The sequence below is a fragment of the Streptomyces sp. NPDC104106 genome, from assembly GCF_055584345.1.
In genome coordinates this window covers 191,868-249,538 of the sequence record NZ_JBVJMF010000003.1, presented here as the reverse complement: position 1 = coordinate 249,538, position 57,671 = coordinate 191,868, and the positions used below count along the sequence as shown (strand labels likewise).

45 protein-coding genes and 2 pseudogenes (2 of these 47 cut by a window edge) are annotated in these 57,671 nt (G+C 74.9%); 20 read left to right on the top strand and 27 right to left on the bottom strand.

What is annotated here, in order from left to right:
• Nucleotides 1–1,024, bottom strand: partial view of an enoyl-CoA hydratase/isomerase family protein gene (locus ACZ60X_RS08450; RefSeq protein ID WP_469594978.1) — the 5' portion only. 80 nt of this gene lie to the left of the window's left edge; 1,024 of the gene's 1,104 nt are visible here — the first part of the coding sequence; the start codon lies at nt 1,022–1,024; the stop codon falls past the left edge of the window.
• A 290-nt stretch (nt 1,025–1,314) separates the two neighbouring features.
• On the opposite strand from ACZ60X_RS08450, the gene ACZ60X_RS08445 reads away from it, so the two are divergent.
• Nucleotides 1,315–9,285 carry an SDR family NAD(P)-dependent oxidoreductase gene (locus tag ACZ60X_RS08445; protein WP_469594975.1) on the top strand — a complete coding sequence of 2,657 codons (7,971 nt, stop codon included), beginning with the start codon at nt 1,315–1,317 and terminating at the stop codon, nt 9,283–9,285.
• Between the two features lie 41 nt (nt 9,286–9,326).
• Entirely contained in the window at nt 9,327–10,784 is a 1,458-nt protein-coding gene (locus tag ACZ60X_RS08440; protein WP_469594973.1) for a tryptophan 7-halogenase, read from the top strand.
• A 48-nt stretch (nt 10,785–10,832) separates the two neighbouring features.
• Here ACZ60X_RS08440 and ACZ60X_RS08435 read toward each other — a convergent pair.
• Nucleotides 10,833–12,100, bottom strand: a pseudogene (locus ACZ60X_RS08435) (cytochrome P450).
• Nucleotides 12,101–12,208: 108 nt separating this feature from the next.
• Here ACZ60X_RS08435 and ACZ60X_RS08430 point away from each other — a divergent pair.
• Complete coding sequence (locus ACZ60X_RS08430) at nt 12,209–12,688, top strand: HIT family protein (protein ID WP_469594970.1); 480 nt, start codon at nt 12,209–12,211, stop codon at nt 12,686–12,688.
• Between the two features lie 293 nt (nt 12,689–12,981).
• Here ACZ60X_RS08430 and ACZ60X_RS08425 read toward each other — a convergent pair whose 3' ends face one another.
• From ACZ60X_RS08425 to ACZ60X_RS08415, 3 genes are all read right to left on the bottom strand, one after another.
• Nucleotides 12,982–14,709 (bottom strand): DUF885 domain-containing protein, encoded by a 1,728-nt coding sequence (locus ACZ60X_RS08425; protein ID WP_469594967.1) that lies wholly within the window; start codon nt 14,707–14,709, stop codon nt 12,982–12,984.
• Between the two features lie 69 nt (nt 14,710–14,778).
• Nucleotides 14,779–15,609, bottom strand: a complete 831-nt coding sequence (locus tag ACZ60X_RS08420) for a M55 family metallopeptidase (RefSeq protein WP_469594965.1) — start codon at nt 15,607–15,609, stop codon at nt 14,779–14,781.
• A gap of 82 nt (nt 15,610–15,691) precedes the next feature.
• Nucleotides 15,692–16,717, bottom strand: coding sequence for an alpha/beta hydrolase (locus ACZ60X_RS08415; RefSeq protein ID WP_469594963.1), 1,026 nt, complete (start codon nt 16,715–16,717; stop codon nt 15,692–15,694).
• A gap of 134 nt (nt 16,718–16,851) precedes the next feature.
• Here ACZ60X_RS08415 and ACZ60X_RS08410 point away from each other — a divergent pair, with 134 nt between their 5' ends.
• Nucleotides 16,852–17,760 (top strand): TolB-like translocation protein, encoded by a 909-nt coding sequence (locus ACZ60X_RS08410; RefSeq protein WP_469594961.1) that lies wholly within the window; start codon nt 16,852–16,854, stop codon nt 17,758–17,760.
• Nucleotides 17,761–17,809: 49 nt separating this feature from the next.
• On the opposite strand, the gene ACZ60X_RS08405 is transcribed toward ACZ60X_RS08410, so the two are convergent.
• The 4 genes from ACZ60X_RS08405 to ACZ60X_RS08390 are packed head-to-tail and all read right to left on the bottom strand — an operon-like array spanning nt 17,810 to nt 20,721.
• Nucleotides 17,810–18,394 carry a hypothetical protein gene (locus ACZ60X_RS08405; RefSeq protein ID WP_469594958.1) on the bottom strand — a complete coding sequence of 195 codons (585 nt, stop codon included), beginning with the start codon at nt 18,392–18,394 and terminating at the stop codon, nt 17,810–17,812.
• A gap of 49 nt (nt 18,395–18,443) precedes the next feature.
• Entirely contained in the window at nt 18,444–19,307 is an 864-nt protein-coding gene (locus tag ACZ60X_RS08400; protein ID WP_469594954.1) for a 5-oxoprolinase subunit C family protein, read from the bottom strand.
• Nucleotides 19,304–19,972: a 5-oxoprolinase subunit B family protein gene (locus ACZ60X_RS08395; protein ID WP_469594952.1), complete on the bottom strand. Its 669-nt coding sequence runs from the start codon at nt 19,970–19,972 to the stop codon at nt 19,304–19,306. The genes ACZ60X_RS08400 and ACZ60X_RS08395 overlap by 4 nt, the downstream gene beginning before the upstream one ends.
• Nucleotides 19,969–20,721: a LamB/YcsF family protein gene (locus ACZ60X_RS08390; protein WP_469594950.1), complete on the bottom strand. Its 753-nt coding sequence runs from the start codon at nt 20,719–20,721 to the stop codon at nt 19,969–19,971. The genes ACZ60X_RS08395 and ACZ60X_RS08390 overlap by 4 nt, the downstream gene beginning before the upstream one ends.
• Nucleotides 20,722–20,896: 175 nt before the next feature.
• Between ACZ60X_RS08390 and ACZ60X_RS08385 the strand changes: the two genes are divergently transcribed.
• Genes ACZ60X_RS08385 through ACZ60X_RS08370 form a run of 4 tightly spaced genes read left to right on the top strand, consistent with a single transcriptional unit; the run spans nt 20,897 to nt 24,319 of the window.
• Nucleotides 20,897–21,616, top strand: a complete 720-nt coding sequence (locus ACZ60X_RS08385) for a DUF969 domain-containing protein (protein ID WP_469594947.1) — start codon at nt 20,897–20,899, stop codon at nt 21,614–21,616.
• Nucleotides 21,613–22,587, top strand: a complete 975-nt coding sequence (locus ACZ60X_RS08380) for a DUF979 domain-containing protein (RefSeq protein ID WP_469594945.1) — start codon at nt 21,613–21,615, stop codon at nt 22,585–22,587. The genes ACZ60X_RS08385 and ACZ60X_RS08380 overlap by 4 nt, the downstream gene beginning before the upstream one ends.
• Nucleotides 22,588–22,631: 44 nt before the next feature.
• On the top strand, nt 22,632–23,282 hold the full coding sequence (pcp, locus tag ACZ60X_RS08375) for a pyroglutamyl-peptidase I (protein ID WP_469594942.1): 651 nt from the start codon (nt 22,632–22,634) through the stop codon (nt 23,280–23,282).
• Complete coding sequence (locus ACZ60X_RS08370) at nt 23,282–24,319, top strand: DUF2891 domain-containing protein (protein WP_469594939.1); 1,038 nt, start codon at nt 23,282–23,284, stop codon at nt 24,317–24,319. Before pcp ends, ACZ60X_RS08370 begins: the two co-directional genes overlap by 1 nt.
• 188 nt (nt 24,320–24,507) lie before the next feature.
• On the opposite strand, the gene ACZ60X_RS08365 is transcribed toward ACZ60X_RS08370, so the two are convergent.
• The 5 genes from ACZ60X_RS08365 to ACZ60X_RS08345 form a co-directional block, all read right to left on the bottom strand.
• Complete coding sequence (locus tag ACZ60X_RS08365) at nt 24,508–25,128, bottom strand: phosphatase PAP2 family protein (protein ID WP_469594936.1); 621 nt, start codon at nt 25,126–25,128, stop codon at nt 24,508–24,510.
• Nucleotides 25,129–25,291: 163 nt separating this feature from the next.
• Nucleotides 25,292–26,284, bottom strand: coding sequence for an NADPH:quinone reductase (locus ACZ60X_RS08360; RefSeq protein ID WP_469594933.1), 993 nt, complete (start codon nt 26,282–26,284; stop codon nt 25,292–25,294).
• 33 nt (nt 26,285–26,317) lie between these two features.
• On the bottom strand, nt 26,318–27,535 hold the full coding sequence (locus ACZ60X_RS08355) for an MFS transporter (protein WP_469594931.1): 1,218 nt from the start codon (nt 27,533–27,535) through the stop codon (nt 26,318–26,320).
• Entirely contained in the window at nt 27,532–28,299 is a 768-nt protein-coding gene (locus ACZ60X_RS08350) for a GntR family transcriptional regulator (protein ID WP_469594929.1), read from the bottom strand. Before ACZ60X_RS08350 ends, ACZ60X_RS08355 begins: the two co-directional genes overlap by 4 nt.
• Before the next feature lie 443 nt (nt 28,300–28,742).
• Complete coding sequence (locus ACZ60X_RS08345) at nt 28,743–29,936, bottom strand: acyl-CoA dehydrogenase family protein (protein ID WP_469594923.1); 1,194 nt, start codon at nt 29,934–29,936, stop codon at nt 28,743–28,745.
• A gap of 193 nt (nt 29,937–30,129) precedes the next feature.
• On the opposite strand from ACZ60X_RS08345, the pseudogene ACZ60X_RS08340 reads away from it, so the two are divergent.
• Nucleotides 30,130–30,791 (top strand): annotated as a pseudogene (locus ACZ60X_RS08340) (rhodanese-like domain-containing protein).
• 107 nt (nt 30,792–30,898) lie between these two features.
• The gene (locus ACZ60X_RS08335) at nt 30,899–32,185 is read left to right on the top strand and encodes an FAD-dependent oxidoreductase (RefSeq protein ID WP_469594921.1); all 1,287 of its coding nucleotides are present in this window, start codon (nt 30,899–30,901) and stop codon (nt 32,183–32,185) included.
• Between the two features lie 24 nt (nt 32,186–32,209).
• Here the strand turns inward: ACZ60X_RS08335 and ACZ60X_RS08330 are convergent, their stop codons facing one another.
• Complete coding sequence (locus ACZ60X_RS08330) at nt 32,210–33,205, bottom strand: M56 family metallopeptidase (RefSeq protein ID WP_469594918.1); 996 nt, start codon at nt 33,203–33,205, stop codon at nt 32,210–32,212.
• Nucleotides 33,206–33,224: 19 nt separating this feature from the next.
• Nucleotides 33,225–33,635, bottom strand: a complete 411-nt coding sequence (locus tag ACZ60X_RS08325; RefSeq protein WP_469594916.1) for a BlaI/MecI/CopY family transcriptional regulator — start codon at nt 33,633–33,635, stop codon at nt 33,225–33,227.
• A 141-nt stretch (nt 33,636–33,776) separates the two neighbouring features.
• Here ACZ60X_RS08325 and ACZ60X_RS08320 point away from each other — a divergent pair, with 141 nt between their 5' ends.
• From ACZ60X_RS08320 to ACZ60X_RS08285, 8 genes are all read left to right on the top strand, one after another.
• Nucleotides 33,777–35,159 carry an MGDG synthase family glycosyltransferase gene (locus tag ACZ60X_RS08320; protein WP_469594914.1) on the top strand — a complete coding sequence of 461 codons (1,383 nt, stop codon included), beginning with the start codon at nt 33,777–33,779 and terminating at the stop codon, nt 35,157–35,159.
• A complete protein-coding gene (locus tag ACZ60X_RS08315) occupies nt 35,156–35,953 on the top strand; it encodes a polysaccharide deacetylase family protein (RefSeq protein WP_469594911.1) in 798 nt (265 codons plus the stop codon). Before ACZ60X_RS08320 ends, ACZ60X_RS08315 begins: the two co-directional genes overlap by 4 nt.
• An 88-nt stretch (nt 35,954–36,041) precedes the next feature.
• Complete coding sequence (locus ACZ60X_RS08310) at nt 36,042–36,713, top strand: DedA family protein (protein WP_469594907.1); 672 nt, start codon at nt 36,042–36,044, stop codon at nt 36,711–36,713.
• 205 nt (nt 36,714–36,918) lie between these two features.
• Nucleotides 36,919–37,659 (top strand): polysaccharide deacetylase family protein, encoded by a 741-nt coding sequence (locus tag ACZ60X_RS08305; protein ID WP_469594904.1) that lies wholly within the window; start codon nt 36,919–36,921, stop codon nt 37,657–37,659.
• 84 nt (nt 37,660–37,743) lie between these two features.
• The gene (locus ACZ60X_RS08300; RefSeq protein ID WP_469594902.1) at nt 37,744–38,928 is read left to right on the top strand and encodes a hypothetical protein; all 1,185 of its coding nucleotides are present in this window, start codon (nt 37,744–37,746) and stop codon (nt 38,926–38,928) included.
• Nucleotides 38,929–39,060: 132 nt separating this feature from the next.
• Nucleotides 39,061–43,062 carry a Pls/PosA family non-ribosomal peptide synthetase gene (locus tag ACZ60X_RS08295; RefSeq protein ID WP_469594899.1) on the top strand — a complete coding sequence of 1,334 codons (4,002 nt, stop codon included), beginning with the start codon at nt 39,061–39,063 and terminating at the stop codon, nt 43,060–43,062.
• A gap of 86 nt (nt 43,063–43,148) precedes the next feature.
• Nucleotides 43,149–43,826: a response regulator transcription factor gene (locus ACZ60X_RS08290; RefSeq protein WP_469594897.1), complete on the top strand. Its 678-nt coding sequence runs from the start codon at nt 43,149–43,151 to the stop codon at nt 43,824–43,826.
• A 3-nt stretch (nt 43,827–43,829) separates the two neighbouring features.
• Entirely contained in the window at nt 43,830–45,206 is a 1,377-nt protein-coding gene (locus tag ACZ60X_RS08285) for a sensor histidine kinase (protein ID WP_469594895.1), read from the top strand.
• A 15-nt stretch (nt 45,207–45,221) separates the two neighbouring features.
• On the opposite strand, the gene ACZ60X_RS08280 is transcribed toward ACZ60X_RS08285, so the two are convergent.
• From ACZ60X_RS08280 to ACZ60X_RS08260, 5 genes are all read right to left on the bottom strand, one after another.
• Nucleotides 45,222–46,502, bottom strand: coding sequence for a KAP family P-loop NTPase fold protein (locus ACZ60X_RS08280; protein ID WP_469594893.1), 1,281 nt, complete (start codon nt 46,500–46,502; stop codon nt 45,222–45,224).
• Nucleotides 46,503–46,642: 140 nt separating this feature from the next.
• Nucleotides 46,643–47,218 (bottom strand): TerD family protein, encoded by a 576-nt coding sequence (locus ACZ60X_RS08275; RefSeq protein WP_469594891.1) that lies wholly within the window; start codon nt 47,216–47,218, stop codon nt 46,643–46,645.
• Nucleotides 47,219–47,354: 136 nt separating this feature from the next.
• Nucleotides 47,355–47,639, bottom strand: coding sequence for a Sec-independent protein translocase subunit TatA (gene tatA, locus ACZ60X_RS08270; protein WP_469594888.1), 285 nt, complete (start codon nt 47,637–47,639; stop codon nt 47,355–47,357).
• 89 nt (nt 47,640–47,728) lie between these two features.
• Nucleotides 47,729–48,421, bottom strand: a complete 693-nt coding sequence (locus tag ACZ60X_RS08265; protein ID WP_469594886.1) for a lytic transglycosylase domain-containing protein — start codon at nt 48,419–48,421, stop codon at nt 47,729–47,731.
• Between the two features lie 101 nt (nt 48,422–48,522).
• Complete coding sequence (locus tag ACZ60X_RS08260) at nt 48,523–49,386, bottom strand: NmrA family NAD(P)-binding protein (RefSeq protein ID WP_469594884.1); 864 nt, start codon at nt 49,384–49,386, stop codon at nt 48,523–48,525.
• A 93-nt stretch (nt 49,387–49,479) separates the two neighbouring features.
• On the opposite strand from ACZ60X_RS08260, the gene ACZ60X_RS08255 reads away from it, so the two are divergent.
• Complete coding sequence (locus tag ACZ60X_RS08255) at nt 49,480–50,226, top strand: TetR/AcrR family transcriptional regulator (RefSeq protein WP_469594882.1); 747 nt, start codon at nt 49,480–49,482, stop codon at nt 50,224–50,226.
• A 385-nt stretch (nt 50,227–50,611) separates the two neighbouring features.
• Here ACZ60X_RS08255 and ACZ60X_RS08250 read toward each other — a convergent pair whose 3' ends face one another.
• The 4 genes from ACZ60X_RS08250 to ACZ60X_RS08235 are packed head-to-tail and all read right to left on the bottom strand — an operon-like array spanning nt 50,612 to nt 54,380.
• On the bottom strand, nt 50,612–51,280 hold the full coding sequence (locus tag ACZ60X_RS08250) for a response regulator (RefSeq protein WP_469594880.1): 669 nt from the start codon (nt 51,278–51,280) through the stop codon (nt 50,612–50,614).
• On the bottom strand, nt 51,277–52,536 hold the full coding sequence (locus tag ACZ60X_RS08245) for a sensor histidine kinase (RefSeq protein ID WP_469595967.1): 1,260 nt from the start codon (nt 52,534–52,536) through the stop codon (nt 51,277–51,279). The genes ACZ60X_RS08250 and ACZ60X_RS08245 overlap by 4 nt, the downstream gene beginning before the upstream one ends.
• Nucleotides 52,537–52,593: 57 nt before the next feature.
• Nucleotides 52,594–53,436 carry an ABC transporter permease gene (locus ACZ60X_RS08240; protein WP_469594878.1) on the bottom strand — a complete coding sequence of 281 codons (843 nt, stop codon included), beginning with the start codon at nt 53,434–53,436 and terminating at the stop codon, nt 52,594–52,596.
• Nucleotides 53,433–54,380, bottom strand: coding sequence for an ABC transporter ATP-binding protein (locus ACZ60X_RS08235; protein WP_469594874.1), 948 nt, complete (start codon nt 54,378–54,380; stop codon nt 53,433–53,435). The genes ACZ60X_RS08240 and ACZ60X_RS08235 overlap by 4 nt, the downstream gene beginning before the upstream one ends.
• Before the next feature lie 321 nt (nt 54,381–54,701).
• On the opposite strand from ACZ60X_RS08235, the gene ACZ60X_RS08230 reads away from it, so the two are divergent.
• Nucleotides 54,702–55,589 carry an MBL fold metallo-hydrolase gene (locus ACZ60X_RS08230; RefSeq protein ID WP_469594872.1) on the top strand — a complete coding sequence of 296 codons (888 nt, stop codon included), beginning with the start codon at nt 54,702–54,704 and terminating at the stop codon, nt 55,587–55,589.
• Nucleotides 55,590–55,609: 20 nt separating this feature from the next.
• Here the strand turns inward: ACZ60X_RS08230 and ACZ60X_RS08225 are convergent, their stop codons facing one another.
• Nucleotides 55,610–56,005: a GNAT family N-acetyltransferase gene (locus ACZ60X_RS08225; protein WP_469594870.1), complete on the bottom strand. Its 396-nt coding sequence runs from the start codon at nt 56,003–56,005 to the stop codon at nt 55,610–55,612.
• A gap of 608 nt (nt 56,006–56,613) precedes the next feature.
• Nucleotides 56,614–57,671: the 3' portion of an MMPL family transporter gene (locus ACZ60X_RS08220; protein ID WP_469594868.1), read on the bottom strand. 1,123 nt of this gene lie beyond the right edge of the window; only the last 1,058 of its 2,181 coding nucleotides appear in the window; its start codon lies off the right edge, out of view — the gene reads right to left on this strand; the stop codon is at nt 56,614–56,616.

The following is a 57,671-nucleotide window of genomic DNA, read 5'->3' as shown; positions in this document are numbered from 1 at the left end:
CCACGTCGGTGTCGGTGACCTCCGCGAGGGTCGCCGGCGACCAGCGGGGTGCGCGGTCCTTGTCGATGACCTGGGCGCGGATGCCCTCGACGAGATCGTGGGTGCTCAGGGACGCGCAGGAGACGCGGTACTCCTGGTCGAGCACCCGCTCCAGCGAGCCGAGGGCCCGGGCGCGGCGGACCGCGGCCAGGGTGACCTTCAACGAGGTGGGCGACTTGGCGAGCAGCGTCTCGGCCGCCTCCTTGGCGCTCGGGTCGCCGTGCCCGAGCAGCCGGTCCAGGATCTCCTCGACGGTGCCGGCGCCGTAGCAGGCGTCGATCCACTCCCGCCGCTCGGCCAACTCGCCGTGGGGCGCGGGCCGGCCGTGACGCGCGAGCGCCTCGGGCACGGACAGCCCGGCCAGGTCGGCGGCGAGGTCGCGCAGCGCGGCAGAGGGTACGTAGTGGTCGGCGAGCCCGCACAGCAGGGCGTCACCGGCGCCGATCCGGTCACCGGTGAGCGCGAGGTGGGTGCCCAGCTCGCCGGGTGCGCGGCCGAGCAGATGCGTGCCGCCCACGTCGGGCACGAAGCCGATCCCGGTCTCCGGCATCGCGACCTGCGACCGCTCGGTGACGATCCGGACACCGCCGTGTGCCGACAGACCGACCCCGCCGCCCATCACGATGCCGTCCATGAGGGCGACGTACGGCTTGGGGTAGTGGGCGATGCGGGCGTTGAGGTGGTACTCGTCGCGCCAGAACGCGGCCGAGGCGGTGCCGTCGCCGTCGCGGGCGTCGTCGTGGACGGCGCGGATGTCACCGCCCGCGCACAGGCCGCGCTCCCCCGCGCCGGTCAGTACCACGGTCTCCACCGCCGGGTCGTGCTCCCACGCGGTCAGGGCCGCGTCGATGCGGCGGACCATCTCGTGGTTGAGGGCGTTGAGGGCGCTGGGCCGGTTGAGGGTGATGTGTGCGGCCCGGCCGGCGGTGTGGAACAGGACGGGTTCGCCGGTGTGCGACAGGCCGGTTGCCGTGGTGGCGGTCATCCGCACACCTCCGTCCGGCCACGGGCCACGATGACGCGCATGATCTCGTTGGTTCCTTCCAGACTCCGGTACCCCCGCGGGCCTGCGCCGATCCTCTCAGTACCGTGCGCGGGCGTCGGGGGCGCCCCGGTGGAACGGGCGGGCGCGGACCGGTGTCCTACTCGGTACGGTGCCCGGCCGATCACGCCGCGGGGCCCGCGAGCCGTTGACGTAGCGTGTCCGCGGGGGGTCGTAGGCTGCTCAACAGGGCGGCGTGCGGCGGGCGTTGGAGCGAGTGAGGGAGAAGCCTGGTGGGTGCGGCGGAGGCGTTCGAGGTGCGGCCTGTCCCGGAGTTGCTCGTGGCGAACGCCCGGCGCCATGGCGGCCGGCTCGCGTTCGCCGACGACCGGCGCGCGGTGAGCTGGGCCGAACTGGAGCGCAGGACCGCGCGGTTGGCCGCCCGGCTCCAGGTAGGGCGGGGTGCCCGGGTGGCGTTCTGCCTCGACGACGGCGTGGAGCTGGTCGAGGGGCTGCTCGCCACGGTGCGGGCCGCCGCGATCGGGGTGCCGCTGAGTTCGCGCGGCACCGATACCGAACTCGCGGCGCTGCTGGCCGACTGCGATCCGGCCGTGCTCGTCACCGACCGGCGGAACCTGCGACGGCTCGCGCCGCTGACGGCCGGGCGGCCGGTCCGGCTGGTGGTGACCGGCGACGGCACGCCGCCGGAGGGAACCGTGGGCTTCGAGGCCCTGGCCGCCGCCCCGCCGCCCGGTACCCGCCTCGAAGACCCGCCCGGCACCCCGCCGCACACCGCACCGCACGAAGACGCCGCCGAGACCGCCGCGCGCGATGCCGGCCGAGCCGATCCGTCGGCCGGGCCGTCCGTCGAGCCGTGCGACGACCTCGGCCTGGACGAGCCGGCCTGGCTGATCTACACCTCCGGCACGTCCGGTACGCCCAGGGCCGCGGTGTCCAGCCAGCGGTCCGCGCTGTGGTCCCCGGTCGCCTGCTATGTGCCCCGGCTCGGGCTGTCCGCGGCGGACCGGGTGCTGTGGCCGCTGCCGCTCGCGCACACCTACGCCCACTCGCTGTGCGTCCTCGGCACCACGGTGGCCGGGGCGAGCGCGCGGATCACCGCGGTGTCCGAACCGGCTGCGCTGGTGCGGCTGGTGACCGAGTTCGCCCCGACCGTGCTGGGCGGTGTGCCCCTCGTCTACCAGCGGTTGCTCGACGCCGGACTGGGCGAGGTGCCCTCGCTGCGCTTCTGTGTCACCGCCGGCGCGCCCAGTGACGCGGAGCTGCGTGCGCGGGTCCGCGCCCGCTTCGGCGCCCCGCTGCTGGACGGCTACGGCAGCACCGAGACCTGCGGCAAGATCGCCATGGAGGGGCTCCCGTCCGACGGGCCGGCGGTGCCCGGCACCAGCGGGCCGCCGCTGCCCGCAACGGACGTCCGGATCGTCGACCCGCGGACCGGACAGGACACCGGCGAGGGCGAGATCTGGGTGCGCGGGCCCGGTGTGATGCTCGGCTATCACCGCCGGCCCGAGGAGACCGCCCGGGCCCTGCACGAGGGCTGGTACCGCACGGGTGACCTGGGCCGGTTCGTCGAGCACGGGTGTCTGGTCGTCACCGGCCGGGTGAACGACCGTATCGTGCGCGGCGGGGAGAACGTCGACCCGGCCGAGGTCGAGCACGTGCTGCGCACTCTGCCCGGGGTCCGGGACGCGGCCGTGGTGGCACGGGCCCATCCGCTGCTCGGCGAAGTGCCGGTGGCGTTCGTGGTGCCCGAGCGGCAGAGCCTCGATCCGGCGGCCCTGGTGCGGGCCTGCGCCGAGGTGCTGTCGGCGCACAAGGTGCCCGAGGAGGTCCTGTTCACCCCGGCCGTGCCTCGCACCGCCGGGGGCAAGCCGCGCCGGGCACTGCTGCGCGAGGCGCTGGCCGGCGGACGGCCCGCCGAGCCGGCACTCGCGCGGCTGGCCGGTCTGCCGCCCGGTGCGCGGCGGGCCGCGCTGACCGAGCTGGTGTGCGCGGAGGTCACGGCGGTGCGCGCGGTGGCCGCCGACCCCGGTACCGCGTTCGCGGACCTCGGTGTGACCTCGATGGACGCGATGACCCTGTGGCACCGGCTCAGCGTGCGCACCGGGCTGCGGCTGCCGGCGACGCTCTTCTGGGACCATCCGACGCCGGCCGCCGTCGCCGCCCACCTGGACACCCGGCTGCACGCACCGGTACCGGTACCGGCATCGGGGCCCGGCGCCGCGCCCGCTCCCCTTCCCGCGACGGCGGCGCCGCGGCGCGGCCCGCGGGCGGAGCCGGTGGCGATCGTGGCCGCCGGCTGCCGTTATCCGGGCGGGGTGACCGCTCCCGAGGACCTGTGGCGCGTGGTGGCCGAAGGCGTCGACGCCACCGGTGAGTTCCCCGCCGACCGGGGCTGGGACCTCGCCTCCCTGCACCATCCCGACCCCGACCGGCCCGGCACGACGTACGTCCGCCGTGGCGGGTTCCTGGAGCGCGTGGCGGACTTCGACCCGCTCTTCTTCGGTATGTCACCCCGTGAGGCCCTGGCCACCGATCCGCAGCAGCGTCTGCTGCTGGAGGTCGCCTGGGAGACCCTGGAGCGGGCGGGCGTCGCGGCGCCGGCGCTGCGCGGCAGCGCCACCGGGGTGTTCGTCGGGCTGATGCACGTGGGCTACGGCGCCGGGGTGTCCCCGCACGAACTGGAGTCGCACGTCGCCATCGGGTCGTCGGGCAGTGTGGCCTCGGGGCGCCTCGCGTACGTCCTGGGGCTGCGCGGGCCGGTGCTGACCCTGGACACGGCGTGTTCGTCCTCGCTGGTCGCGCTGGACCTGGCCGCGAAGTCGCTGCGGGCCGGGGAGTGCACGCTGGCGCTGGCGGGCGGGGTGACGGTGCTGTCGAGCCCCCAGCCGTTCATCGCGTTCAGCCGTCAGCGGGCGCTGTCGCCGGACGGGCGGTGCCGGTCGTTCGCCGCGGGCGCGGACGGCACGGCGTGGGGCGAGGGCGTCGGGCTGGTCCTGCTGGAGAAGCTGTCGGACGCCCGGCGCAACGGCCATCCGGTGCTGGCCGTGCTGCGCGGGTCCGCCGTGAACTCGGACGGCGCGTCGAACGGCCTGACCGCGCCCAGCGGCACGGCACAGCGGGAGCTGATCAGGCTGGCCCTGGCCGACGCGGGGCTGCGGGCCTGCGACGTCGACGCCGTCGAGGGGCACGGGACGGGAACCGCGCTGGGCGATCCGATCGAGGCCGGCGCGCTCCTCGACACGTACGGCCAGGACCGCGACCCGGCCGACCCGCTGTGGCTGGGCTCGGTCAAGTCGAACCTCGGTCACACCCAGGCCGCGGCGGGAGTGGCGGGTGTGATCAAGATGACCGAGGCGATGCGCCACGGCGAACTCCCCGCCTCGCTCCACGCGGAGCGGCCGTCGCCGCACGTCGACTGGTCGGCCGGGGCGGTACGGCTGCTCGACCGGGCGCGCCCCTGGCCCCGGCGCGGCCGGCCGCGCCGGGCGGCCGTCTCGTCGTTCGGCATCGGGGGGACGAACGCGCACGTGATCATCGAGGAGGCGGTGGCCGAGGACCGGCCGGGGACGGGCGACACACCGCCGGCCGGACATCGCCGTCCGCCGGTCACGCCCTGGCTCGTCGGTGGCGGTGACGAGGCCGGGCTGCGCGCCCATGCCGCCCGGCTGGCGGCCGCGTTGGCCGACGTCGCCGACGACGCCTCCGCGCTGGACGCCGCGTACTCGCTCGCGACGACCAGAGCGCCGCTCTCCCACCGGGCCGCCGTCCTCGCCACCGGGCCCGCGGGCCTGCTCGCAGGGCTGCGGGAGCTGGCCGAGGGCACCGACAGCCCGGCGCTGCTGCGCGGCACCGCCCGGACCCGGCCTCCGGTGGCGCTGCTCTGTGCCGGCCAGGGCGCCCAACTGAGCGGCATGGGCGCTGAGTTGCGCGCCGCCTTCCCGGTCTTCGACGCGGCGTTCACCGCGCTGTGCGACGCGTTCACCCCGTGGCTGGAGCGGCCGCTGCTGGGCGTGATCGACGCCCCGGCCGGTGCCCCGGAGGAGAGACTGCTGCACCGCACGGACTACGCGCAGCCCGCCCTGTTCGCCTTCGAGGTCGCCGTGCACGCGCTGCTCGCCGACGTCGGCGTACGGCCGGACCACCTGGTCGGCCACTCGATCGGCGAGCTGGCCGCCGCGCACCTCGCCGGGGTGTTCTCACGGGACGACGCCGTACGCCTCGTCGCCGCCCGTGGCCGGCTGATGGCCGCTCTGCCGCCCGGCGGCGCGATGGTCGCGGTGCGGGCGCCGCTCGCCGAGGTGACGCCTCTGCTGGACCGCGCGCCCGGCCGGGTCGCTGTCGCGGCGCTCAACGGGCCGGCGTCGGTCGTGCTCTCGGGGGACGAGGACGCGGTGACGGCGCTGGCCGCGGCGCTCGCGGCGCCCACGCGACGGCTCCGGGTGAGCCATGCCTTCCACTCGCCGCTGGTGGACCCGATGCTGGCGGAGTTCCGCGCGGTCGCCGAGTCGGTGACCTACCACCGGCCGTCCGTGCCGGTAGTGTCCACGCTCACCGGCCGCCCCGAGCCGGACGCGCTCGCCACCGCCGAGTACTGGGTACGGCAGGCCCGCGAGCCGGTGCTGTTCGCCGACGCCGTGGGGCGGTTGGCCGAGCAGGGCGTGACGGTGTTCCTGGAGGCCGGGCCGTCCGGTGCGCTCGGCGCGGCGGCCGAGGAGTGCGTGGCGCCGGAGGCGGGCGCGGTGTTCGCGTCCTGCACCGGAGCGCGCACGGCACTGGAGGCGCTGGCCGCGCTGCACGTGCACGGGGTGACGGTCGACTGGCCGGCGGTGTACGCGGGCAGCGGCGCCCGGCGGCGTCCGCTGCCCACCTATCCCTTCCAGCGGCAGCGCTACTGGCTGAACGCCGTACGGCACCCGGACACGGCCGGCCATCCGCTGCTGGGGCGGCCCCAGCCCGACGCCGACGGACCCGGGATCCGGCACACCGCCGTCCTGTCCACGGCCCGCCACCCCTGGCTGGCCGACCACGTGATCGGCGACCGGGTGACGGCGCCCGCGACCCTCTTCGCCGAGCTGGCCGCGCGGGCCACCGGCACGCCCGGTGCCGTCCGCCTCGCCGAACTGGCCTTCCACGAGCCGCTCGTGCTGCCCCCGGCGCAGCGCGCTCAGGTGCAGGTGGTGGCCGGGGCGGCGGACGGTACGGACGGGCGCCCGGTGACCGTCTGGGCGCGCGGGACCGATGCCGCCGGGCCGTGGACCCGGCACGCCACCGCCACGGTCACCGCGGCACCGGCGGCGCCCGCCGCCGCGTCCGCCGGGGCGTGGCCGCCCCCGGGCTCCGTGCGGATCCCCGTCGACTATCCGCGTCTCGCCGCGTCGTACGGCCTGCGCTACGGGCCCGCCTTCCGCGCGGTGACCGCGCTGTGGCGCCGGGACGGCGAGGTCCACGCCGAGCTGGCCCTGCCGCCCGGCGAAGCGGCGACCGCCGGTTCGTACACCCTGCACCCCGCGCTGTTCGACGCGGCGCTGCATGCCGCGCTGCTGGCCGAGGAGCCGCCGCACGGGCGGGCGAGCGGGCCCCGGGTACCGGTGGCCTGCACGGGCGTGACCGTGTGGGCGCCCGGTGCCTGCGCCGGGCGCGCCGTGGTACGCCGGCTGGGCCCGGACGAGTTCCGGGTCGTCCTCACCGACCTGGCCGGCCGCCCGCTCGCCGCCGTGGAGTCCGTGGTCACCCGCCCGCTTGCGGCGGCGCTCCGGGCCGCCGCCGGGCCGTACCACCTCACCTGGCGGCCCGCGGCCCCGGTCCACGCGGCCGTCCCCGCGTACGAGGTGCTCGACGTGGCCGCGCGGGCCGGGGGCCTGCCGGCCGGCACCGCCGTGCCCGACCGGGTGCGGGGCCTGGTCACCGCCGTACTGGAGCGGGTACGCGCGTGGACCTCCGATGCGCGGCCCGGCTGTCTGCTGGTGCTGACACGCAACGCCACCGGCGACGATCCGGACCTCGCCGAGGCGGCGGTCGCCGGGCTCGTACGCAGCGCCCAGTCCGAGCATCCCGGGCGGATCGTGCTGGTCGACGGGCGGGGCACACCGGTGTCGCCGGCGGACGCCGAGACGGCACTGCGGTGCGGCGAGCCCCAGGTCGCCGTGTCCGGCGGTGTGCCCCTGGCGCCCCGGCTCGCCCCCGCCGACCCGCCGTCCGGCGAACCGGCCGCCCTGGATCCCGAGGGGACGGTGATCGTCACCGGCGGCACCGGAGCGCTCGGGGCGAGCCTCGCCCGGTATCTGGTGGCGCAACGCGGTGTCCGGCACCTGCTGCTGGTCAGCCGCGCCGGCCGGGTCCCCAGGTGGGCGGGCGATCTGCCGGCCGCGGTGCGCGCGGCGGCCTGCGACGTGAGCGACGGCGCGGCCGTCGCCGCGCTGGTCGCGTCCTGCCGGCCGGCGCCGACGGCGGTGTTCCATCTGGCCGGGGTCGTGGACGACGGTGTGGTGGACACCATGACCGCCGAGCGGCTCGCGGCCGTGCTCCGCCCGAAGGCGGAGGGCGCCTGGCATCTGCACGAGGCGACGCGGCACCTCACCCTGTCCGCGTTCGTGCTGTACTCCTCGGCGGCCAGCGTGCTCGGCCGGCCCGGCCAGGCCAACTACGCGGCCGCGAACGGGTTCCTGGACGCGCTCGCCCGGCACCGGGCGGCCCGGGGACTGCCCGCGCAGGCGCTGGCCTGGGGCCCGTGGTCGACGGCGGGCGAGGCGGGGATGGCGGGCCGTGTCGCACCGCGGCGCCTCGCCGAGGGGGGCGTCCTGCCCGTCACCGAGCGCGAGGGCATCGCCCTGCTCGACAGGGCGATGCGCCATGCGGAACGCGTGCTGGTGCCGCTCGCGCTGGACCTCGCGGCGGCGGACCGCGGCCCGGCCACCCCGGCCGTCCTCGCGGACCTCCTGCCGGGGCCGGCGGGCCGGACCGGCGACCCGGCCGGTACCGAACCCGCCGTCACCAGCCTGCCGTCCGCCGCATCCGTGGCGCAGACGCCCGGGGCGTGGCGCGAGCGGCTCGCCGCCGTCGCGGCGGCCGAACGCGAACCGCTGCTGGCCGAGTTGATCCGTGCCGAGGTCGCGGTGGTGCTGGGCTTCACGGACCCGGCCGCGCTCCCCGCCGACCGGGCCTTCACCGAGCTGGGCTTCGACTCCCTGACGGCCGTGCAACTGCGCAACCGGCTCAGCGCGTTCACGCGGGTGCGGCTGGCCCCGACCGTCGTACTGGAGCATCCCACGCCGGCCGAACTGGCGGCACACGTCCATGCGGCGCTGATCGGGGCGGGCGCGCTGCCGCGAGCCGGTGCCGGGACGCCGGAGCCGGACACCGGCACGACGGGCGCGAAGCCCACGGCACCCGGCACCGGAACCCGCTCCCCGTCCGCCGGACCGGCGTACCGGTTCAGCCGCCTGTACCACCAAGTCCTGCGCGAGAAAGGCCCCTTGGAGGCGATGGGGTTGCGCTGTCTGGCGTCGTACGCCCTGGTCTGCTTCACCGCGGCCGAACGTGCCCGGCACACGGTCGCGCCGGTCCGGCTCGCCCACGGCGGCAGCGGCACACCCCTCGTGTACCTCCCCGACTACCTCACACCGCACCACCGCGTCCCCACCGCCCTGGCGGACCGGTTCGACGGCGAGCGCGACATGTTCCTGCTGGAGCATCCCGGCTTCGGCCCGGCCGGCCGGGCCGTACCGGACGGCATGGCGACACTCGCGCGGACCCACGCCGACACCGTACGGACACTGCCCCTCGCCGCCGCGCCCGTCCTCGTCGGCTACTGCGCGGGCGGTGTGATCGCCCATGCCGTGGCCCGGCGGCTCGCCGGGGCGGGACAGGCGCCCGCCGGGGTGATCCTGATCGACTCCCACGCCGGACTGCTGCGGCGCGACGACCCGCGCGGGCTGGCACTGGTGTCCGCGGGCGCCGATCTGCCCGACGAGCTGGCCGACCGGCTGGACGACTCCCTGTTGATCACCGGTGGCGGCTACGCCCGCGTCCTGGAGAACTGGGAGCCCGAACCGTCACCGGTGCCGACCCTGCTGCTGCGGGGCCGTCCCACCCCGCACATGCGGCGCATCGCGCCCGACGCGGACTGGCGGCCGCGGTGGCCGCTCCCCCACGACCACGCCGACCTCCCCGGCGACCACGATTCCGCGCTCCGCCGGCACGCCGACGGAACGGCCGCGGCGATCCGTGCCTGGCCGGCCGAGTGACCGGGACACCACTGACCACGCGTGAGAACAGGAGAACCCGGATGACCACGGAGTACGACCTCGTCGTGGTGGGCGGCGGGCCCGCCGGCGCGACCGCCGCGACGGCGGTGGCACTGCGGGGGCACCGGGTGCTCCTGCTGGAGCGGGACACCTTCCCCCGGTACCAGATCGGCGAGTCGCTGCTGCCGGCCACGGTCCACGGCGTGTGCCGCCTGCTCGGCGTCGCCGACGAGGTCGCCGCGGCGGGCTTCGTCCCCAAACGCGGCGGGACCATGCGCTGGGGCCGCGACCCGGAGCCCTGGCGGTTCTCGTTCTCCATGACGCCCCGGCTGCCAGAACCCACCGCGACCGCCTTCCAGGTGGAACGCTCCCGGTTCGACGAGATCCTGCTGCGCCACGCCGAGCGCGTCGGCGTCGAGGTCCGTGAGGGCAGTCCGGTGCGCCGGGTGCTCAGTGTGGGCGGGCGGGTGCGCGGTGTCGAGTACACCGACCGGGACGGGGCCGCGCGCACGGCGCAGGCCCGGTACGTCATCGACGCGTCCGGCCACACCAGCCGGATCCACAGTCAGGTCGGCGGGGCGCGGGTGTACTCCGACTTCTTCCGCAACCTCGCCGTGTTCGGCTACTACGCGGGGGGCCGCCGGCTCCCCGAACCGGACAGCGGGAACATCTTCTGCGCCGCCTTCGACGCGGGCTGGCTCTGGTACATCCCGCTGCGTGACGACCTGACCAGCGTCGGCGCCGTCATCGCGCCCGAGCGGTACGCGGCCGTCCAGAGCGACCCGCGCGGCGCCTGGCAGCAGATGATCAAGGCATGCCCAAAGGTCGACCGGCTGCTGACGGGCGTACCGGTCGCGACCGAGCCACCGTACGACCGGATCCGGGTCCGCAAGGACTACTCGTACGGGAAGACGTCGCTGTGGGCGCCGGGCATGGCCCTCGCCGGCGACGCCGCCTGCTTCGTGGACCCCGTCCTGTCCTCGGGCGTCCATCTCGCCACGTACGGCGCGCTGCTGGCCGCCCGCGCGGTGAACTCCGCGCTGGACGGCAGCGTCCCCGAAGAGCGCGGCTTCGCCGAGTTCGAGGCCCGCTACCGGCGCGAGTACGGCGTGTTCCACGAGTTCCTCATGGCCTTCTACGACCTGGAGCGGGGCGAGGACTCGTACTTCTGGTCGGCGAAGAAGATCACCCGGGTGGACGTCGACGAGGCCGCCGCGTTCGCCGAACTGGCCGCGGGACTGGTGTCCGGCGACGCGTCGGTGCTCGCGGCCGGGCGCGCCGCCGCGGCGGCCGAACTGGACGACGCGGTGCGCCGGCTCGCGGCCGGCCCCGGCCGCGTCAACCCGCTGCTGTCCACCCGGGCCGTCGCGGACACCTTCCGCACCGGCAACGACCTCCAGGATCAGGCCCTGTACGACGGCCCGCCGGACGGCTCCGCCGACAGCGCGGGCGACGCGCTGGCGGTCGCCGCGGACGGGCTGTCCTGGCGGGCGGTGTGAGCGGGCTCGACATCGGCACAGACTCGCCCCCACGGGTTCGGGGACGGGTCAGGTGAGGTGTACCGGCAGGGAGTCGAGGCCGTGGACGATGGAGAGCTTGCGGTAGGCGATGTCGTCCGGCTCGACGGCCGGTCGCATGGCCGGGAAACGGCGGGCGAGAGCGGGCAGGGCGGCGCGCAGTTGCATGCGTCCCAGCTCGGCGCCGACGCAGCGATGGATGCCGTGGCCGAAGGCCAGGTGGGGCGGGGTCTGCCGGCCGGGGTCGAAGGACCGTATGTCCGGGCCCAGGCGGTCGTCGCGGTTGGCACCGCTGAGCAGGCACAGCACGAGGTCCCCCTTGGCCAGCTGGACCCCGGAGACGACGACGTCCTCGCGGACGAACCGGGGAAACGCGACCTGGACGACGCTCAGGTGGCGCAGCGGTTCGTCCACCACCTTGTCGACGTCGGCGTCGTCCGCCCGTAACCCCTGATAGCACTCGGGGTGGTCGAGCAGGACCAGGACCCCCAGCGCCGGCATGCTCGCCGTCGTCTCCAGTCCGCCGGTCAGCAACCCGTCGGCCACACCGGCGAGTTCCCTGTCGCCGACGCGTTCGCCGTGCTCGCGCACGAGCACGCCCAGCAGATCGTCCCCCGGTGCCTCGCGCTGCTGCCGTACGAGCCGGGTCAGGAAGGACAGGGACGACGACACGGATCCGAGCATGCCCTCCGGTCCGGCGGACGCGTCGAAGTGCGCGCGACTCGACTCCCGTAGCTCGGCCCGGCGTTCCTCGGGGATGCCGAGCAGTTCGCAGATCGTCAGGGTGGGGACCGGCTGGGCGAAGGAGGGCACCAGGTCCACCGGTCCGGGCGCTGCGGCCATGGCGTCGAGCCGTTCCGCGACGACGCTGTCGATCCTCGGTGCGATGCGCGCGAGGCGCCGCCGACTCCGTTGTGAGCAGGTGCCGTAGCCGGGTGTGGTCGGGCGGGTCGGTGAAGCCGAGGCCTCCGCGGTCCCTGCCGGCACCGGCCCCCGCTCGCTCCGTCAGCCGGCGGAAGTCGCTGCTGAACGCCCGCGCGTCGCCGAGCACCGCCTTGACCTCGGTAGCCGCTGACCAGCCAGGCGTTCACCCCGAACCACCGGTCCAGCCGCGCGACCGGCTCGGTCTGCCGCAGCAGGTCCAACTCGGCGGCGGGCGCGAGGCCTTCGCGCCGCAGGGCGACGAGGATCGAGTCGGGGAGGAGGGACGCGTAGGTGAGGCGTTCGCCGCTTCGCCCGGCCCGTACGAGGTGGACACGTGTCAGCAGTGAGGTGACGGAGGTACGGTTACTCCTCATGGCAGGGACACTGTCGCCGGTACCGCCGGAACGCGCCCGGCCCGCAGGTCTGTTTCACCCGGTCCGGCGACTGCGCGGGGCCCGCGGAGGTGCCGGTACGTTGAGGCCATGACGGACGACTGGCGGACGGACCGGATCGGGGCGGCACTGCGGGGCGAGAATCCGGCGGTGCTGCGCAGGCTCGCGTCGGGCTTCGCGGTGATCGGCGACGTGCAGTTCCTGCCCGGCTACTCGGTTCTCCTCACGGACGACCCGGGAGTGCGGCGGCTGTCCGACCTGCCGAAGGCCGGGCGGCTGGCCTTCCTGTCGGACATGGACCTGCTCGGCGAGGCGGTCGAACGGGCCTGCCGGCGTCTGGACCCCGCTTTCCGCCGGGTCAACCTGGAGATTCTCGGCAACACCGACCCGTTCCTGCACGCCCATGTCTGGCCGCGTTACGCGTGGGAGCCGGCCGGGCCGGCGAGCAGGCCCGTATGGCTCTACCCGGCCGACCGGTGGCGGGACGAGCGGTTCCGGCTCGGCCCGCGCCACGACGAGTTGCGCGCCGCGATCGGCGCCGAACTGGACCGGCTGCGGGAGGCGCACTAGTGCCCGGGCAGGCGACGCCCGGCACGCTCCCCGTCGGACAGGCGGTGCCCCCACTCGCCGCACCGGACGCCGCTCCCCGACGGGCAAACGTTGGCTGCGGGGCACGAGCGGTCCGCCGCACGTGCCGTGGGACGGCCGCGGTCGCGCCGCGCCCGGTCGCACGGATCCCCGCGTCCCTTCGGGGCACTTCGGCCGCGCACCGGACGTCGCCGAACCCCCTCGGCGGCCCCGTGCTCGCCGTACGACCGGCCGGGTTTCCCGCCGTCCGGCCCCAGGTCTTGGCAGGTCCCGTCTCACAGCGCCGCGAGCGTGTCGGCCAGGTCCGTGAGCCCAAGTGACCCCAGGGTGAGTGCCTTCGTGTGCCAGGCGTGCAGATCGAAGGCGGCGCCGAGGCGGCGCCGGGCGGCTGCGCGGCCCCGCAGCCAGGCGCGCTCGCCCAGCTTGTAGCCGATGGCCTGGCCGGGCCAGCCGAGGTAGCGGTCGATCTCGCTGGTGCGGCGCGCGGTGTCGCTGCCGTGGTGGGCCGCCATGAACGCGGTGGCGAGGCCGGGGCTCCAGCGTTCGTCCGGGTGGAAGCCGGAGCCGGCCGGGATCGGGAGTTGCAGGTGCATGCCGATGTCGATGATCACGCGGATCACGCGCAGCATCTGCTTGTCCAGATAACCGAGGCGGCGGGCGGGATCGGTGAGGAAGCCCAGTTCGTCCATCAGTCGCTCGGCGTACAGTGCCCAGCCCTCCTTGTCGGCGCTGACCGCGCCGAGGGTGATCTGGTAGGTGCTGAGGCGGCCGGCCTCGGCGGTCCAGCGGGCGGTCTGCAGATGGTGCCCCGGCACGCCCTCGTGGTACCAGGTGCTGACGATCTCCCAGGTGGGGAAGGTGTGTTGGCCGAGGGTGGGCAGGTAGGTGTATCCGGGACGGCTGAAGTCGAGGCTGGGGCCGGTGTAGTAGGGGGCGCCGGAGCTGCCCGGGGGCGCGATGCGGGTCTCCACCCTGCGCAGGGGGCCGGAGATGTCGAAGTGGGTGCCGTGGAGGGTGTCGATCGCCTCGTCCATGATGTCCTGGAGCCAGGCCCGGATGTTCTCCTCGCCGGTGACGGCGTGGCCGTGCCGGTTCAGGTGGTCCATGGTCTCGCGGACGGTGGCGTCCGGGAGGATCCGGGCGGCCTCGGCCCGCATCGCGGCCAGCGTGCGGTGGAACTCCTCCCAGCCCCAGGCGTAGGCCTCGGCGGGGTCCAGGGCGACGCCGGTGGCCCAGCGGGCCGCGCGCAGATAGCGCTCGCGGCCGACCGCGTCCGGGGTGCCGTCGGCCGCGGGCAGATAGGTGGTGCGCAACCAGTCGCGGAAGGCGGCCACGGCGGCCGTCGCCCGCTCGGCGGCGGCGTGGAGCCCGGGCCTGAGCCGGTCGGGAGCGGTGGCCACGAAGGCGGTGAACCATCCGGTGCCGGTTCCGTCCTGGCCGGTCCAGGCCGCGAGTTGGCCGAGCACGGCGCGCACCTGGCGGGGCGCGCACAGCGCGCCGCGGGCGATGCCCTGCGCCAGGGTGGCCCGGTACCCGTCCAGCGCGCCGGGCACATGCCGCAGCCGCCCCGCCACGGCCGCCCAGTCCTGGTCGCTGCCGGTGGGCATGAGGGTGAAGACGGCGCGCACCGTGTGCAGGGGCGAGTTGACGTTGCGCAGTTGGCGGAACTGGTCGCCCGCCTCGTGCAGGGCCAGCTCGGCGGTCAGCCGTTCCCGCAGCAGGCGGGCGCAGTTCCGCTCGGCGTCCGCGGACACCGTGCCGTGCTTGTCGCCGGCTTCCTCGGCCGTGCCGTGCTTCTCGCCGTACCGCTCGGCCGCGTCGAGTGCGGCGAGTGTGCGCCGGGCCACGTCGGCCCGGGCCTCGAAGCCCTCGGGTGACAGATCCGGTTGCCGGTCGTCCGCGGGGTACAGGCCGAGCCGGGTCGCGGTCATGGGGTCGAGGGCGGCGATCCGTGCGACGTGGTCGTCGGCGACACGGCGCGGTGTGCTCGGTTCGTCGGCCATGCCGACCATGCTGACGCGCCGTCACGGGAGTTGTCAGCAGGGCGTGTCGTCTTTCGGCCGCCCCGCGCCTCAGCAGTACGGCGGCTGGTTGGTCAGGGACGCCGCGACACGCGTCCACACCACGAACTGCCGGTACAGGCCCGGCAGCGGGCCCTGGGCCCGGACGGTCCGGCCGTCCGTCGCGGTGACTCCCGGGATTCCCAGCAGGGTCGACGCCACGGACGCCGACTGCCAGCGCACCGCGAGGGTCACCGGACCGGCGGGGGCCGCCACGGCCGGCAAGGGCGCGCGGAGTCCGGCCGCGACCGCCTCCTCGATGGCCGCGTGGGCTTCCCCGGCCGGGCGCAGGTCGGCCGCGAAGCGGTCACGGGCGTACTTCACCGGGACGGTGGCGACGTGCGGGTCCCACTCGGTCATCTCCGCACAGGCGCGGTCGTCGCCGGTGAGGGCCACCGTCGGCACCCCGATCGCGGCCGCGGTGGCATGGGCCAGCCCGATCTCGCCCACCGGCCTGCCGTCCAGCCACATGTCCTCGACCTCGTGGCCCATGAAGCTGTGGCTCAGCACGCCGAGCGCGCCGGCCCGGGAGTGGTAGCCGACGCAGACCAGGGCGTCGTGTTCGGCCGTGAGTCCTTCGAGCATGCTCATGTGCTTGGGCTTGCCCCGGACGAGGCGGGCCGCCGGGTCCAGGTCCTCGGGCAGGATGTTGCGCATCGAGCCGTGCGCGTCGTTGACGAGGATGTCGGTGGCGCCGGCCGCGACGGCGCCGCGGACGGCGGCGTTGACGTCCTCGGCCATCATCCGCCGCCCCCGCTCGTAGTCCCGGCCGCCGGGCTGGACGTCGTGGGCGTCCACGAGGCCGGTGACGCCTTCCATGTCGGCGCTGACGTAGATCCGCACTGGGCGCGCTCCTCACTCTTGATCGCTCGGGAGACGCCGGGCGCCGGGGCCGTGGTTCCCGGGGCGGCCGCGCCGCGCGCGATCAGCTCGTCCGCTCCGGCTCGGTCGTGGCCCGGGCGAGGACGCGGCGGAGCCATCGGGTGCGGGCGTCGCGGGCGTCACGGCTGAGCGCCGCATCGGGGGCGAAGGTGTCGAAGCCGTGGAACGCGCCGGGCCAGATGTGCAGTTCGGCCTGGCCGCCGGCCTGCCAGAGGGCCTGGGCGTAGGCCACGGCCTCGTCCCGGAAGGTCTCGGCGGCGCCGGCCTCCAGGTAGGCCGGGGGGAGCCGCGACAGGTCCGTGGCGCGGGCGGGCGCCGCGTAGGCGGGCACGTCCTCGGTGCCGTACCGGTCGCCCAGCACCGCTTGCCAGGCGGTCGCGTTGGAGGTCCGGTCCCAGAGGTCGACGCCGGCCATCTGGTGGCTGGAGAAGGTCTCGTTCCGGTCGTCGAGCATGGGACAGATGAGGAGTTGCCCGATCGGCGCGGGGCCGCCGCGGTCCCGGGTGAGCAGGGCGAGTGCCGCGGCCAGTCCCCCGCCGGCGCTCTTTCCGCCGACGACGATCCGGTCGGCGTCGATGCCGAGTGCGTCCGCGTGTCGGGCCGCCCAGACGAGTCCGGCGTAACAGTCCTCCAGGGCTCCGGGGTAACGGGTGTCCGGCGCCAGCCGGTACTCGACCGAGATGACGGCCAGTTCCAGCGGCAGGGCCCAGGCGCGCAGCACCTGCGGAAGCACGGACCAGGCGTTGCCCATGATCATGCCGCCGCCGTGCAGGTAGTACAGCAGCGGCAGCGGTCGCGTGAGCCCACCGGGCCGTGCGCTGACGAGCGTGACGTCCGGTGCGCCGGGCGGTCCCGGCACCCGTAGCTCGGCCACCTCGAAGCGGCCGTCGGCCCGCAGGTCGTGGACGGTCGGCCTGGGGCGGCTCGCGGCGTCCCGCGCCTGCCGGTCGGCCAGGTTCCCGGGGGTGAACGGCTCCCTGGCCGCCTCCCCCAACGCCGCCAGCACCGCGCCCAGTTCGGGGTCGAAGGGCGGTGCCTGCCGGTGCGTCGACGTCGCGGTGAAGTCCATGGGGCCCAGTCAATCACCCGGTCGGTCACCCGCACGCGGACCCTGTTACGCGCCTGTGACACCGAGCGGACCGTCCGACGATCGACGCCTGTCAGGCTCTGTCGTGCCTGTCCACGTTGCTGGGGGATTCAGCCATGACCAAGCGAACCCGTATCACCACCACCGCCATCGCCGTGGCCGCCGCCGTCACCGGCACGGCGCTGCTGGGTGCCTCCGGCGCCGCCTCGGCCGCCACCGGCTCCGCGCACGGAACCCTGACCGTCAGCAACGGCACGGCGTACGTGCTGATCGCCGGGCACCGGGTGAACTTCGGAGTGCCCGTCCGGGACCTCGCCTGGTCGCCGAACGGCGCCGAGGCCGCCTTCATCGACGGTTCCGGCAATCTGGACATCGCCAACCCCGACGGCAGCGGCCGTGTGGTGGTCGCCCGGAACCCCGGCCACCAGAACTGGTCCCATCCGACCTGGCAGGTGACCGCCAAGGACACGCAGAACGGCATCCCCGCCAAGGACAACCTCGTCTTCGCGGCCCGCGACAAGGGCGTCTCGCGGCTGAAGTACATCTCCGCCAGGGCCGTCCACGGCACGCCGAGGACGCTGCCGCTGGCCGGGGACCCGGGGCCGGGCGGGGACGTGCCGCAGACCGGCAACGTGTGGCCGAACGCGGGCGGCCACTACGGCACGTCGGTGTACGCCAATGTGGACACCGGCGCCGTCTACATCCGTGACGACTACCTGCGCCAGCAGGGCGGGAAGCTCACCAAGGGCTCCGAGCCCGCGCTGTCCCCGAACGAGGAGGAGGTCGTGTTCGTGCGCTCGGTCGCCGGTCACGACCACGTCCTCGTCGAGGACCTGACGCACGACAACCGCGTGCGGGACCTCACCCCGCACGCCACCACCGACTACACCGAGCCGGCCTGGTCCCCCGACGGCAGGACCCTCGCGGTGCGCACCCCGTCCGGCACGGTGACCCTGGCCTCGAACGGCACGGGTCACCCCGTCAAGGCCACCTCGACGGTGGGTCTCGCGGCGTACCGGCCCTGACGGCGGCCGGCACAGCGGGCCGGGCGGGTGCGGGCGGCCGACGTGCGGGTCACGTCGCCGACCGGGCCAGCTCGGCCCGCAGTTCGTCCAGGTGCGTGTCGGCGCTGTCGTGCGGCAGGAAGTCCACGACATCGAGGAACCGGAACAGCACCTGGCTGCTCGTGACGGCGTACTCGTACTCCGCGAAGCCCACCACCGCCCCCGTCGTGCCCCGGACGGCACCGCGCACCACGTGCGCGGTCATCTCGTCCGGCTCGATCGCGGACATTCCGCGCCGGGCGCCCGGCCGGGCCAGATAGGGGCACACCATCGAGGCGTACAGCATGCAGGCGCGGTGCCCCGGGCCTTCCAGGGTCGGGGCGAGATTGCGGTAGGGCCGCCCCGCGGCCAGCGCGTCGGCGATCGCCGCGCTCTCCGCGGCTCCCACCACGCGCCACACCGGCCCCTTCGGCATGGGCCGGTCGCACACCGAGCACAGCCGCCCCCGCGCGCAGGCGGCGCTGCGGTCGTAGTCGGTCAGGGCGAACCGGGGCTCGCCGTTCTCCCAGGGGGTGATGGCCGGCACGGGATAGCCGCGCGCGTCGCGCGGACGCGCCTCGACGCCGGCCGGCATGGGGACCTTCTCGAATCGCACAGGCCATGCCTATCAGGCCGCGCCCGCCGGCACCACCGAGGCTGCCGTGTCAGCCGAGGGGCGTGAAGCGGACCGGTGTGCCGGGCGCGGCCTGGGCGGCCGCGGCGAGTGCCGTTTCCGCGACGACGCCGATGACCGGGTAGCCGCCGGTGGTCGGGTGGTCGTGCAGGAACACCACCGGGCGCCCGTCGGGGGGTACCTGTACGGCGCCCAGGACCATGCCCTCGCTGGGCAGTTCACCGCTCGACGCGCGTTCCAGGGGCGGTCCCTCGGTGCGCAGGCCGATGCGGTTGCTGTGCTGCGACACGCGGTACGTCGCCGAGGTGAGGGTGCGCAGCGCGGCGGAGGTGAACCAGTCGGCGCGGGGCCCGAACCGCACGGGAAGGGCGAGTTCGGCGGGCGGCGCGGGCCAGGGGGCGAGGTCGCCGGGCGCCGGCTGCGCGGCGCGGGTGCCGAGCGGGAGGACGTCGCCGGGGCGCAGCGGCCGCGGGCCGAGCCCGGAGAGCAGGTCCGCCGAGCGGCTGCCCAGCACGGGTTCGACGGCGACACCGCCCGCGACGGCGACGTACGAGCGCACGCCCGCGGTCGCCCCGCCCACGTCCAGCACGGTGCCCGCGGGCACCCGTACGGGCGCTCCCCAGGCGGCCGGGCGTCCGCCGATCCGCACCGGGCAGGGCGCGCCGCCGACCACGACGGTCACGGTGCGGTCGGGGCGCAGGGCGCAGCCGGTCAGGGTGGTCTCCAGGACGGCGGCGTCCGGGGCGTTGCCGAGCAGCCGGTTGGCGAGGGTCATGGCGGGCGCGTCGAGGGCGCCGGAGCGGGGGACGCCCAGGTGGGCGTGGCCGCGCCGTCCGGAGTCCTGGACGGTGGTGAGGGCTCCGGGGCGTACGACGGTGAGGGTGCCGCCGGTCACGGGGCACCGCCGTCCTCGGCCACGAACCGGACGCGGGTGCCGGGCGTGAGGAGCGCGGGCTCGGCCCGGGTGAGGTCCCACAGCCGGGCGGGGTCCGGCATCGTGCCGATGAGTTGCCAGCCGCCGGGTGTGGCGCGCGGGTACACCGCGCTGTAGGGGCCGGCGAGGGCGACCGCGCCGGCCGGGACGCGGGTGCGGGGCGTGTCGTGGCGCGGGACGTGCAACTCCTCGGGCAGGCCGGTGAGATAGCCGAATCCGGGGGCGAATCCGCAGAAGGCGACGCGGTAGGTGTACGACGAGTGCCGCGCGGCGACCTCCTCGGCGGGGACGCCCCAGCGGGTAGCCACGCGTTCCAGGTCCGGTCCGTCGTAGCGCACGGGTATCTCGACGGCTCCCAGGTCGTCGGCGGACCGGGAGGGCACGTCCCAGCGGGCGATCCGGTGTGCCAGTTCCTCCGCGTGCGTCACGCCGTCCAGGAGCACCGTGCGCGCCCCGGGCACGATGTCCGTGACCGGCGGCAGGGTGCCCGCCGCCCGGCGGCGCAGCACCTCGGTGTGGAAGTCGGCGGCCCGTTCGGCGTCGGGCAGTTCGACGAGCAGGGCTCGCCGCCCGGCGAGGCGCACCCGCGGGGACCGGTTGCCGGCCGTGTGCACGCCGTGGGTCATGTGAACGCCCCGACCTCGACCCCGGCCGCTTCGAGGGCCGCGCGCACCCGTGCCGCGATGCGGGCGGCGCCCGGGGTGTCGCCGTGGACGCACAGGGAGCGGGCGGCGACGGCGACGGTCGTGCCGTCGACGGCCTCGACCGCGCCGTCCACCGCGAAGCCGAGGGCGCGCCGGACCACGGTGTCCTCGTCGGTCACCAGGGCGTTGGCCTCCCGCCGGGACACGAGGGTGCCCGCCGGGGTGTAGGCGCGGTCCGCGAAGGCCTCCCGCACGGCGGTGAGGCCGGCTTCCTCGGCCGCGGCGAGCAGCCGTGATCCCGGCAGGCCGAGCACCGACAGCCCGCCGCCCGCCAGTCGCGCGCCGGCCACCACGGCGGCGGCCTGCTCGGCGTCGTGCACGGTGCGGTGGTAGAGCGCGCCGTGCGGCTTGACGTAGGCCACGTCGGCCCCGGCGGCCTGGGCGAAGACGCGCAGTGCCCCTATCTGGTAGGCCACTTCGGCCGCGAGTTCCTCGGCGGGCACGTCCATGGCGCGCCGCCCGAATCCGGCCAGGTCGCGGTAGGAGACCTGGGCGCCGATCCGCACCCCGCGTTCGGCGGCGAGGTCACAGACCCGGCGCATCACGGAAGGGTCGCCGGCGTGGAAGCTGCAGGCGACGTTCGCACTGGTCACGACGGAGAGCAGGGCGTCGTCGTCGGTGAGGGTCCAGCGGCCGAAGCCCTCACCGAGGTCCGCGTTGAGGTCGATCACGCGCCGACCGTAGTCGATTGTTGAACGATCCGACAAGGACTCGATCGATTCTCGACCACCCCTTGTTCGATCGTTGAACGATCCCCTAGGGTCCGGGCATCCCCCACGGACCCGGAACCCCCGGATCCGCGCCGCCCGGGCGTGCTGCCCCGTCCCTCCCGAAGAAGGCCGCCGCATGATCGTTCTCCTCGGCGTGGTCGTGGTGATCCTCGGATTCGTCACACGCCGCAATCCCGTCCTCGTGGTGGGCGTCGCCGGTGTCTTCACCGGGCTGATCGGCGGTTTGGACCCGCTGGAGGTCCTCGCGGCCTTCGGCCGGTCCTTCGCGGACAGCCGTTCGGTCACCGTCTTCGCCGTCGCCCTGCCCGTGATCGGCCTGCTGGAGCGCTACGGCCTGCGCGAACAGGCCCGTCGGCTCATCGGCCGGCTCGCCGGGCTCAGCGCCGGCCGGTTCCTCACCGTGTACCTGCTGGTCCGTCAGGTCACCGCCGCCCTGGGTCTCACCAGCATCGCCGGTCCCGCGCAGACCGTACGGCCGCTCGTCGCGCCCATGGCGGAGGCCGCCGCCGAGCGCTCGACGGGCGCCGCGCTGCCCGGCCGGCTGCGCGAGAAGGTGCGCTCCTACGCGGCGTCGGCGGACACGGTGGGCCTCTTCTTCGGCGAGGACTGCTTCATCGCGATCGGCTCCATCCTGCTGATCACCGGCTTCGTGAACTCGACGTACCACCAGAACCTCGAACCGACCCAGCTGGCCCTGTGGGCGGTGCCGCTCGCCGTCTGCGCCTTCGTCGTCCACGGCGCCCGCATGCTGCTGCTGGACCGGCAGTTGGAACGGGAGATGGCGCACGCCCGCGCCGAGCACGAGGTGCCGCTGCCGAAGGGAACCGACAAGTGATCAAGGTCGAATGGCTCTACTGGCTGGTGGGCCTCGTCTTCGTCGTCATGGCCGTGCAGATGGCCGCCGACCGCTCCAATCCCCGGCGGTGGACCTCCGCCGCCTTCTGGGGCCTGCTCGGGCTCACGTTCCCCTACGGCACCGGCGTGGCCGACGCCACCGCGCACAACGGAGGCTGGACCCTGCCCGCCGCGCCGCTCGGGGGCGCCGTCCTCGCGCTGATCGTGCTCGCCGGGTTCAACTTCCTCGGCAAGGGCGAGCCCGCCACCAGCACCGCCGAGGAGCGCGAGGTGTCCGCGACCCGGCTCGGCAGCAAGATCTTCGTCCCCGCGCTGACGATCCCGCTCGTCGCCCTCGTGTGCGCATCCGTGCTCGACTCCTCCGGCCTGTTCGAGAAGGGCAAGGCCACCCTGATCGGGCTCGGCGTCGGCTGTCTGGCGGCCCTCGCCGTCGGCATGCTGGTCACCGGCGAGCGCAGGCTGTCCGTGCCGCTGCACGCCGGCCGCTCCATGCTGGAGGCGATGGGCTCCGCCCTCCTGCTGCCCCAGCTCCTCGCCGTGCTCGGCTCGATCTTCGCGCTGGCGGGGGTCGGCACCCAGGTCGGGAAGATCGTGCACGACGTCCTGCCCGGCAACTCCCGGTACCTCGCCGTGGTGGCGTACTGCGTCGGCATGTTCCTGTTCACGGTGATCATGGGCAACGCGTTCGCCGCGTTCCCGGTGATGACCGCGGCGATCGGCTGGCCCGTGCTCATCCAGCAGATGCACGGCGACGAAGCGGCCGTCCTCGCGCTCGGCATGCTGGCCGGCTTCGCGGGGACGCTGTGCACGCCGATGGCCGCCAACTTCAACATCGTCCCGGCCACCCTGCTCCAACTGCGCGATCAGTACGGTCCCATCAAGGCCCAGATCCCCACCGCCCTGCCGCTGCTGGCCTGCGCCACCGTGATCATGGCCCTGTTCGCGTTCTGACCGCCCCGGTCCGCCGGCCTTTCGCTCACCGGTAAGGAAGTGCCATGTCCCGCGTGCTCATCACCGGCTTCGACCCCTTCGACGGCCAGCGCGTGAACCCGTCCTGGCAGGCGGCCCGTCTCGTGGCCGCCGAACCGCCCGCCGGACTGACCGTCACCGCCGCCGAACTGCCCTGTGTCTTCGGCGAGTCCGTCGCCGTGCTGCGCGACGCCGTACGCGCGGCCGACCCCGAGCTGGTCCTCTGCCTGGGCCAGGCGGGCGGCCGCCCGGGCGTGACGGTCGAACGCGTCGCCGTCAACCTCGACGACGCGCGGATCCCCGACAACAAGGGCCGCAGGCCGATCGACGAACCCGTGGTACCAGGCGGACCCGCCGCCTACTTCTCGTCCCTGCCGGTCAAGGCCTGCGTCGCCGCGGTGCGCGCGGCCGGGGTCCCCGCCGCCGTCTCCTATACGGCCGGCACGTTCGTCTGCAACCACGTGGCCTACGGCCTGGCCCACCTCATCGCCACCGAACTCCCGCACGTCCGGGGCGGTTTCGCGCACGTGCCCTGGGCGCCGGACCAGGTCCCCGACGGCACCGCCCCGGCCCTGGAGCCCGCCACGGTCGCCCGTGGCCTGCGGGCGCTGCTGGCCGCGGCGGCCGCCACCGCGCCCGGCGAGGACCTGAAGGTCACCGAGGGAGCCACCCACTGATGCCGCTCACGGCCCACGCGGCCTCCTTCGCCCGGCTCGCCCTCGCCAACATCACGCGGGAGTATCCCCACGCCCCCGCCCACCTGATGACCTCGGCCACGCAGGACGTACGGCCGAGGACCCCGCACCCCGCCTTCCACGGCGCCTACGACTGGCACTCGGCGGTCCACATGCACTGGTTGCTGGTGCGCCTGCTGCGCCGGCACGGCGAGACGCCCGCCCTGCCGGACACCGCGCGGGCCGTCGAGGTGCTCGACCGGCATCTCACGCAGGCCGGCATCGCCGTGGAAGCCGCCTATCTGCTGGCCCACCCGTCCTTCGAGCGGCCGTACGGCTGGGCCTGGCTGGCGGCGCTCGCGGCCGAGTGCCGGGCGTACGGGGGCGACGCGGGCGCCCGCTGGGCCGAGGCGCTGGCGCCGGGGGTCGCGGCCGTCGAGACGCTGCTGACCGGCTGGCTGCCGAGGGCCACCTATCCCGTGCGCCACGGCAACCACCCCAACAGCGCCTTCGCCCTGGGTCTCCTCCTCGACTCGGGCGAGCTGTCCGCCCAGGCGGCCGAAGAGGTACGGCGGCGTTTGCTGACCTGGTTCGCCGAAGACCGCGAGGCTCCCGTGCACTGGGAGCCCTCGGGCCAGGACTTCCTCTCCCCGGCACTGACCGAGGCCGACGCGATGCGCCGGGTGCTGGGGCGGGAGGAGTTCGCGCGGTGGCTCGACGGTTTCCTGCCCGCCCTGCGCACCGGGGCGCCCTGCCCGCCGCTGGAGGTGCCCGTCGTCTCCGACCACGGCGACCCGCAGATCGGCCATCTGCTGGGTCTCGTGCTGAGCAGGGCCGCCGCGCTCCGCTCGATCGCCGCGGCCCTGCCGGACGGGCCGGTGCAAACCCGTCTGGCGCAGGCGGCCGAGGCCCACCTGTCGGCGGGGCTGCCCGCCGTGGTCCGCGGCGACTTCACGACCGACCACTGGCTGGCCGCCTTCGCGGCGCTGGCCCTCGACCCCCGCTCCGGGGCCGGTCCGGATCCGTCCCGTAGCCGCTGAAGCCGGGCCCGGTGACCGGCACACGCACCCGGGCGGCGCGGTCGGCACGACCGGCAGCCCCGGGCTGGGCGACGGCACGGTCGTCACGGTGCCGGTGAACGCGGCCCGGTTCGACGCCTACGGCCGGCCCGCCCCGAGCATGGTGTCGCGCCCCGGTCCGGAGCCGGGGCGCAGGGGTCCCGGTCCCGTCACGACGTGAGCAGCGGACGCAGCCGGCCCTCGCGCAGCCGGTCCACGACGGGCGGTGCGAACCGGCGCGCCGCGAGGACCGTGCCGAGGGCGACGACGCTGCCGACCAGGGCCCCCACGGCGACGTCATGCGGGTAGTGGGCGCCGACGTAGACGCGCGAGGCCCCCATCACGACGGCCGCGAGCAGCGCGAGGGAACCGAGCCGCCGGCTCACGAGGAGCAGCGCCACCGCGAAGGCGAAGGCGACGGTCGTGTGGTTGCTGGGGAAGGCGTAGTCGTCGGGGGCCGGACACGCCTCGATGAGGAAGTCGTGCGGCAGCGCCCGGCACGGCCGGGACTCCTGGAAGACGGCCTTGATCCCGCTGTTGACCACATAGGCGAGCACGACGGCGAACGGGGTGGCCAGCACGGCGGCCATCGCGGTGCTGCCCTGCCCCCGCGCCCGCCACCAGGCGACCAGCAGCAGCAGCGCGAAGATGCCGGTGCCGTAGGCGCTGTACGCGGCCGCGGCTCCGTTCAGCCAGTGCGTGTGGCGGGCGAAGTCGGTGACGTCGGTGTACAGGCCGCCGTCTATGGCCGCACCGTCGAGCGCCTGGGCGGTCGGGGAGGAAGTCGTCATCGAGCGGGTCTCCGGGCCGTGGTGCAGGCGCGGCGTGCTCCGGGGAACACGCCGCGACACCGAGTGGACGTACAGATGGCTCACAGACGTCCGGAACATGAACGTCTACAAGTGCGTAGACGCTATCAGGCCGGGATCGGTTCACCCGCGACCCGCTCCGCCGTCAGCCGGCCGGGGCGAGGTCCGGGCGCAGGACCACGCGCCGTCCGTGCAGCTCGCCCCGCTCCAGCCGGGCGTGCGTCGCGGCGGCCGCGCTCAGCGGCAGCGTCTCGGTCCGGCGCGGCCGCAGCACGCCCCGGCGCAGCAGGTCGTTGATGTACGCGGCGGCCTCGGCGAGTTCGTCGGGGGTGGCGTGGGAGATGACGAATCCCACGACGGAGCGGTCGTTCATGTACAGCGCCCCCGCGGGCAGCACGGGCCGGGTGCGGGCACCGGCCAGCAGCACCACTCGGCCGCGCCGGGCGAGCAGTCCGACGGAGGTCTCCAGATCGTTGACGCCCGAGGTGTCCAGGTAGAGGTCGACGCCCGACGGCGCGGCGGCGCGGATCCTGCCGGCCAGGCCGGGATCGCGGTAGTCGTACACCTCGGCGGCGCCCGCCTGCGCGCAGTACGACGCGTCCCGTGCCCCGGCCGTCGCGAGGACCCGGGCGCCGGCCCGCACCGCCATGGTCACCAGGGCGCTGCCGACGTTGCCCGCGGCCCCGGCGACCAGCACCGTCTCGCCCACCCGCAGGCGTCCGTGCACGAACAGCGCGAGATACGCGGTCGCCGCCGGATGGACGACCGCCACGGCGGCGTCGGGGTCGACGCCGTCGGGCAGGTGGTACAGGCGGTGGGCGGCCACCACCGCCAGCTCCGCCGCCGCGCCCTGCCGGCCCCCGTGCCCGAGGCTGTTGCACCACACCCGCTCCCCGAGCCGGAAACCGCTGACGCCGGGGCCCACCTCGGCCACCGTTCCGACCAGGTCGCGGCCGACGACGAAGGGAAAGGACAGCGGCGTCGCGAAGAGGCCCGAGCGGACGAAGGTGTCCACGGGATCGACCACGGTGGCGCTCACCGCCACCAGTACGTCCGTGGGACCCGGCACCGGCGCCGGGATCTCCCCGTAGCGGATGACGTCGGGGGGACCCGGTTCCTGAATGTACGCAGCACGCATGGCACCACATCGTCCCACCTCGGCCCGTCCGGCTCAGCTCGCGCGCCGCAGGACGAGGCAGCTCAGCGTCATGCCCGCCGCGCCGATGCACAGGGTCGCCGCCGCTCCCCACAGCGCGCCGCAGACCCCGCCCAGCAGGCCCCCCAGCGGAATGCCGCCCCAGGAGACGAACCGTGCCGTCGCGTTCATCCGCCCGAGGAGCCGGTCGGGGGTGAGGGCCTGCTGGAGGCTCGACTGCGCCACCACGCGGACGACTCCGCCGAAGGACAGGGCCGCGAGCCCCACCGCCGCGGCGTACAGGCTCCAGCCCGGCCGCGCGGCCGGCAGCAGGGCGGTGAGCGGACAGGTGAGCAGGGGCGCGAGCCAGATGACCCGGCCCCTCCGGAGCCGCCGTGCGAGCGTGCCGGCGACCAGGGCACCCAACAGCGCGCCGCAGCCCATGCCCGACAGCACGAGCCCGACACCCAGGGAACCGAGGCCGATCCCGCGTTCCAGGTGGACCAGGAGCATGGTCTGGTAGAGGACGAGGAAGAGGTTGAACATCGCGTCCCCCGCGATGGTGGCGCGCAGGACCCGGTGCCCGAGAACGAACACCGTCCCCTCCCTGATGTCCCGCCATACGGGCCGGCTCCCGCTCGCCGCCGGCCTCTCCTCGGGTGTGCGGATGCGGAGCGTGAGGAGCCCCGACGCGGCCATTCCGGCCGAACTCGCCAGGAGCGCGGCCGGCGCCCCGGCCCACCCGACCAGCGGTCCCGCGATCGCGGGTCCGCCGATGCCGGTCAGCGAGCGGACGGCCGAGAGCTTGGCGGTCCCTTCGAGAAGGTTCTCCCGGCCCACCAGGTGGGGCAGACAGCTGACGTAGGCGACGTCGAAGAACACGGTCAGCAGCCCGTGCGCCAGGGCCACGGCGCACAACCACCAGATCGTCAGCACACGCGCCCACCACGCCACGGGGACCGCCAGCAGGAGCAGCGCCCGCGCCAGGTCGGCGCCGATCATCACCGGCCGTTTGCGCACGCGGTCCACCCACGCGCCCGCCGGCAGCCCGATCAGCAGCGAGCCCGCCGTGGTCATCGCGGTCAGCAGCCCGACCTGGAACGCGTCGGCGTCCAGCGCCACGACCGCGACCAGCGGCAGGGCCAGGAAAATGATGCGGTCACCCAGCTGACCGAACGCGGTGGCGGCGAAGAGGCGCCCGACATCGGGATCGCGCAGAAGGCCCGGCCGGGCCGCGGGCCGCCGGCGCGTCACCGGCCGACGCCGAACTCGTAGACGACGGCCCGGCGGGCGTCCGGGATGACGATGTCGGCGGTCTCCACCGGGCGCCCGTCGGTGGCGTAGAGGGTCCGCTCCATCCGCAGGACGAGGTCTCCGGCGCTGATTCCCAGCAGGTGCGCCTGTGCCCGGGTGGCGCGGGCCGGGCGCGGCATCTCGACCACCGTGTCGACGACGATGCCGAGGGAGCGCATGCGCTCCGGCACCCCTTTGCCCGCCAGGGGGCCCGTCTCGGGCAGCGCGATCGGTGTTCCGCCCGTGATCGCCATCGGCTCCCAGGACTCGGAGAGCTGGACGGGGTGGCCGCCGGCGAGGAACTCGTAGTGCGTGGTGACGCAGAGGTCTCCGGGGCGTATGCGCAGCCGCTCGGCGATCGTCTCGGGAGCCGGCACCCGCACCTGGCTGTACGCGTCCCAGGCGTCGGCCCGGCCCCGCTCGCGCGTACCGGCGAACGCTCCCGCGAACAGCGGCGAGCCGCCCCGGCGCTCATGGTGCCGGGAGCGGACCAGCCGCAGCCGCTCGGTCGGTGTGCGCACATAGGTGCCCGAGCCGGCGCGGCCTTCGAGGAGGCCGTCGGCGATCAGCAGGTCCATGGCCCGCCGCACGACGTTGCGCCCGACCCCGTACTCCTCGGCGAGGCGGGCCCGCGACGGCAGTCGCGCGCCGATGTCCCACTCTCCCGACACGACGCGGTCGCGCAACGCGGCGGCCATCGCCAGGTAGGGCGCTTCTCGGGGCATGGGTGACGCTCCGGCTGTGTCGGGGGTCCGGCGGACCGGTTTCCAGGCGGAGTCGAGAAGCTACTGCACCGCGCGAAAGCTGCTGCAGCAGAAGCACGCTCAGCGCGCGCCGGGCGTCTCGTGGCCGGCCGTCGCGAGACACGCGAGCGCCTGCGCCGGGCGCGGGTGTCGAACGAGGGGCGCGTACGGAATGCGCGGATCGTCGCCGTACAGTCCGGCCCAGGCCCCCGGCCGGTGGGCGCCGGGGGCAGCCGCCGTACGACGCGGTGAGCCCCTCCGAGCCGCGCACCGGTCCTCGTCGTGGGGGTGTACCCGCTCGTCGCGGGGCGGCTTCCCGGCCGATGGGGCGGGCGCGCCCGGCGCACCGTACGACGGCCGTGGCGGCGGCGCCAGGGACCGCCCCAGGCCGCGCTGTCGTCCGGGAGAGACGGGGAACCGGCGGATCAGCGCCGGATCCCGGCTCCCTCGGCGCCGAGCGCCCAGGCCCCGAAGGCCGCTCCGGCGGTCTCGAAGTCGAAGATCACGTGGGAGGCGGCGGTGGTGACGTCCCGCCAGAACCGCTGGAGGGGGTCGGAGTCGAAGTGGGCAGAGGTGCCGCCCGACGTGAAGAGCCGGTCGACGGCCGCCACCAGCATGCCGACCGCCAGGGCGAGGTCCCGGGGCCCGCGCACCGCCGCCTCGCCCTCCCGGGCCTGCTCGATGCCGTCGGCGACCCGGGCGGCCCGCTGCATGAGGAGTTCGGCGGCGTCCACCTCGCCGGCCGAGCGGGCCAGCTCGATCTGCACCGGCGGCCTCTCCCGCACCGGGGCGCCGCGCCGGTCGACCCGCCGCATGGTCTGCTCGGCGGCCACGCGCAGCGCTCCCCGCGCGGCACCCAGCACCGGGACGGCGAGGGGCAGGGCGTTCAGGGCGTCCACGGGAACGGTGTGGCAGCGGGCCTCGGAGGCGGTCGCCCGGCCCGCGTTGATGTCGAACCTCGACAGGCTCCGGTGCGCGGGCACGAAGACGTCGTCCAGGACCATGGTGTCGCTGCCGGTCCCGCGCATGCCCAACGTGAACCAGGTGTCCTTCACGGTGATGTCCGCCCGGGGCACCGCGAAGAACCGCACCTCGGGACGCCCGTCGGGACCCGCCTGCCCGTTCGGCACGGCGGAGCAGGCGAAGACCCAGTCCGCGAAGCGCACTCCGCTGATGTACTTCCACTCGCCGCTCAGCCGCCAGCCGCCGGAGTGCGGCTCGGCCCGACCGGCCGGCATGAGCGCGCCCGCCATCAGGGCGTTCGGCCCGTCCGCCCAGATCTCGGCCTGTCCCTCCAGGGGCAGGAAGGCCCCGTAGCGGGCGGCGTACGCGGACAGCGAGGCCGCCCAGGCCGCCGAGGCGCAGCCCTGTCCCACGACGGTGACCGCCGCGGTCATGTCCGTGAAGCGGCCGTCGGCGCCGCCGAAGGCCGCGGGGACGAAGTGCCGGGCGAAGCCGGCCTCCCGCACCGCCTCGACCGCCTCGGGCGCGAGCCGCCGGGCGGCCTCCGTCTCCTCGGCGCACCGCGCCGCGATCTCCGCCACGCGCGGCGCGCCGGCGACGACGTCCGCCACCAGCGGCCGCTCGGCCACGATCGTCGTTGTGCTGTCGCTCAGCATCCTGTTCGCCACCTCCACTGGGATGGCCGCAGTCTCTCCGCCGTGGCCCACGACAGGCGGCACCCGAGCCCGGACCGGCCTGTCGATCACCCGACTGGCTTCACCGCACGCCGCGTGCCGGACGCGCGGGTGCCCCGCGGACTCTCCCACGGGCCACTTTCGCCGATCTCGGCGTGCTCGGCGTGGGCGGCGGATTCCTCGCGGCGCGGCGACGAGCAGCAAAGGATCACATCAGTTCACCGTCATCGACATGCGCACCCCCGGCGAGTACGCCTCCGGCCGTCTGCCCGGGGCCCTGAACATCCCCGTGGACCGGCTGCGGCGCGCGCTGCCCGGGATCCGGCACGCGGCCGAGCGCGGCGGGGTGCTCCTGGCGTGCGCCTCGGGCGCCCGCGCGTTCCTCGCCGGTCAGGGCGTCCCCGCGGCCACGCTGACCGGCGGTACGACCGCCTGGGCCGGCGCCGGTCACGGGCTGGACGGCTCGCGGCCCGCGACACGAGGCCGGGCCGGTCCGTGGAGCGGCGGGTGCGCTTCACCGCCGGCACACGCGTGCTGCTGGGCCTGGTCCTCGGCCTCGCCGTCCACCCGGCCTGCGCGATCCTGGCGGCGGGCGTCGCGGGCGGCCTGGTCTTCTCCGCGCTCACCGACATCCGCGGTATGGCGGGCCTGCTGTCCAGGCTCCCCCCACACACAACCGGCCACGCCCCCGCCCCCCTCGCCGCGAACACCGGGACCCGCAAGGGCCGCCCGGGCTCGCGGCCCGGCGGCAGGGGCGCGCGGCATGGCAATGGGCCCCACACGCTTCGACCATGTTTCGGGCAACGTGCGCCGATTTCACACACCGCCGGCGGATGACAGGTCACACTCGGCAGCGGAGGGGGGACGAGTGCGGCGGCGGTCGCACCGGCCCGACGTGTCGCGCCGCCCCGGGGAAGGCGGCGAGCGGACCAGCAGGGGGATGCATGACGCAGTCGCTTCCGGGTCAACGCCCTGCCGCCGAGCGGGGGTTCACCGGGCGCGCGGGGCTTCCGGTCGTCGTGGTCGGGGCGGGGCCGTACGGGCTGTCGGTGGCCGCGCATCTGCGGGCCGCCGGGGTGCCGGTGCGCGTCTTCGGGGAGGTGATGGGCAGTTGGCGGCACGCCATGGCCACCGGGATGTTCCTGAAGTCGACGCCGGCGGCCACCGATCTGTCCGCCCCCGGACGGGGCGCCCGGCTCGCCGACTTCCGCCGGCTCCAGGGCGAGCCGGAGCTGACCGAGCTGACGCCCATCCCGTGCGACGTGTTCGTGCGCTACGGGCAGTGGTTCCAGAAGAGTCACGTCGGTGACGTGGACCCCGCCCGGGTGGCGTCGCTCGACCGGGACGGGACGGGTACGGCCTTCACGGTCCGGCTGGCGGACGGGCGGGAACTGGCCGCCGGGACCGTCGTCGTGGCCACCGGCCTGAACGGACTGGCCCACGTCCCCGGGGAGTTGCGGGGGCTGGCGCCCGAAGGGCCCGGCATCGGGACCCTGGTGTCGCACACCAGTCACCACACCGACCTCTCGCGCTACGCCGGGCAGCGGGTCGCCGTGATCGGTGGGGGCCAGTCCGCGCTGGAGAGCGCCGCGCTGCTGCACGAGGCCGGCGCCGAGGTGCGGGTGCTGGTCCGGGAGAGCCGGGTGCGGTGGGGGGCGACCCCGGTCCTGTCCCGCCCGTGGCCCCGGCGCCTCGCCCAGCCGGCCTCGCCGCTCGGCACGGGCTGGGTCCTGGCCGCGGTGTGCAGGGCGCCGCACGCCGTACGGCGGTTGCCCGCCTCCGCGCGGCTCCTGCTGTTCCGGCGGGCGCTCGGTCCCTCGGGCGGCTGGTGGCTGCGGGACCGGGTCGAGGGCGTCGTACGCGTGCACACCGCGTGCCGCGTCACGCACGCCGAGGCGACGCCGGGGCCCGCCGTGCGCCTCCACCTGGCCGACCCCGCCGGCGAGGCGGAGCTGACCGTCGACCACGTCCTCGCGGCCACGGGCTACCGGCTCGACCTGGACGCCCTGCCGTTCCTCTCCCCCGCGCTGCGGCGGGACCTGGTGTGCGTGCCGGGGTCCAAGGCTCCCGAGCTGGCGGGCACGCTGGAGTCGTCCGTACCCGGCCTGTACTTCACCGGTTCGCTCGCCGCCCCGGTGTTCGGGCCCATGATGCGGTTCGTCGCCGGGACGGAGTTCGCCGCCACCCGGATCGCCGGGGACACCCTTCGCCGGGTCCGGGCGGCCCGCTGACCGGAGCGGTCGCGCGGGCGGAGGTCATCCGCGCCGCTCCCCCCGCCCGTGGTGCCGGCAGCAGAGGTCGGCGTTCGCCGGGCGCGGCGCGCCGGGGTGCGCGGCCGCCGCGGCGCACTGGGCCCGCTGGGCGTCGTCGACCATCCGGTCGCTGTCGGAGGCGGCGTTGGCGAGGCCCGCGCAGCACATCGTGAGCAGCAGGGCGGCGCCGGCGATGGGCAGGGTGCGGCGGGGCGGCGGCGGGTCGAGCAGGGCCTGGACCCGCTGGGGCACCGCGCCCCCGGTGAGCGCCAGCGCCGGCGGGCTCGACGAGCGGGAGGAGGCGAGGGCGGCCCGCCCCACCGCGCGGGCGACGACCCTGCGGCTGCCGACGTGTGCCGCCGCCTCCTCGTCAGCCCAGCGCTCCAGCACGTAACCGCCCGCGTCGGCCAGGGGCCGCAGCAGTGGGTTGACGGCGGCGGTGAGCCGCCACAGGGTCTGGAACAGATGGTGCCGGCCGCGCAGATGGGCGCGTTCGTGCGCCAGCAGGGCCTCGCGTTCGGCGTCGTCGAGGCAGCGCAGCATGCCTCGCGAGACGACGATGCGGCCGGGCGCGCCGGGCAGCGCGAACGCCTGGGGCGTGTCGGTGTCGACAACGGCGAGTTCGCTTCCGCCGGGCACGCGGGCGCACTCGCGCCGGGCCCACAGCAGGTGACGGGTCTGCCGTACGGCGGCGCGGACGAGGGAGACGAACCCGGCGAGCAGGACGAGCGTGCCGGCCATCGCGACGGTGCGGTGGACCGGGTCCTCGGCCCGCAGCACGGGCACCGACCAGCGCCCCTCCGCCGCCACCTGGGGTATCTGGGCGATCCCGGTGAACGCCAGCAGGGCCAGCGACCCGGTCCAGCCGACGGTGGTCACCACCGCGGTGCAGGCCAGGGTCCAGGCGGCGGGGCGCGGGGCGAGCCGGCGGGCCGGCCGCGGCGCGAGGACGCTCAGCACGGCCGTCACGACGAGCGGGACATAGACGCTGATCAGCACCGGCTCACTTCCCGTCGTCTCAGCGGCCGGCGCCGTCGCGGCCGTCGTGCTCCTCCTGCCCGGACAGCAGCTGCTGGAGCAACTGCTCGTCCTGCGCGGACAGTTCGCAGACGAAGCGGGTCAGTACCGCCTCGCGGTCGGAACCGCCCTCCAGCAGCGACTTCATGCGGTGCGCGGTGTGGGAGGCCTCGTCACGGGCCGGCTCGTAGGCGTAGCCGCGGCCCTCGCGGTGGCGGACGAGGATGCCCTTGTCGTACAGCCGGGACAGGATCGTCAGGACGGTCGTGTAGGCCAGATCGCCGGACAGCCGCTGCAGGACCTGGCGGGCCGTCAGGGGTCCCTCGGCGGACCACAGGGCGGCGAGCACATTGCTCTCCAGTTCGCCGCGCGCCCGTCTGCCGGGGGTGCCGGTGCTCCTGAAGCCGTTCAACGTTCGCCCTTTCGTCGCCTTTCCGCAGGACAGGCTACCCGGACATCTCCTACTAGTTGTAGGAGGTATGCTCCGGGCTTCGAACCGCGAACTACTACAACTTGTAGTCACGCACCCCTCCACCTGCGCAGAGGACAGCCCATGGTCAATCCCGGACGTACGCTGCGAAGGCCCGCGCCCGCGGGCCTCCTGCCGGCGCCCCGCGACGCGGCGACGGTCTCGCGCCGGGTCGCGATCGTCTCGGCGAGCGTCGGCGCCGGACACGACGGTGCCGCCGCCGAGCTGGAGCGCCGCCTGGTCGCGGACGGCTTCGCCGTCGACCGGCACGACCTGCTGGACCTGCTGCCCGCCGGCCTCGGCCGGGTCGTCCGGGACGGCTACCACCGCATGCTGGTCGCCGCCCCCTGGGCCTACCAGCGGATCTACGCCGGCACCGAACGCGCCGACGGCAGCGGTCCCGCGGCCCGGGCCCTGCTGCGCGCCGCCGAGGACCGCGTGCTGCGCGCGCTGCGCCCCGACGTCGGCGCGGTGGTCTCCACCTACCCAGGCGCCAGCCGCGTCCTGGGCGCCCTGCGCCGCACCGGGCGCCTGAGCGTCCCCGTCGTCACGTACCTGACCGACTTCTCCGTGCATCCGCTGTGGGTCGCGGACGGCGTGGACGTCCACCTCGCCGCGCACGCCGTGCCCGCCGCCCAGGCGCGGGCCGCAGGGGCGCGGGACGTCCGGGTGCGCGGGCCGGTCACCGATCCCCGCTTCCGCCCCGGCGACCCGCTCGAACGGGCTCGCGCGCGGGCGCGGTTCGGCCTGCCGGAGCACGCCCCGCTCGCGCTGCTGGTCGCCGGGTCCTGGGGGGTGGGCCCAGTCCGGCAGGTCGCGCGGGAGCTGCGCGACTGCGGGGCCGCGGTACCGGTCGTCGTCTGCGGCCGCAACGAGGCCCTGGCCCGGCAGCTGCGCGCGGACGGCATCGACTACGCCTACGGCTGGGTCGACGACATGCCCGGCCTGATGCACGCGGCGGACGTCCTCGTCCAGAACGCGGGCGGGCTGACCTCCCTGGAGGCGTTCGCCGCGGGCCTGCCCGTGGCCAGCTACCGCTGCATACCGGGCCACGGACCGGCCAACGCCGCCGCCCTGGACGAAGCGGGCGTGGCCGTCTGGATCCAGGACCCGGCCGACCTCGAGGACGCACTCGGCGACCTCACCGCCGGCCCGCTGGGGCAGCGCCAACGCGCCGCCGGCTTCGCGTTGTTCGCGGCACGCCCGGACGACGGTCCCGCGGCCGAGATAGCCCGCCTGCACCATCCCGGCCCGCCGCCCCCGCCGCCGATGCCCGGCCGGCAGCGGCGCCTGCGCAGCCGGCGGCTCGCGGCCACCGGCACCGCGGCCTGCGCCCTGTGGGCGTGCGCCGTCGGCACCGGCGTCGCGACGACGTACGAGGGACCCGCGCTGATGCACTCGCTGAGCCACGGCCTCGACCTGGACCGGCTCACACCCGCTCTCGGCCGGGAGGGGCACCACTCGTGACGACGTCCCGCCCGCTGCGCACCGCCGCGCTGGCCGCCCTGCCCGCCGCCGCCCTCGCCGCGGTCCACTGCGCGCCCGTCGTCTCGACCTTCGGGCCACTGCGCAATCGCACCATGCCCCGCCTGTCCGGCCGGGGCCGCCCGGACCACGTCGCCCTCACCTTCGACGACGGCCCGGACCCGCTGTCCACCCCGTTCTTCCTGCGCCTGCTCGACCGGCGCGGGGTGCGGGCCACCTTCTTCCTGCTCGGCAGCGAGGCGCACCGCTCCCCCGGGGTGGTGCGCGAGATCGCCGCGGCCGGCCACGAGATCGGCGTCCACGGCTGGCGGCACCGGCCGCTGCTGCTGCGCGGCCCGCGCGCGACGTACGACGACTTCGCCCGCGCCCGCGACACGGTCGGCGACATCACCGGCACCCGGCCCACGCTCTTCCGGCCGCCGTACGGGGTCATGTCCACCGCCGCGCACGTGGCGGCCCGGCGCCTCGGGCTCACGCCCGTGCTGTGGACCTGCTGGGGCGAGGACTGGACGGCCCGGGCCACGCCCGAGTCGGTCCACCGGACGGTGAGCGCGGACCTGGACGGCGGCGGCACGATCCTGCTGCACGACTCGGACTGCACCTCGGCCCCCGGCGCCTGGCGCTCGGCACTGGGCGCGGTCCCCCGCATCCTCGACACCTGCGCGGAGCGGGGCTACGAGGTCGGCCCGATCCGCGACCACGGGTGGCCCCGCCCCGGTACGGTGCGCGACGTTCGCCCTGCCGGTACCGGTGCTCCGGACCGCCGCGGCCGTTAGTCACCGGGAACACCGCACGCGTGCCGCTCGTCTACAGTTCACTGAACGTCTACATGTTTGTAGTCACTCTCTTGGAGGCTCGGGGCCTATGACCGCACCACCGACGCACCTCGCCACGCAGCTGGCCGTCAACATCCTGGACGCCCATTCGCTGCTGGCCTCCTTCGGCGTCATCGGCGTCGGGGTGGTGATGTTCGCCGAGACAGGACTGCTCATCGGCTTCTTCCTGCCCGGGGACACGCTGCTGTTCACCGCCGGCCTGCTCTGCACGGGCTCGTCCGACCAGAAACTGCACCTCTCGCTCGGCCCGCTGCTGGTCTCGGCGGCCCTCGGCGCGCTGGTCGGCGCCCAGGTCGGCTATCTCATCGGACGCAGGGCGGGCGGGGCGCTGCTCGCCCACAGCCGCTCCAAGCGGCTGCACGAGGGGGCGCAGCGCGCCGAGGAACTGCTGCAGCGCTACGGCCACGCGAAGGCCGTCGTCCTGGCCCGCTTCGTCCCCGTGGTGCGCACGGTGCTCAACCCGATGGCGGGCGCCCTCGGCGTGCCGGCGCGGACGTTCACCGTCTGGCAGGTGGCCGGCGGCCTGGTGTGGAGCCTCGGTCTCACGCTCGCCGGATACGCGCTCGGTTCCTCGATCCCGAACGTCGACCGCTATCTGCTGCCGCTGGTCGCCCTGATCGTCGTCCTCTCCCTGATCCCGCTGTTCGCCGAGGTCCTGCGCTCCCGCCGGGCGGCCCGTGCGCAGGAGGAGAGGGGCTAGCTGGTGCCCCAACAGGCAACAGCACCGGACTCCGCTCCCTGACGGGCAGACGTTGCCTGCCGGGGCACCAGCCCGGCGGTCCGCCCAGCGGCGCCGGGAGGCCGCCGCGGCCGGCCGTTCTCAGCCTCCTCTCAGCGCCCCCGCGTGAAGCTGGTGACGTACCCGGGGCCGCTGCTCCCGGCCCCCTCGGCGGAAGGAGCAGGGCATGTCCGGCCTCCGTCACGGGCGTCTCCCCGGCGCGCTCGTCACCCTGGCGGCCCTCGCGCTGCCGGTCGGCGGCGCCGTGGGCCCGGCCGCCGCCCCGGCCGCCACCGGGCCGGCCCACGGGATCGACTGCCGGGTCATCCGGTGTGTCGCCCTCACGTTCGACGACGGACCGACCCGGTACACCGCCCCGATCCTGAACACGCTGCACCAGCTGCGTGTCCCGGCCACCTTCTTCCTCATCGGCCCGCACGCGCTGCGCTACCGCGCGGACGTGCTCGCGGAGTACCGGGCCGGGGACGCGATCGGGGACCACACCGTCACCCATCCGCATCTGACCGCTCTCCCGCTCGGCCGGATCGAGGACGAGATCGGGACCGCGGCACGCCAGATCGCCTCCGTCACCGGGCACCGGCCGACACTCCTGCGGCCTCCGTTCGGAGCGTGGAACGCGCGGGTGCGGACGGCGGCCAAGGAGCAGGGCATGGCGGTGATCATGTGGAGCGTCACCGCACGGGACTGGAAGTTCCACGATCCGCCCGTCGTCGAACACCGGGTGCTGGGGCTCGTGCGGCCGGGCTCGATCGTCGTCCTGCACGACCGGTACGCGACCACCCCGCCGACCGTCCCCGTCATCGTCCGCGCGCTTCAGGCCCGCGGCTACCACCTGGTCACCGTCCCCCAACTGTTCGGCGGCACCGCCCGCTTGAGGCCGGGAGTCGTCTACCACCACGGCCCGTGACCGCCACCGGGCAGCACCGCTCCCCGGCTCCGGCGGGCGGAGTCCGGATTGCGGCCTGATGCGCGGCCGCTCATGGTCGAAAGGGTGAGCACGTCCTCCGCGCTGCGGCGACCCGACCGGCCCGGCGGGGCCGGACGTCCGCCGGTGGAGGGTCCGCCGGGTGTCCTGCGGGCCCTCGCCCTGTTCGCCGCCGTCCGGCTGGCCGGCGTCGCCGTGGTGGCGGCGGCCGACCGGCTCGCCGGCCACCCGTTCGGCAGGAGCCTGGTCCACGCCTGGGACTCCGTCTGGTACCTGCACATCGCCGAGCACGGCTACGGCACCCAGGTCCGCATCACCCCGACCGGCGCGGTCCAGACCGACTGGGCGTTCTTCCCCCTGTACCCGGCGCTCATCCGGTGCCTGCGGTATCTGCTGCCCCTCACCACGGCGCAGGCGGGACTGCTGATCGCCTGGAGCTGCGCGCTGCTCGCCGCGTACGGCGTCTACGCGATCGGGCACCGCCTGCACGGCCGGGCGGTCGCCACCGCCCTCGTCGCCCTGTGGGCGGTCCTCCCGCACGCGGTCGTACTGAGCCTCGCCTACACCGAGTCCCTCTTCAGCGCCTGCGCCGCCTGGTCCCTGTACGCCGTGCTGACCGGCCGCTGGCCGGCGGCGGGAGCGCTGGCGCTGGCTGCGGGCCTGTCCCGGCCGAGCGGCATCGCCGTCGCCGTGGCCGTCGCCGTCGCCGCCCTGTACGAGGCCGTACGGCGGCGCGGGCGCGTGCCGGCCGCGCTGTGGGCCGGCGCCGCCCTCGGACCGCTGGGCTGGATCGGTTACGCGCTCTGGGTGGGCGCGCAGACCGGTGACCTGCTGCACGGCTACTTCCGCGTGCAGAGCGCCTGGAAGTCCCAGCTGGACCTCAGCGTCGGCCCGCTGCGCCTGCTGCGCGCGATGCCGGTACAGGGCACCGGAGCGACCTTCCCGATGGCCGTGCTGGTCGTGCTGGCCGGCCTCGTGCTCTTCTGCCTGCTGTGCCGGGAGCGCGCCCCGCTGCCACTGGTGGTGTTCGCGGGGGTCCTGCTCCTGCTGGTGGTCGCGGTGTCCGGCCCCTTCTCGTCCCGGCCGCGCTTTCTGCTCCCTGCGTTCCCCCTGCTCATCCCGGCCGCGCGTGCCCTGGTGACGGCCTGGCACAGCCGCCCGCCCCGCACCCGCCTGCTGTACGGGGCCCTCACCACGGTGTCCCTGCTCTACGGCGCCTACCTGGCCGCCCTCGCTCCCCAGCCGCTGTGATCCGTTCTCTCAGCGTCCTCTCAGCGGGCGCCCGGCAGCCTGGAGGGGTGTCTGGGACCGCTGTGCCTCCCGTGACCGCGGCAACGACCACCGGAACGCTTTCGGGGACCACCGCACTCCAGGAGCGACGAGATGACCTTCGACACCGCCGCCGCGCCGGTCGCCGCGCGCCACGGCTCCAGGACCGCCACGGCCGCGAGCCTGAACCGGTTCTTCGAGGCCTCCTGCGACCGCGCCCCGCACGCCGGGGCCCTCGACTGCGAGGGCCGGTGTCTGACCTACGCCGAGCTGGACGTACGGGCCAACCGGCTGGCCCACCGGCTGCGCGACCTCGGCCTCGGCCCGGACAGCCGCGTCGCGCTGCTGCTGCCGAGGTCCGTGGAGATGTACGTGAGCCTGCTCGGTGTGTGCAAGGCGGGCGCGGCCTTCGTACCGGTCGACCCGGAGGCCCCCGTCGAACGGACGGCGTTCGTCCTCGGCGACGCCGGTGCCGACGCCGTCCTGACCACCTCCGCCCTCGCGGCCGGCGCGGTCGGGGCGGCGCCTCCCAGGTGCCCGGTCATCGACGTCCGCGCGGCCGCCGAGGAACTGGCGCTGCAGCCGTCCGCCCGGCCCGCCGAAGCACTGGGGAGCGGCGCGGATCCGCCCGCGTACGTCATGTACACCTCCGGATCGACCGGCCGGCCGAAGGGCGTGGAGATCGCCCGGTCGAGCATCCGCAACTTCGTGCGGGTCGTCGGCCCGGTCTACGGCGTCCGGCCCGGCGACCGCGTGTACCAGGGCATGACCCTCTCCTTCGACTTCTCCATCGAGGAGATCTGGCCGACGTGGGCGGCCGGTGCGACGGTCGTCGCCGGTCCCACGGGCCCGGGCCGGCTCGGACCCGAACTCGCCGACTTCCTGGAGCGGTGCGGGGTCACCGTCCTGTACTGCGTGCCCACCCTGCTGGCGACGCTCCCGCGGGACCTCCCGAGCCTCCGCTGTGTCGTCGTCGGCGGCGAGGCGTGCCCGGCCGCGTTGGTGGAGCGGTGGAGCAGGCCGGGACGGCGCATGCTGAACACCTACGGCCCGACCGAGGCGACGGTCACGGCGACCTGCCAGGAACTGCGCCCGGGCCGGCCCGTCACCATCGGACGCCCGCTGCCGACGTACACGGCCGTCCTCCTCGACGGACGCCGCGAGCCCGTGCCGCGCGGGGCCGTCGGCGAGATCTGCCTGGGCGGGCCCGGCCTCGCCCGCGGCTACGTCGGCCGCCCGGACCTGACCGCCGACCGCTTCGTCCGCCATCCGCTCGCGCCCGCGGGCGGCCGGCTGTACCGCACCGGCGACCTCGGCCGGCTGACGGCGGACGGGGAGATCGAGTACCTGGGCCGCGCCGACGCCGAGGTGAAGATCCGCGGCTACCGGGTGTCCCTGGAGGAGATCGAGAGCGTGCTGCTGGCGGACCCGGACGTCGCCCAGGCGGCCGCGGCGCTCAGGCCGCGCGAGGGCGCGGAACCGGGACAGCAGCCGGTACTGGCCGGGTACGTGGTCCGTGCGGCGAACGGCGACGGCGCAGACGTCCCGGCGCTCGCCGCCCGGCTGCGCGACCGGTTGCGCGGCGCTCTGCCCGCCTACATGATCCCGCAGAGCCTCGACGTCCTCGACCGGCTGCCCGTCTCGGCGAGCGGCAAGACCGACCGCGACCGGCTGCCGGCGCCCTCCGCCCGGTTCCCGGCCGCCGGTCGCGCGGCTCCGGTCCGCGACGCCGCGGAGGCGCGGGTACGGGACGTGTGGGCCGGCGCGCTCGGCATGCCCCCCGGGGAACTGTCGGCCGAGGCTGACTTCTTCACCGACCTCGGCGGGCACTCGCTGCTCGCGGCGCGGGTCGTGTCCGTACTGCGGGAACAGGGCGGCGGCACCGGCCCCACCCTGCGCGACCTGTACGAGCACCCCACCATCCGCACCTTCACGGAGCACGTCCACGACGGGCCGGAGCAGCCCGGCCAGGGCGCACGGCCTACGGCCGCGCCGCCCCTGCGGCACGGCCGCGGCCGGATCGCGCGGGCGGGTCTGGCCCAGGCGGCCGGCATGTACGCGCTGCTCCTGCTGCTCATGGCCCCGCCGGCCGTGTCGTACGCCGCGCACCACGGCCGGCTGCCGGCTGGGAGCGTCCTGCCGACGGCGCTCGCGGCACCGGCCGGCTACCTGGCCGTACGCTGGCTCGCCCCCGTCCTGCTGGCCCGGCCGCTGGCGCACGGGATCAGGCCCGGCCGGTATCCGCTGTGGGGGGCCACATGCGTGCGCCTGTGGGCGCTCGACGTGCTGCTGCTCGGCCTCGGCCCGCTGCGCGCGCTCAGCGGGTCGGCGCTGATGGGCCCGTATCTGCGGCTCCTCGGGGCGCGGGTCGGCCCGCGCGCCACCATCGCCACCAGCGTGATCGGGCTGCCCGCGCTGCTGCGCGTCGGCGCCGACGCGGCGGTCGGCTACGGCGCCACGCTGCGCCCCTGGCAGGTCGCCGACGGCTGGCTCACCGTCGCGCCGATCACCCTCGGGGCACGGGCGTACGTCGGCGCGGGCGCCGTCTGCGAACCCGGGGCCGAACTGGGCGCCGGCGCCGCGCTCGGCGAGCAGTCGGTGGCCGGCGCCGACGAGGTGATCGGTGCCGCGGAGCGGCGCGCCGGCTCGCCCGCGCGGCCGGTCGGGGCGCTCTCGCCCGTCGTGGAGTCGATGCTGGCCGCCGGAGGTCCGGCCGACCGCTGGCGGCCCCGGCACCTGGCCGGCACCCTGCTCGGCCTCGCCGCCCTGGAGGCGGTGCCGGTCGCCGCGACCGTGCCCGGCGCCGCCCTGATCTGGTGGGCGAGCGCGTACGGCGGCGCGGGCGCGGCGGCCGCGGTCCTGTTGTTCGGTCCCCTCTTCGTGCCCACGGTGTGCCTGCTGGTCGCCGTCGGGAAGCGGACGGTGCTGCCGCGCACGCCGGCCGGGGTCCACCGCGCGCGCTCGGCCCTGGGGGTGCGCAAGTGGTTCGCGGACAAGCTGCTGGAGGAGAGCCTGGTCCTCACCAACGCGCTCTACGCCACCTTGTACACCGCTCCCTGGCTGCGGCTGCTCGGCGCCCGGGTCGGCCGGCGCGCCGAGGTGTCGACCGTGGCGCACATCGACCCGGACCTGCTCACCCTCCACGAGGGCGGTTTCGTCGCCGACATGGCCGGGGTCGGGGTCGCCGCCTTCGCCGCCGACCGCATGGCGTTCGCGCCGACCGAAGTGGGCGGGCGCGCGTTCGTCGGCAATGCGGCGCTCGTACCGGCCGGCACCCGGCTGGGGCCCGGCTCGCTCGTCGGGGTGGGCAGTGTGCCGCCCTGCGGCCGGCTGCCCGGGGGCAGCACCTGGCTGGGTTCGCCCGCGCTGCGGCTGCCGGTGCGCCAGGACAGCGGACGCTTCCCCGAGAAGCTGACGTTCGAGCCCACCCGCGGTGCCGTGCTCGGCCGCCTGGCCATCGAGTTCTTCCGCGTCACCCTGCCGGCGACGCTGCTCGCCGCCGGCGCCTACGGGACCCTGCCGGCCCTGGCCCTGCTCGCCCGGCACACCGCGCCGCTGGTCACCGTGCTGGTGTCCCCGTGCCTCGCCGTGGCCGCGCTGCTGGCCGTGATCGGGTGCTGCGCGCTGGCGAAGTGGGCTGTGGCGGGCCGGTACCGGCCGCGCGTCGAGCCACTGTGGAGCCTGTTCGTGCGCCGTACCGAGTTCGTCACCGGCCTGTTCGAGGCTGCGGCCGTGCCCGCGGGCGTGGGCGCCCTGGTGGGCACGCCGTTCCTGGCGCCGGTGCTGCGCCTGTTCGGGGCGCGCATCGGCCGGCGCACCTGGATCGGCACGACGTATCTGACGGAGTTCGACCTGGTGGAGGTGGGGGACGACGCCGCGATCGGGCCGCACGTCTCGTTGCAGACCCACCTCTTCGAGGACCGGGTGATGAAGATGTCGACCGTGACCGTGGGGCCCGGCGCGGCCGTCGGCACGCGCTCGGTGGTGCTCTACGACGCCGTCGTCGGCGCCCGCGTCCGGCTCGCCGCGCTGACCCTGGTGATGAAGGGCGAGCAGCTGCCGGCGGGGACGTGGTGGCGGGGTCTGCCTGCCGAAGGGCTCACCGGAGGGCGTTAGACGCGCGCGTGCCGCGGCACCCGGACTCCCGGCTGGCCGGGCCGCGGGCCTGGGCCCACGATGGCTAACGTGGACACGAGGCTGCCATGCGGACGCTGATCATCGAGGACGAGCGCGGGCTCGCGTCGGCGATCGCCGACGGACTCGCCGCCGAGGGCTTCGTCGCCGAGGTCGCCCACGACGGCACGGACGGCCTGTGGCGGGCTCTGCACGACTCGTACGACGTGATCCTGCTCGACATCATGCTGCCCGGACTGTCCGGCTACGAGGTGCTCAAGCGGCTGCGCCACGCCGGGGTGTGGACCCCGGTCCTGGTGCTCACCGCCAAGGACGGCGAGTACGACGAGGCGGACGCCCTCGACCTCGGCGCCGACGACTATCTGAGCAAGCCGTTCTCGTACGTCGTCCTCGTCGCGCGGCTCAGGGCGCTGTTGCGGCGCGGGGCACCGGCCCGCCCGGCGGTGCTGCGGGCCGACGACCTCAGCGTGGACCCCGCCCGCCGCCGCTGCCGGCGCGGCGAGCGGGACATCGAACTGACCGCGCGGGAGTTCGCGCTGCTGGAGTACCTGGTCCGGCACGCCGACGAGGTCCTCAGCAAGACCGACATCCTGGCCCATGTGTGGGACGAGAACTTCGACGGCGACACCAACGTGGTCGAGGTCTACGTCGGCTACCTGCGGCGCAAGATCGACGCTCCGTTCGGCCGCCGCAGCATCGAGACGGTGCGGGGTTTCGGCTACCGGCTGCGCAGCGGTGCGGGGTGAGCGGTGGCGGCCGGTGCCCGGTTCTGGTGGGCCCGCAGGTCGCTGCGGCTGCGGCTGACAGCCGCCGCGGCCCTGGTCATGACCGCGGGCCTGGCGGGGGCCGCCGTCCTGCTCGTGGTGTGGCTGCACGCCAGCCTGATCCACGGCCTGGACACGGCCGCCCTCCAGCGTGCCGAGGTCGTGGCGGCGGACGCCGACAGTGCCCGGACCGGCGCGGAGGTCCCCGCGGGCGGCCACGGGGAGGTCGCCGTGCAGATCGTCGACCGCACCGGCACGGTGGTCGCCAGCTCGGCCAACCTGCGCGGCAGGCCACGGGCGTTCTTCTTTCCGGCGAGCCGGTCCGGGACCCCGCGGGCGCACACCGTGTACGACATCCCGGTGGGCACGAGCGGGGCCTGGCGGGCCGTCGCCGTCCCCGTGGGCACGGCCGGCAGCCCGTGGACGGTGTACGTGGCCCTGCCCACGGAGAGCGTGGAGCGGGGGCTGGACCGGCTCACCGCCGGTCTGGCCGCGGGCACTCCGGCGGTGCTCGCGCTGCTCACGGCCGTGGTGTGGCTGCTGACCGGGCGGGCGCTGCGCCCCGTGGAGGCCATGCGGGCCCAGACCGCCGAGATCACCGCCTCCGACCTCGGCCGCAGGCTCGACGTACCGCCGACCGCGGACGCCCTGGCCCGGCTCGCCCAGACCCTGAACGACCTCCTGGCACGTCTGGACACCGCCACCCGGCGGCAGCGGCGGTTCGTCGCGGACGCCGCCCATGAACTGCGCAACCCCCTCAGCACCTTGCGCACCCGCCTCGACGTCGCCGCGCGGCACGCCGGGTCGCCCGAGGCCCGCGTCCTCGCCCGGTCCCTGTTGCGGGAGTCCGAGCGGCTGACCCGGCTCGTGGACGACCTGCTCCGGCTGGCCCGGCTGGACGACCAGCCCCGGATCCGGACGACGTCCGTCGATCTGGACGAGATCGTCTTCGCCGAGGTGCGCGCGGCCCGGCTCGGCGCCCGGGTCCCGATCGACCAGCACGCCGTCGGGGCGGCGCGGGTGCGTGGCGACCCGGACGCCCTCGCCCGGGTGGTGCGCAACCTCCTCGACAACGCCGTGCGGTACGCCGACAGCCGGGTCGAGGTCAGCCTGCGCACCGAGGACGGCCGCGCCCGCCTGGTCGTCGCCGACGACGGCCCCGGCGTCCCGGACGCCGACCGGGAACGCGTCTTCGGCCGCTTCACCCGCCTGGACGACGCGCGCTCGCGGGACACCGGGGGCAGTGGGCTGGGCCTGGCCATCGTCCGTGACGTGGTCACCGCCCACCACGGCCGCACGGTGCTGGAGGACAACGCTCCCGGGGCCCGGCTGGTCGTGCTGCTGCCGGTGGACGATCCCTGAACCCGCCCGGTGGGACTACTCGGGGTCGACCGGCCCCGCGGTGCTGCGCAGGGTGGTGACCATCTCCTGGACGACCGGGCCGGCCGGGGGACGCAGGCGCTCGCCGCCGCTGTGGGTGAGGAGGCGTTCGAGCGCCGAGTCCGTGGCGAAGTCGCGCAGGTGGTCGGGGAGTTGCAGGGTGTTCTGGCGGGTGAGCGGATTGATCTGGACCTGCTCGAACCAGGCGGCCAGCGTCTGCCAGGACTCCGGGTCGATGGTCAGGGCGTGGAAGAAGCGGCGGTGCAGCGTGCGGATGATGAGCAGCACCGCCAGTTGCAGGCGGTACTCGCGGTCGATCCGGCCGGGCGGCAGCTGGCCGCGGGAGACGGCCAGCGCCATGTTGAAGACGTTGATGTAGCGCTTGAGGCGGCGCGGGTTGCCGCCGAGGCCGCGCTGGATCAGTTCCCAGAACAGGGCGTCGTCCGCCAGGTCCGAGACATAGGGCCGGAAGGCCGCACGGAGGGTGTCGAAGCCCACGTCCGGCAGGAAGAACGGCAGTTGGACGATCTTCTCGAGGTAGGCCATGCCGGACGCCACCTCGTCCGGCGCCCCCTTGAGGGCCTCGCCGAACTTGTTGGTGGCGATCGCGGCCAGCACGTCGACGTCCATGGCGAGGACGAAAACGCAACTCGACTGCGCCAGGAACAGCTTCAGCGACTCCAGCACCGTCATCGCCGACTCGGGGGTGCACCGGTCGAGGTCGTCCACGAAGACCACCAGGCGGCCGTCCTCGCCGACGAACTCCCGTACGGCGTCGGCGAAGTCGGCCTCGAAGCGGTTCACCTGCCGGTACTGCTCGGCGTCTCCCTCGGACAGGCCCTTCAGCAGCTCGTCGACGTCCTCGCGCCTGACGATGCCGCCGGTGCCGAGCGCCGCCGCCGTGCCCAGGCCGGCGCGGACCGAGAGCCAGGTCGCCGCCTTGGCGAGCCTCGCCGCCTTGTCCCTCAGGGCCTGCCCCACGGACTTGTCCTGCTCCATCTCGGCGAGGATGGTGTGCAGCAGGGCCGCCCAGACCTCGACCTTGCGGTCGTACTTCCAGGGGTTGAACCAGATGGTCCGGGTGTCCCCGGCCTCGAACCGCCGCTCCCACAGCCGCAGGAAGCTCGACTTCCCCGCGCCCCACGAGCCGAACACCCCGACGGTCAGCGGCAGCGGCGTGGCCTGCTCCACCGCCGCGTGCAGGACGTCGACGTAGGGCCCGAAGTGGAACGAGTCGGCCTGCGGACTGGTGACGGGATTGTCGGTGAGCGGACGCAACGAGGGATCTCCTGTCTGCGCAAGTCCTGTGCCCTGCGGGCGAGTCCGGCTGCCCAGTGTGTCAGGAGAGGTCGAGGTCCGGGCGGCGTTCGCAGGGCTCGGGCCGGGGCCGGCGGCGGGCGCCGGCGGCCGAGTAGCCGTCAGACGTTGACGCCGAAGTCCTGGGCGATGCCCCGCAGTCCGGAGGCGTACCCCTGGCCCACAGCGCGGAACTTCCACTCGCCGGCGTGCCGGTACAGCTCGCCGAAGACCATCGCGGTCTCGGTCGAGGCGTCCTCGGAGAGGTCGTAGCGCGCGATCTCCTGGCCGCCCGCCTGGTTCACCACGCGGATGAAGGCGTTGCGAACCTGGCCGAAGCTCTGGCCCCGCACGTCGGCCTCGTGGATGGAGACCGGGAAGACGATCTTGGCGATCTCGGCGGGTACGGCGGCCAGGTCGATCTTGATCGACTCGTCGTCCCCCTCGCCCTCACCGGTGAGGTTGTCGCCGGTGTGCTCCACCGAGCCGTCCGGGCTCCTGAGGTTGTTGTAGAAGACGAAGTGCTGGTCGGAGACCACTTTCCCAGAGACGTCACAGAGCAGGGCGGAGGCGTCCAGGTCGTAGTCCGCGCCGGTGGTGGTCCGCACGTCCCAGCCGAGTCCGACCACCACGGCGCTCAGGCCCGGCGCCTGCTTGCTCAGCGACACGTTGCCACCCTTGCCCAGGGAAACTCCCACGACTCATCCTCCCGACTGCGATCTGACCGTTCACCGGGTGAAACGTCCTGCTCACCGTCGTGGTTCCAAAATTGGCGCAACGATTGAAGCGTGGGGGGCGACGGCCGGCCGGGAGGCCCTGCGGATACGCCGGGTGTCAGCGCTCGGCGCGGTCCTCGGCCGCGGGCGCGGAGGTCCGGGTCGCCTCGGACGGGACCTGGGCCAGGCGGGGCGCCGCCGCACCGGTCGCGGTCGCGTCCTGCGCCGGCGCGGGGACGGGCGCCGCGCCGTCCTCCTTCATGGCCGCGGCCTCGCTCTTGAGGATGCGCAGGGACTTGCCCAGGCCACGGGCGGCCTCCGGCAGCTTCTTCGAACCGAACACCAGGATGATGACGATCGCCACGATCAGCAGATGCCAGGGCTCCAGCCCGTTGCGGAACATCGCCCACCCCTCTCTGAATTGCCTTTTTGCGCAACTGTACAACCGTGCGCGATCCCCGTCGCGGGCACGGTCCGGGCCCGCGGTCGCCGTCAGTGCGCGCCGACGACCCGGCCGGCCTTGGCCCAGTTCGCGTGCAGGCGGTCCAGGTACGAGCGGGCCTGGCTGCCCGGGGTCGCGCCGCGGGCGAAGGCGAGCATGTTGCCCGCGCCCGTGTTGTAGCCGAGCGCCAGCAGATCGTTCCTCGGGTACGGGAGCGTGCTCGCGGCGGGGAGTCGGGCCGCCAGGTCGTGCAGGTAGCAGGCCTCGGCCTCGATGGCGAGGCCCCGGTCGTCCGGCAGCTCGTCCCACCTGCGGTTCGCGAAGTCCCGGCCCTGCTTGACCTCGTCGAAGGTGGCGCGGTGCATGTTCGCGATACCGAAGGCGGCGTCCGGCTTGTACTTCTGCCATGCCCGCTCGAAGGCCGGGTCGTGCGGTTTGTACGCCTCGTTGTAGAGGATCGCCATCAGCAGCTGGGCACTGACGCCGGCCTGCCGGGCGCGGGCGCGCACCTGCGGGGCGTACTGGGCGGGGTCGTACGACGAGGTGGCCGCCGCCGGCGGAGTGGGACCGGACGCGCCGGCCGACGGGGTGGGCGCGGCGCTCGACGCCTTCGCCGGCGGCGGGGTGCCGTCGTGGTCGCCGCCGCCGAACAGGCCGGCGGCGCGCAGGACGACGTACAGGGCCAGGGCGAAGACCGCCACGGCGAGCCAGCGATGGCGCCTCGGTCGCACGGAGTCCGGCATGCCCGTCCCCTCTGGGAGTCGCGGCGCGCGCCGACGGTCCTGCCGAGCGGATCACTCGGCGCGCACGCGCCGGGCCATTTTAGGCACCGGGCCCCCGGCGATCAGCTCCCGGTCAACCTGTCGCGCAGCACCGCCTCCAGCGTGAGCGGTTCGCGGCCGAGCAGGGTGGACAGGGCCGGGTCCCCGGTGGCGAATTCACCGGCGCGGCTCGCGGCGAAGATGCCGAGCATCTGGTCGGCCAGCTCGCCCGGGGTGCCCCGGGCCACCAGCTCTTCCCGGAACAGCTCGTCGGGGACGGTGACGCGTTTGACGGTGCGGCCGGTCAGGCCGGTGGCGAGGGCGGCGATGTCGCCGAAGGTGAGGGCCTGCCCGGCGGTGAGCGGCGGGGTCGGACCGTCGAAGCCGTCCTCGCCGGCGAGGACGGCGGCGGCCGCCTCGGCGAGGTCGGCGTGCGCGGTCCAGCGCACGGGTCCGTCCTGCGGGAGCGCGATCTCGCCGGTCTCCAGGGCGGAGCCGAGGAGCAGCAGCGCGCTGGCGGCGTGGAAGCCGTTGCGCAGCGAGGTGAAGGGCACGCCCGTGGTGCGCAGTATCTCCTCGGTGGCGGCATGGTCGCGGCAGGCCTGGAAGCGCGAGGCGGGCGAGGCGCCCATCTGACTGGTGTAGAGGATGCGGCGGGCGCCCGCCGCGGCGGCCGCCTCGATGGCGGTCCGGTGCCGGCGTACGGTCTCCTCGCCCATCTTGTCGACGGAGACGACGAGCACCCGCGTGGCGCCTTCGAAGGCGTGGGCGAGGCTCGCCGGATCGGTGAAACTGCCCTGCCGCACCCGGACTCCCCGGTCGGCGAGGGCCCGTGCCCCGCGGGGGTCGCGGACGCTCACGCCGATCCGCTGCGCGGGCACGCGCGTCAGCAGCGCTTCGACGACTCGGCGGCCGAGCTGTCCGTTCGCTCCGGTCACGATGATCACGACGTACTCCAGGGATGTCGGAGTTCCAATGGAATCGCCATCACGTTACCATCGTTACTAACGTAGATATCAAGTATTCGGTATCGTTGATACATGCCGTCTTCCCCGCGCAGCACGCACAGTCCCGCCACCGCCGGCCCCCCACCCGCTCCCCCCGGCCACGAGCAGCCCCGGCGGCGGATCATCGACGCCGCGATCGGACTGCTGGAATCCGCGGGCCGGGACGCGGTCACCACCCGGGCCGTCGCCGAGGCCGCGGGCGTGCAGCCGCCCGCCATCTACCGGCTGTTCGGGGACAAGGACGGACTGCTGGAGGCGGTGGCCGAGCACGGCTTCGCCACGTTCCTCGCGTCCAAGCGTGTCGACCCGAATCCCCCGGACCTCATCGAGGACCTGCGGGCCGGGTGGGACCTCGCGGTGGAGTTCGGCCTGGCCCATCCCGCGCTCTACACGCTGATGTACAGCGAGCCGACAGCGGCCGCGTCGCCCGCCTACCAGGCCGGCATGGAGATCCTGCGGGGCCGTATCCGGCGCCTGGCCGCCGCCGGCTGGCTGCGGGTGGACGAGGAACTGGCGGCCGCGATCATCCACGCCACAGCGCGCGGAGCGGTGCTCACCTGGCTGTCCCTGCCCGAGGACGACCGCAGGACAGCGCTGCTGAGCGCGCTCCGGGAGGCCATGGTCGGCGCCGTCACCCATCACGAGCCCGTCGTACGCGAGGCAGGCCCGGCCGGTGCCGCCCGCGCCCTGCGCGCCGCACTGCCCGAGCGGACGGCCCTCAGCGAAGCGGAACGCCATCTGCTGCACGAGTGGCTCGACCGTCTCGCCGCCGACGGCTGAGGAGCCGCCTGTCTCAGCGGCCGTGACCTGCCCCGGGGCGGTGCTCCTCAGACGCCCGGAGCTACCCGGTACGGCACACCGCGCCGCAGCCCACCGCGCGCGGTACGGCGAGCGGGGGGCCGTCGGCCATGAGCCGCCCGCGTCGACGCGACACATCGGTGCGAGGTCAGCGCCGCCGCGCGCATCCCCGGCGGCAACCGCCGCTCGGCGCGCGAGCGACCGACGCCGGACCGGCCCCACGCCCCGAACGCACCCCCGCCGCGGCCGACGACTCGGCCCGCGCCCGACGACCCACCACCGGAGCGGACCTGAACGCCGAGGCCGCCGTCCTGTCGCGTGCGCCGCCGCACCACCGTCGCGGCACGGCCCCGGCCGGGGCGGGGCCTCAGCCGGAGTTCGGGCGGGCGAGGCCGTGGTCGTAGGCGAAGATCACGGCCTGGATGCGGTCGCGGGCGCCGATCTTGGCCAGGACGCGGCCGACATGGGTCTTGACCGTGGACTCGGACAGGACGAAACGGGCGGCGATCTCGCCGTTGGTCCAGCCCTTGCCGACGGCGACCAGGATCTCGCGCTCCCGGTCGGTGAGCGAGCGCAGCCGGGCGTCGTCGGTGCCGTCCGCGCCCCGCACGGGGCCGTAGCGGGCGAACTCGTCGAGGAGGCGGCGGGTCAGGGACGGGGCGATGACCGCGTCGCCCGCGGCGACGGCGCGGATCCCGGCGAGGAGTTCCTCGGGGCGCGCGTCCTTCAGCAGAAAGCCGCTGGCCCCGGCCCGGAGCGCGGCGTGGACGTACTCGTCCAGGTCGAAGGTGGTGAGCACGAGGACGCGGGAGCGGTCGCCGGCGGCGGTGATCTGCCGGGTGGCCTCGATGCCGTCCATGCCGGGCATGCGGACGTCCATCAGGACCACGTCGGGGCGCAGCTCGGCGGCCTTGCGGACGGCCTCGGCGCCGTGCGCCGCCTCGCCGACGACCTCGGTCTCGGGGACGGCGTCGAGGAGCATGCGGAAGCCGAAGCGCTGCAACGGCTGGTCGTCCACGACGAGCACGGTCGTCACCGGGAACCACCCCGCGGGGTCAGGTCGAGGGCGGCCTCCACGGCCCAGCCCCCGCCGGGCGCGGGTCCCGCGCTGACGTGTCCTCCGTAGAGCGCGGCTCTTTCGCGCATGCCCACCAGGCCGTGTCCTTCCTCGTTCGGCGGTCCCGGGCGGCCTGCCCCTGGTCCGTCGTCGCGGACCCGGACGAGCAGCCGGGTGTCCTCGACGACGACGGACAGTTTCACCCGGGTGTCGGCCCCGGCGTGCTTCAGGGTGTTCGTCAGGGCCTCCTGGACGATGCGGTAGACGGCGAGCTGCACTCCGCTGTCGAGGGCGTCGACGTCGCCGACGGTCCGGTAGACGACGTCCAGACCGGCCGTGCGCACACCGTCGCACAGCGTCTCCAGGTCCGCGACACCGGGCTGGGGGCTGAGTTCGGGCGCCCTGGGGGTGTCGTCCGGGTCCTCGCGGAGCACGCCGAGCACGCGCCGCAGCTCGCCGAGGGCCGTGCGGCCGGTGTCGCCGATGAGCTGGAGCGCTTCCTTGCCTCGTTCGGGGGCCGTGTCGGTGGCGTAGGCGCCCGCGTCGGCGAGGGTGATCATGACGGAGAGGTTGTGCCCGACGATGTCGTGCATCTCGCGCGCCACCCGGGCGCGTTCGGCGGCGGTCGCCAGCCTGCTGCGCTGGTCGCGTTCGATCTCCAGCCGGGCCGCGCGCTCGCGCAGCCCGGCGAGCTGGGCCCGGCGGATGCGCACCATCAGGCCGAGCGCCAGGGCCGCGATCGCCGTGCTCAGCAGGAAGAACAGCGCGTCCCAGACGGACACGGCCGCCGACGCGTGGACCGCGACCAGGACCACCCCGGCCGCCATGACCGCGCAGGCCCACGGCAGCTGCCGCGGGCGTCCGTGCAGGGTCAGGCTGTACAGGGCGATGAACAGCGCGACGTCCGCGTGCAGTACGGCACCCAGGGACCACTGGACGACGAAGACGGCCGCGATGACGCCGAAGGCGGCCATGGGTCTGCGCCGCCGCCACAGCAGGGGCAGCACGAGACCGGCCTGGACGGCCAGGATGCCCGCGCGCGGGAGCTGGGTGAAGGCGAGCCGCAGCCGGCGCGGGGCGTCGCCGTCCCCGACGCCGCCGTGCAGCAGGTCCGGCAGGCAGAACAGCAGGAAGACGACGGCCACCACCGCGGTGTCCAGCACCCAGGGGCGGGCGTGGTCGGCCTGCCGCAGCCGCTGGCCGCCCCGGGACATCCGGGCGACCAGCGGCCCCATGCCGCCGATGTCGTCGATGGTGGTCGTCAAAGGTGTCACCTGCCCATGGTGCCGGGCTCAGACGTCGCTGCGCACCAGCCGGTACGCCGCCCCGGCCAGCGCGAGTGCCGTCCAGCCGAGGAAGACCAGCAGGCCGGCCGTGGGCGAAAGGGTGGTGCTGTCGTGGGTCAGCGCGAACACCGACTCGCCGGCGTTGCTCGGCAGGTAGGGGCTGATGTCCTTCTGCCAGGAGCTGGGCAGCAGCGAGACCAGTCCCGGGATGAGCATCAGGGTGGCGACCAGGACGGAGATGCCCCCGGCGACCGAGCGCAGCAGCGCGCCCAGTGCGGCGCCGATCACGCCGACCAGGCCCAGGTAGACACCCGCGCCCAGCAGGCTCCGTACGACGCCCGCGTGGGAGAAGCCCAGGGCGGCGGGCGTGCCGGAGACGATCTGGCTGCCGATCCCGAACGTGACGAACGCGCCCACGGTCGCGACCACGAACGCGATCACGCCGTAGACGGCCGCCTTGGACCACAGGACGGGCAGCCGGCGCGGTACGGCGGCGAGTGTGGACCTGATCATGCCGGTCGAGTACTCCCCCGCCGTGACGAGCACGCCGAGGACGCCGAGCGCGAGCTGGGCGAAGTGGGTGCCGAACAGGGACAGGCTCACGGCGGTGGAGTGGGCGAGGTCCCCGTCCAGACGGCCCGAGTCGAGATTGGACTTGTAGCGGCTGGCGGCGATCAGCCCGAACGCGACCGTGAACAGCAGGGCCAGCCCGAGGGTGATCCAGGTCGAGCGCAGCGACCAGAGCTTGGCCCACTCCGAGGCCAGTACACGCCGTCCGGTGACCCGGTAGGCGGGGCGGGTAGGCGCGGTGGCGGGCGCCTCGGCCGCGGGGGTGGTCAGGGTGCTCATGCGGGCCTCCCGGCGGCTTCCAGGGTCTCGGTGGCGGTCGTGGAGCCGTGGTATTCGACGGCGTCCCGGGTCAGGTTCATGAAGGCTTCTTCGAGCGAGACCGTCCGTGGCGTCAGCTCGAACAGCGCGATGCCGTGCTCGGCCGCCGCCAGCCCGATCTCCCGGGCGCTCAGACCGGTGACCTGGAGTTCCTCCGAGCCGATCCGGCCCGTGATGTCGACGCCGGGCCCGGCCAGCACGTCCCGCAGCCGCGCCGGGTCCGGGGTGACGATCTTGACCGCGTCGCCGCCCGCCTCGCGGATGAGGTCCGGCACGGTGGTGTCGGCCAGCAGCCGGCCGCGCCCCACGATGATGAGGTGGTCGGCCACGAGTGCCATCTCGCTCATCAGATGGGAGGACACGAAGACGGTCCGGCCCTCGTCGGCGAGCGCCTTGAGCAGGTTGCGGATCCAGAGCACGCCTTCCGGGTCCAGCCCGTTGACCGGCTCGTCCAGCATCACCGTCTGCGGGTCGCCGAGCAGCGCGGCCGCGATGCCGAGCCGCTGGCCCATACCGAGCGAGAAGGCCCCGGCCCGCTTCTTCGCCACGCTGCCGAGCCCGGCGAGGTCGACGACCTCGTCGACCCGGCGGCGCGGGATGCCGTGGGTCAGCGCGAGCGCGTGCAGATGCTGGTAGGCCGAGCGGCCGGGGTGGATCGACTTCGCCTCCAGCAGCGCGCCGACCTCCTGCAGGGGCGCCCGGTGCCGGGCGTACGCCTGGCCGTTCACCGCGACCGAGCCGCTGGTCGGGGCGTCGAGCCCGACGATCATGCGCATGGTCGTGGACTTGCCGGCGCCGTTGGGACCGAGGAACCCGGTCACGGTGCCGGGCTTGACGGTGAAGTCCAGCCGGTCGACGGCTGTCTTCTCGCCGTACCTCTTGGTCAGCTGCTGTGCCTCGATCATGCGCGTTCTCTCTGTCGGCCGCGGCGCCCGCGACAACCACCGGCGCCTCGCCGACCACGCTAAGATCCGCGGCCCCCGGATCCGGTGGTACCGGAGGCTGAACCGCGGCGAGTCCGTGGTACCGGGGTACTACGGGCACGGCGGCCGTGCGGTTCCGGCAGGCTGTGAGGGCTACCGGTGACAGTGGCCGCGTCGGGGCCGCCCCAGAGCAGCGTGCTCCCGTAACCACAAGCCCCGCAGCCCCTTCCGGTTTCCCTGCGGCGCGGGATACCTCTGGAAGGACGGCACGGCACGGCGAGCGCCGCAGGGAGAGGAAGGGCCATGAACGACGAACGCTTACCGGACAGTTGGTATGTGGACGAGCGGTGCACGAACTGCGACGTCGCCCGGCAGCTGGCCCCGCGCCTGATCGGGGAGGTGGACGGCCGCTCGGTCGTCCTGCGCCAGCCGCGCGGCCGGGACGAGGCCGGGCGGATGTACGCCGCCGCGCACGCCTGCCACACCCGTTCCGTCCGCCCTCCGGGCGGGCGACTGGACGCCGCCCACGACCCCTTCCCGCTGCCCCTGGACGACACGGTGTTCCTGTGCGGTCACAACTCCCCGCGCACGGCGGCCGCCAACTCCTATCTGCTGCGCCGTCCCGACGGCACCGCGATGCTGGTGGACACCCCGCGCTGGAGCGAGTCGCTGGCCGAGCGCTACGACGCGCTGGGCAGCGTCACCGACGTCCTGCTCACCCACCGCGACCACGTGGCCCACGGCCGCCGCTACGCCGACCGCCTCGGCGCGCGGCTGTGGATCCACGAGGGTGACCTCGACTCCGTCCCGGACGCCGACCACGTCCTGCGCGGCACCGATCCGGTGGAGATCGCCGCCGGAGTCGTCGCCTTCCCGCTCCCCGGGCACACCAGGGGCAGTGTGCTGTTCGTCGCGGACGAGCGGTACTGCTTCAGCGGCGACAGCTTCTACTGGTCGCGCGGCAGCGGGGACATCGAGGTGGCCGAGTCGGTGACCTGGTACTCCATCCGCGAGCTGGCCGCCTCTTTGCACCGGACGGTCGGCCGGCTGCGCTTCGAGTGGCTGCTGCCGGGCCACGGCGACCGACGGCACCTTCCCGCCGGCGAGATGGCCGAGCGGCTGCGCCGGCTGGCGGCGCGCACCAGCGAACTGCGGCCGAGGCCCGTGGACTTCACGGCCGTGCGCTGGTAACGGCGCCCTCTTCTACGGCGTCACAGCGCGAGCAGCCCGGCCGCCGTCTCCTTGAAGCCGCAGGCGCCGAGGTAGAACGGGCGCAGGTGTTCCTCGAAGTCGACGTGCAGCCAGGCGCATCCGGCGGCGCGCGCACCGTCGGCGGCGGCCGCGACGAGCGCCGCGCCGACCCCGCGGTCACGGCGACGACGGGCGACCACGGTGTCCAGGACGAAGGCGTGGGCGCCGCCGTCCCAGGCCACGTTGACGAAACCGACGAGGTCGCCGTCCTCGCGGGCACAGACCCAGCCGAGGCTGTGCCGCCGCAGCCGCACACGCCACTCGGTCCCTCCGCCCGGACGCCCGAAGCCGTCGGCGTGCAGCGCGTCCAGAGCGGCGTCGTCGATGGCACCGCGCCACTCGTAGGTGATCGTCATAACCCGATCGTAGGAGCACCGGCCCGCGTCCCGCTGGTCCTGCCCCGGCCGGGAGATCGTCAAGGGTCCTGGCCGGAGGGCATCGGGATGACCATGGCCGCAGGATGTCAGCACGCCCCGGCCTCAGGGCGACCAGGCCGTTCGCCGTGAGGCCGTGAACGGTCGAGCTCGGGCGGGTGCGATGACCGTGGCGGTCGACGGGCGGGCGATACGGCCATGGACGATCCAGGGGCGGGCGGTACGACCACGGCCCAATCGTCGTGCCGGCGCGAGGACCATGGCCCGCTCGTCCGGCCGGTGCGACGACCGGGGCCGGCCCAGCAGCCGGCACGACGTCCATGAGTGGTCAACAGGCAGGCGGCACGGCCGTGGACGGTCCAGCACGTGGACGGTCCACCGGGCAGGCGGCACCGACCATGGACGGTTCAGCGGCGCGTGGTGCGGTCGTGGGCGGTGCGGCGGGCGGTTGTTGGCGGATTGCCGGCGACGGCGCGAGGGCGGCCGGGTGCGGGCGGCTCGGCGGGCGCGGGCGCATGGCGAAGGAGGAGCCCTGCCGGGCCGGGACGGCTCGGCAGGGCTCCCCCGCTGTCACTTCGTTCCCGTCGTTCCTAGTTGTGGCGCCCGCCGACTGCGTCCCGGTCGGCGCCGGGAGCGGTGGCGGAACCGTAGGCTCCGGTGCCCGCCGCGGCCGTCGCCTCCTCGGCGCGGTCGCCGTGCCCCGGCCACCACGCCGCGTGCCCGATCAGGGCGGTGAGGCTGGGCGTGAAGAACATCGCCATGACGAACGCGGCGACGATGATGCCGAAGGAGACCGCGAAACCCATCTCCGTGAGCAGCGAGTTACCCGCCAGCATCATCGTGGCGAAGGTCGCCGCCAGGATGAAGCCGGCCGCCGCGACGGTCGGTCCGGCGTGCCTGAGTGCCATGCCGGCCGCCTCGCGCGGCTCCCGGCCCTCGCGGGCCTCCTCGCGGAGCCGGGCGATCATCAGGATGTTGTAGTCGGTGCCGATGGCGACCACGAACAGATACATGATCACCGGGAGCATGAACATCAGGCCCGAGTGTCCCTGCCCCTTCTGGAAGATCCACACGGTGGCGCCGAGTGTGGCGCCGAAGCCGAGGCCCACCGACGCGATCAGGTACCAGGGGGCGACCACGCTGCGCAGCAGCAGGCCCAGGATGACCATGATGAGGGCGGCGGCCACCGGGAAGACCGTCTTGTAGTCGTGGTTGACCGCGGTGTTGATGTCCTTGTAGATCGAGGACATGCCGCCGACGACGGCCTTCGTGCCGTCGGGCGCGCCGGAGTGGGCGACGTCGCGCACCTTGCCCACGGCGTCGATCGCCTTGTCCGTCGAGGCCTCGTACCTGAGCGTGACGGTGAAGTCGGCGGTGGTGCCGTCCTTGCTGACCTGGGTCATCCGTGCGGCGGCGACCCCTTCCACGGCCCCGAGCTTTTGCGCGTAGGCGGTGAAGCCGGACTTGTCCAGGGGCTTGCCGTCGGTGCTGGAGAGATAGACGTCGGTGGGCGCGGCGGCACCGGCCGAGTACGCCTTCTGCATCTGGTCCTGGACGACCATCGACTCCTTGGTCTTCGGCATGGAGCCCGACGCCAGGTCGAAGGTGGCCTTGTAGCCGAGGGTGCCGAGCGACAGGACGACCAGGA

What these genes read in the sequence shown, in the direction of transcription:
- ACZ60X_RS08305 (WP_469594904.1), top strand. Translation starts at nt 36,919, where the DNA reads ATGTCCGGCCTCCGTCACGGGCGTCTCCCCGGCGCGCTCGTCACCCTG.
- ACZ60X_RS08395 (WP_469594952.1), bottom strand. Translation starts at nt 19,972, where the DNA reads ATGACCCACGGCGTGCACACGGCCGGCAACCGGTCCCCGCGGGTGCGC.
- ACZ60X_RS08255 (WP_469594882.1), top strand. Translation starts at nt 49,480, where the DNA reads ATGCCGTCTTCCCCGCGCAGCACGCACAGTCCCGCCACCGCCGGCCCC.
- ACZ60X_RS08440 (WP_469594973.1), top strand. Translation starts at nt 9,327, where the DNA reads ATGACCACGGAGTACGACCTCGTCGTGGTGGGCGGCGGGCCCGCCGGC.
- ACZ60X_RS08225 (WP_469594870.1), bottom strand. Translation starts at nt 56,005, where the DNA reads ATGACGATCACCTACGAGTGGCGCGGTGCCATCGACGACGCCGCTCTG.
- ACZ60X_RS08360 (WP_469594933.1), bottom strand. Translation starts at nt 26,284, where the DNA reads ATGCGTGCTGCGTACATTCAGGAACCGGGTCCCCCCGACGTCATCCGC.
- ACZ60X_RS08365 (WP_469594936.1), bottom strand. Translation starts at nt 25,128, where the DNA reads ATGACGACTTCCTCCCCGACCGCCCAGGCGCTCGACGGTGCGGCCATA.
- ACZ60X_RS08335 (WP_469594921.1), top strand. Translation starts at nt 30,899, where the DNA reads ATGACGCAGTCGCTTCCGGGTCAACGCCCTGCCGCCGAGCGGGGGTTC.
- pcp (WP_469594942.1), top strand. Translation starts at nt 22,632, where the DNA reads ATGTCCCGCGTGCTCATCACCGGCTTCGACCCCTTCGACGGCCAGCGC.
- ACZ60X_RS08370 (WP_469594939.1), top strand. Translation starts at nt 23,282, where the DNA reads ATGCCGCTCACGGCCCACGCGGCCTCCTTCGCCCGGCTCGCCCTCGCC.
- ACZ60X_RS08290 (WP_469594897.1), top strand. Translation starts at nt 43,149, where the DNA reads ATGCGGACGCTGATCATCGAGGACGAGCGCGGGCTCGCGTCGGCGATC.
- ACZ60X_RS08310 (WP_469594907.1), top strand. Translation starts at nt 36,042, where the DNA reads ATGACCGCACCACCGACGCACCTCGCCACGCAGCTGGCCGTCAACATC.
- ACZ60X_RS08425 (WP_469594967.1), bottom strand. Translation starts at nt 14,709, where the DNA reads ATGGCCGACGAACCGAGCACACCGCGCCGTGTCGCCGACGACCACGTC.
- ACZ60X_RS08240 (WP_469594878.1), bottom strand. Translation starts at nt 53,436, where the DNA reads ATGAGCACCCTGACCACCCCCGCGGCCGAGGCGCCCGCCACCGCGCCT.
- ACZ60X_RS08245 (WP_469595967.1), bottom strand. Translation starts at nt 52,536, where the DNA reads ATGGGGCCGCTGGTCGCCCGGATGTCCCGGGGCGGCCAGCGGCTGCGG.
- ACZ60X_RS08265 (WP_469594886.1), bottom strand. Translation starts at nt 48,421, where the DNA reads ATGCCGGACTCCGTGCGACCGAGGCGCCATCGCTGGCTCGCCGTGGCG.
- tatA (WP_469594888.1), bottom strand. Translation starts at nt 47,639, where the DNA reads ATGTTCCGCAACGGGCTGGAGCCCTGGCATCTGCTGATCGTGGCGATC.
- ACZ60X_RS08230 (WP_469594872.1), top strand. Translation starts at nt 54,702, where the DNA reads ATGAACGACGAACGCTTACCGGACAGTTGGTATGTGGACGAGCGGTGC.
- ACZ60X_RS08345 (WP_469594923.1), bottom strand. Translation starts at nt 29,936, where the DNA reads ATGCTGAGCGACAGCACAACGACGATCGTGGCCGAGCGGCCGCTGGTG.
- ACZ60X_RS08410 (WP_469594961.1), top strand. Translation starts at nt 16,852, where the DNA reads ATGACCAAGCGAACCCGTATCACCACCACCGCCATCGCCGTGGCCGCC.
- ACZ60X_RS08385 (WP_469594947.1), top strand. Translation starts at nt 20,897, where the DNA reads ATGATCGTTCTCCTCGGCGTGGTCGTGGTGATCCTCGGATTCGTCACA.
- ACZ60X_RS08350 (WP_469594929.1), bottom strand. Translation starts at nt 28,299, where the DNA reads ATGCCCCGAGAAGCGCCCTACCTGGCGATGGCCGCCGCGTTGCGCGAC.
- ACZ60X_RS08295 (WP_469594899.1), top strand. Translation starts at nt 39,061, where the DNA reads ATGACCTTCGACACCGCCGCCGCGCCGGTCGCCGCGCGCCACGGCTCC.
- ACZ60X_RS08430 (WP_469594970.1), top strand. Translation starts at nt 12,209, where the DNA reads ATGACGGACGACTGGCGGACGGACCGGATCGGGGCGGCACTGCGGGGC.
- ACZ60X_RS08320 (WP_469594914.1), top strand. Translation starts at nt 33,777, where the DNA reads ATGGTCAATCCCGGACGTACGCTGCGAAGGCCCGCGCCCGCGGGCCTC.
- ACZ60X_RS08235 (WP_469594874.1), bottom strand. Translation starts at nt 54,380, where the DNA reads ATGATCGAGGCACAGCAGCTGACCAAGAGGTACGGCGAGAAGACAGCC.
- ACZ60X_RS08415 (WP_469594963.1), bottom strand. Translation starts at nt 16,717, where the DNA reads ATGGACTTCACCGCGACGTCGACGCACCGGCAGGCACCGCCCTTCGAC.